General features: G+C 45.6%; 39 protein-coding genes, 1 tRNA gene and 1 rRNA gene (1 of these 41 running past the window's edge). 25 read left to right on the forward strand and 16 right to left on the reverse strand.

The window, feature by feature from the left end; genetic code table 11:
- The first annotated feature begins 3 nt into the window (after window positions 1-3).
- Window positions 4-119, forward strand: a 5S ribosomal RNA gene (gene rrf, locus K5Q92_RS04085).
- Between the two features lie 656 nt (window positions 120-775).
- On the opposite strand, the gene mutT is transcribed toward rrf, so the two are convergent.
- The 9 genes from mutT to nadC form a co-directional block, all read right to left on the reverse strand.
- Window positions 776-1,165: an 8-oxo-dGTP diphosphatase MutT gene (gene mutT, locus K5Q92_RS04090; RefSeq protein WP_220767782.1), complete on the reverse strand. Its 390-nt coding sequence runs from the start codon at window positions 1,163-1,165 to the stop codon at window positions 776-778.
- Entirely contained in the window at window positions 1,162-1,401 is a 240-nt protein-coding gene (gene yacG, locus K5Q92_RS04095) for a DNA gyrase inhibitor YacG (protein WP_220767783.1), read from the reverse strand. The genes mutT and yacG overlap by 4 nt, the downstream gene beginning before the upstream one ends.
- A gap of 60 nt (window positions 1,402-1,461) precedes the next feature.
- On the reverse strand, window positions 1,462-2,196 hold the full coding sequence (gene zapD, locus K5Q92_RS04100) for a cell division protein ZapD (protein WP_220767784.1): 735 nt from the start codon (window positions 2,194-2,196) through the stop codon (window positions 1,462-1,464).
- An 8-nt stretch (window positions 2,197-2,204) separates the two neighbouring features.
- Window positions 2,205-2,810: a dephospho-CoA kinase gene (gene coaE / locus K5Q92_RS04105; protein ID WP_220767785.1), complete on the reverse strand. Its 606-nt coding sequence runs from the start codon at window positions 2,808-2,810 to the stop codon at window positions 2,205-2,207.
- A gap of 27 nt (window positions 2,811-2,837) precedes the next feature.
- Complete coding sequence (locus K5Q92_RS04110; RefSeq protein WP_220767786.1) at window positions 2,838-3,749, reverse strand: A24 family peptidase; 912 nt, start codon at window positions 3,747-3,749, stop codon at window positions 2,838-2,840.
- Window positions 3,750-3,776: 27 nt separating this feature from the next.
- The gene (locus K5Q92_RS04115) at window positions 3,777-5,042 is read right to left on the reverse strand and encodes a type II secretion system F family protein (protein ID WP_220767787.1); all 1,266 of its coding nucleotides are present in this window, start codon (window positions 5,040-5,042) and stop codon (window positions 3,777-3,779) included.
- Window positions 5,043-5,096: 54 nt separating this feature from the next.
- On the reverse strand, window positions 5,097-6,806 hold the full coding sequence (pilB, locus tag K5Q92_RS04120; protein WP_220767788.1) for a type IV-A pilus assembly ATPase PilB: 1,710 nt from the start codon (window positions 6,804-6,806) through the stop codon (window positions 5,097-5,099).
- 71 nt (window positions 6,807-6,877) lie between these two features.
- A complete protein-coding gene (locus K5Q92_RS04125) occupies window positions 6,878-7,330 on the reverse strand; it encodes a prepilin-type N-terminal cleavage/methylation domain-containing protein (protein WP_308443571.1) in 453 nt (150 codons plus the stop codon).
- Window positions 7,331-8,540: 1,210 nt separating this feature from the next.
- Window positions 8,541-9,425 carry a carboxylating nicotinate-nucleotide diphosphorylase gene (gene nadC, locus K5Q92_RS04130; protein ID WP_220767789.1) on the reverse strand — a complete coding sequence of 295 codons (885 nt, stop codon included), beginning with the start codon at window positions 9,423-9,425 and terminating at the stop codon, window positions 8,541-8,543.
- Between the two features lie 504 nt (window positions 9,426-9,929).
- Here nadC and ampD point away from each other — a divergent pair.
- The 8 genes from ampD (at window position 9,930) to K5Q92_RS04170 (ending at window position 25,439) form a co-directional block, all read left to right on the forward strand.
- Window positions 9,930-10,472 (forward strand): 1,6-anhydro-N-acetylmuramyl-L-alanine amidase AmpD, encoded by a 543-nt coding sequence (gene ampD, locus K5Q92_RS04135; RefSeq protein ID WP_220767790.1) that lies wholly within the window; start codon window positions 9,930-9,932, stop codon window positions 10,470-10,472.
- Between the two features lie 64 nt (window positions 10,473-10,536).
- The gene (ampE, locus tag K5Q92_RS04140; protein ID WP_220767791.1) at window positions 10,537-11,388 is read left to right on the forward strand and encodes a beta-lactamase regulator AmpE; all 852 of its coding nucleotides are present in this window, start codon (window positions 10,537-10,539) and stop codon (window positions 11,386-11,388) included.
- A gap of 355 nt (window positions 11,389-11,743) precedes the next feature.
- Window positions 11,744-12,496 carry a pyruvate dehydrogenase complex transcriptional repressor PdhR gene (pdhR, locus tag K5Q92_RS04145; protein WP_220767792.1) on the forward strand — a complete coding sequence of 251 codons (753 nt, stop codon included), beginning with the start codon at window positions 11,744-11,746 and terminating at the stop codon, window positions 12,494-12,496.
- Between the two features lie 106 nt (window positions 12,497-12,602).
- The gene (aceE, locus tag K5Q92_RS04150; protein WP_220767793.1) at window positions 12,603-15,263 is read left to right on the forward strand and encodes a pyruvate dehydrogenase (acetyl-transferring), homodimeric type; all 2,661 of its coding nucleotides are present in this window, start codon (window positions 12,603-12,605) and stop codon (window positions 15,261-15,263) included.
- 13 nt (window positions 15,264-15,276) lie between these two features.
- Entirely contained in the window at window positions 15,277-16,875 is a 1,599-nt protein-coding gene (gene aceF / locus K5Q92_RS04155; protein ID WP_220767794.1) for a pyruvate dehydrogenase complex dihydrolipoyllysine-residue acetyltransferase, read from the forward strand.
- A gap of 219 nt (window positions 16,876-17,094) precedes the next feature.
- On the forward strand, window positions 17,095-18,522 hold the full coding sequence (lpdA, locus tag K5Q92_RS04160; protein WP_220767795.1) for a dihydrolipoyl dehydrogenase: 1,428 nt from the start codon (window positions 17,095-17,097) through the stop codon (window positions 18,520-18,522).
- Between the two features lie 156 nt (window positions 18,523-18,678).
- Window positions 18,679-23,142 (forward strand): EAL domain-containing protein, encoded by a 4,464-nt coding sequence (locus K5Q92_RS04165; RefSeq protein ID WP_220767796.1) that lies wholly within the window; start codon window positions 18,679-18,681, stop codon window positions 23,140-23,142.
- 80 nt (window positions 23,143-23,222) lie between these two features.
- Window positions 23,223-25,439 carry a patatin-like phospholipase family protein gene (locus K5Q92_RS04170; RefSeq protein WP_220767797.1) on the forward strand — a complete coding sequence of 739 codons (2,217 nt, stop codon included), beginning with the start codon at window positions 23,223-23,225 and terminating at the stop codon, window positions 25,437-25,439.
- An 84-nt stretch (window positions 25,440-25,523) separates the two neighbouring features.
- Here K5Q92_RS04170 and hxpB read toward each other — a convergent pair whose 3' ends face one another.
- Window positions 25,524-26,189: a hexitol phosphatase HxpB gene (hxpB, locus tag K5Q92_RS04175; protein WP_220767798.1), complete on the reverse strand. Its 666-nt coding sequence runs from the start codon at window positions 26,187-26,189 to the stop codon at window positions 25,524-25,526.
- Window positions 26,190-26,613: 424 nt separating this feature from the next.
- Between hxpB and acnB the strand changes: the two genes are divergently transcribed.
- Window positions 26,614-29,211, forward strand: coding sequence for a bifunctional aconitate hydratase 2/2-methylisocitrate dehydratase (acnB, locus tag K5Q92_RS04180; RefSeq protein ID WP_220767799.1), 2,598 nt, complete (start codon window positions 26,614-26,616; stop codon window positions 29,209-29,211).
- 135 nt (window positions 29,212-29,346) lie between these two features.
- On the opposite strand, the gene rsd is transcribed toward acnB, so the two are convergent.
- Window positions 29,347-29,814, reverse strand: coding sequence for a sigma D regulator (rsd, locus tag K5Q92_RS04185; protein WP_220767800.1), 468 nt, complete (start codon window positions 29,812-29,814; stop codon window positions 29,347-29,349).
- 530 nt (window positions 29,815-30,344) lie between these two features.
- Here rsd and hemE point away from each other — a divergent pair.
- From hemE to K5Q92_RS04200, 3 genes are all read left to right on the forward strand, one after another.
- Entirely contained in the window at window positions 30,345-31,409 is a 1,065-nt protein-coding gene (hemE, locus tag K5Q92_RS04190; protein ID WP_220767801.1) for a uroporphyrinogen decarboxylase, read from the forward strand.
- A gap of 350 nt (window positions 31,410-31,759) precedes the next feature.
- A complete protein-coding gene (locus K5Q92_RS04195) occupies window positions 31,760-34,312 on the forward strand; it encodes an EAL domain-containing protein (protein ID WP_220767802.1) in 2,553 nt (850 codons plus the stop codon).
- 90 nt (window positions 34,313-34,402) lie between these two features.
- A complete protein-coding gene (locus K5Q92_RS04200) occupies window positions 34,403-35,230 on the forward strand; it encodes an SDR family oxidoreductase (RefSeq protein ID WP_220767803.1) in 828 nt (275 codons plus the stop codon).
- Between the two features lie 50 nt (window positions 35,231-35,280).
- Here K5Q92_RS04200 and K5Q92_RS04205 read toward each other — a convergent pair whose 3' ends face one another.
- From K5Q92_RS04205 to purH, 4 genes are all read right to left on the reverse strand, one after another.
- Window positions 35,281-35,499 carry a hypothetical protein gene (locus tag K5Q92_RS04205; protein WP_220767804.1) on the reverse strand — a complete coding sequence of 73 codons (219 nt, stop codon included), beginning with the start codon at window positions 35,497-35,499 and terminating at the stop codon, window positions 35,281-35,283.
- Window positions 35,500-35,754: 255 nt separating this feature from the next.
- A complete protein-coding gene (locus tag K5Q92_RS04210) occupies window positions 35,755-38,745 on the reverse strand; it encodes a hypothetical protein (protein ID WP_220767805.1) in 2,991 nt (996 codons plus the stop codon).
- Window positions 38,746-39,087: 342 nt separating this feature from the next.
- On the reverse strand, window positions 39,088-40,389 hold the full coding sequence (purD, locus tag K5Q92_RS04215) for a phosphoribosylamine--glycine ligase (RefSeq protein WP_220767806.1): 1,302 nt from the start codon (window positions 40,387-40,389) through the stop codon (window positions 39,088-39,090).
- Between the two features lie 210 nt (window positions 40,390-40,599).
- Complete coding sequence (gene purH / locus K5Q92_RS04220; RefSeq protein ID WP_220767807.1) at window positions 40,600-42,189, reverse strand: bifunctional phosphoribosylaminoimidazolecarboxamide formyltransferase/IMP cyclohydrolase; 1,590 nt, start codon at window positions 42,187-42,189, stop codon at window positions 40,600-40,602.
- A gap of 358 nt (window positions 42,190-42,547) precedes the next feature.
- Between purH and zntR the strand changes: the two genes are divergently transcribed.
- The 9 genes from zntR (at window position 42,548) to selB (ending at window position 55,000) form a co-directional block, all read left to right on the forward strand.
- On the forward strand, window positions 42,548-43,057 hold the full coding sequence (gene zntR, locus K5Q92_RS04225; protein WP_220767870.1) for a Zn(2+)-responsive transcriptional regulator: 510 nt from the start codon (window positions 42,548-42,550) through the stop codon (window positions 43,055-43,057).
- A gap of 21 nt (window positions 43,058-43,078) precedes the next feature.
- Window positions 43,079-44,437, forward strand: coding sequence for an SO_0444 family Cu/Zn efflux transporter (locus K5Q92_RS04230; RefSeq protein ID WP_220767808.1), 1,359 nt, complete (start codon window positions 43,079-43,081; stop codon window positions 44,435-44,437).
- Window positions 44,438-44,605: 168 nt separating this feature from the next.
- Window positions 44,606-45,289, forward strand: coding sequence for a thiol:disulfide interchange protein DsbA/DsbL (locus K5Q92_RS04235; RefSeq protein ID WP_220767809.1), 684 nt, complete (start codon window positions 44,606-44,608; stop codon window positions 45,287-45,289).
- 702 nt (window positions 45,290-45,991) lie between these two features.
- A complete protein-coding gene (gene fdnG, locus K5Q92_RS04240; protein WP_220767810.1) occupies window positions 45,992-49,012 on the forward strand; it encodes a formate dehydrogenase-N subunit alpha in 3,021 nt (1,006 codons plus the stop codon).
- Window positions 49,013-49,014: 2 nt separating this feature from the next.
- Window positions 49,015-49,917, forward strand: coding sequence for a formate dehydrogenase subunit beta (gene fdxH / locus K5Q92_RS04245; protein ID WP_220767811.1), 903 nt, complete (start codon window positions 49,015-49,017; stop codon window positions 49,915-49,917).
- 5 nt (window positions 49,918-49,922) lie between these two features.
- Entirely contained in the window at window positions 49,923-50,567 is a 645-nt protein-coding gene (locus K5Q92_RS04250; protein WP_220767812.1) for a formate dehydrogenase subunit gamma, read from the forward strand.
- Between the two features lie 2 nt (window positions 50,568-50,569).
- On the forward strand, window positions 50,570-51,541 hold the full coding sequence (gene fdhE / locus K5Q92_RS04255; protein WP_220767813.1) for a formate dehydrogenase accessory protein FdhE: 972 nt from the start codon (window positions 50,570-50,572) through the stop codon (window positions 51,539-51,541).
- A 109-nt stretch (window positions 51,542-51,650) separates the two neighbouring features.
- The gene (gene selA, locus K5Q92_RS04260) at window positions 51,651-53,099 is read left to right on the forward strand and encodes an L-seryl-tRNA(Sec) selenium transferase (RefSeq protein ID WP_220767814.1); all 1,449 of its coding nucleotides are present in this window, start codon (window positions 51,651-51,653) and stop codon (window positions 53,097-53,099) included.
- Window positions 53,096-55,000: a selenocysteine-specific translation elongation factor gene (gene selB / locus K5Q92_RS04265; RefSeq protein WP_220767815.1), complete on the forward strand. Its 1,905-nt coding sequence runs from the start codon at window positions 53,096-53,098 to the stop codon at window positions 54,998-55,000. The genes selA and selB overlap by 4 nt, the downstream gene beginning before the upstream one ends.
- Here selB and K5Q92_RS04270 read toward each other — a convergent pair.
- Window positions 54,978-55,072: transfer RNA gene (locus tag K5Q92_RS04270), tRNA-Sec, on the reverse strand. The genes selB and K5Q92_RS04270 overlap by 23 nt on opposite strands.
- A 148-nt stretch (window positions 55,073-55,220) precedes the next feature.
- Here K5Q92_RS04270 and fdhD point away from each other — a divergent pair.
- The 3 genes from fdhD to yedF form a co-directional block, all read left to right on the forward strand.
- Window positions 55,221-56,084, forward strand: coding sequence for a formate dehydrogenase accessory sulfurtransferase FdhD (fdhD, locus tag K5Q92_RS04275; RefSeq protein ID WP_220767816.1), 864 nt, complete (start codon window positions 55,221-55,223; stop codon window positions 56,082-56,084).
- 160 nt (window positions 56,085-56,244) lie between these two features.
- Window positions 56,245-57,510, forward strand: a complete 1,266-nt coding sequence (gene yedE / locus K5Q92_RS04280) for a selenium metabolism membrane protein YedE/FdhT (RefSeq protein ID WP_220767817.1) — start codon at window positions 56,245-56,247, stop codon at window positions 57,508-57,510.
- Window positions 57,511-57,597: 87 nt separating this feature from the next.
- Window positions 57,598-57,671 carry the 5' end (the start) of a sulfurtransferase-like selenium metabolism protein YedF gene (gene yedF / locus K5Q92_RS04285; protein WP_220767818.1) on the forward strand. 163 nt of this gene lie beyond the right edge of the window, so only the first 74 of its 237 coding nucleotides appear in the window; its start codon is at window positions 57,598-57,600; its stop codon lies beyond the right edge, outside the window.

Genomic DNA, 57,671 nt, shown 5'->3' on the forward strand with positions numbered 1-57,671 from the left:
TTGTCTGGAAACCATAGAGCTGTGGTCCCACCTGAATCCATTCCGAACTCAGAAGTGAAACACAGTATCGCCGATGGTAGTGTGGGGTCTCCCCATGTGAGAGTAGGTCATTTCCAGGCGCCAAATAACGAGAAAGCCCGCTACGATGTAGCGGGCTTTTTTCGTTATTGCCTGGAAAGATGACCGAACGAACATGGGGAAGTAGAGAGTGCATGCGAAGCATGCTTCAAATCATGTGATAGTAGGGTGAACGCGGAGAGCTTGCTCGAAGCTGGCCATTTCCAGGCTTTAAATTAAGTGAAGAAGCCACCTACTCTTATATGATAAAAGCAGGTGGCTTTTTTGCGTTTGGGCTACACAAAAGTAATTAAGATTACCTAATCAATGTATCGTTACCGGTTAAGTTGACTTTTCTACTTAAGCACGTACGTGCAATACCTACTCCCAACGTCAACCCGCCGCTGAGCGGGGCCAGAAACTGCATCCATGCGTTTCAGGCATTCGGCATATCTGACGTTTAGGACTAACAAATGCCTTGATGGCATGGATGCCAAGGAAAGGCCATGTGCCTTGCCTCCAGCTACGAAAGCAAGCTTCTCCGCGTTCACTCTTCACTTAAAGCAGAGGGGCTGAATACTGCGTATTCAAAGCGCCAGATTTTCACCCCTATGTGTTCGCTGCGCGAACTACGAGAGTAGGGGAGTATCGCGCTAGCGTAACTGGAAAAGCGAGTAGAGCCACTTTTGTGGCTCATGGATGTTCGTAAGAGTGGCTGTTAGCTAAGGATTTTATTAAGGATAGCGTTATTCGCTTCGGGGAAATCGTATTGACTAAGTTGGTTCATTTTAACCCATTCAATCTCTTGGCCTTCTACTCCTGTAGCTTGGCCACTGAAATCTTTTACCCAATGTACATCAAGAAATACCTTTTTATCGCCGTAGTCATGATGAATTTCCATGAGAGGATATGTGTTTAGAACATCTAGATTAACTTCTTCTTTCAGCTCTCTTATAAGCGCTTCAGATGTCGTTTCTGTATCTTCTACCTTACCCCCTGGGAATTCCCATTTACCTCCTTGATGGAGATGCTGTGGGCGCTTAGCGATGAGAATTTGCTCATTAGAGTCTTGGATTACACCAACTGCAACGTGGATCTGTTTGATCATGAGTTCTTATCATCGTTATAAGGATTTTCATCGAGGAAAAAGTCCGCTTCATCATAACCGAGTTGATCTAACATTTCAGGATCGAATTCAGGCTTGACGGGAATAGCGTTTTTCTCTGAGGCCCAGTCGCCTAAGTCAATAAGCTTACAGCGCTCGCTACAAAAGGGCTTAAATTCAGATTCTGCATTCCATGTAACTGGCGTTTGACAGGTGGGGCATTTAACGGTTAAAGACATAGTGGGCCTTGTCAGATGTTTTGCTGATGGTTACAAAGTGTATTAGCAGATTTTAAAGTGTTAGGGGCAGGTTGCCAACTCGAATTCAACGGTTTGGTCCGAGTGTTTTTGCTGATCAAACTGTACAAAGTGTATAGCGTAGCGATTTCTATGGCCGCTAATCGTTGGGTAGCATCCTAGATCGGCTGAGAGCTTAACTCGTATTAAAGACAGTGCCTGCTCACTATTACCTTGGTAGAAGCCACCGGAGGCTTGCTTAATTTGATACTCTGTTGTCTGTCTGGTTAAGTCTAGAAGCAGCTTAACTGGTGATAATAGGCTTGCGAAATGGCTAACCCAGTCTTGATATTCCGCTTGACGATCTTCCCACGGTTTAGCCAGCCAATAGTGTAGTTGTGGTAGATCGAAATTGCAGCTTGCGCCAGGCATATTAAATCTTTGCCTGAGGGCCGTTAAGAAACGGTCTTGCTTAAGTTGGTGACCTGTTCTCTGTGCTACCTGCAGTACGTCTCTAGCTGCTGACAGTTTTGATATATATAGCTCAATTTGCTCGTCATTTATGGAGGGTAGTGATTGCCATTTTGATAACGCGAATAGCTGCCTATCTAAGTCTTTGAGCACTTCTCCTCTATAGTCACAGCGTTCTGAGAGTTCGCATAGGGAAAATAGGGGATAAAAACAGCGGTGTTGGTGATCATGATCTAGGTTAGCCTGTAGCTGCTGAGCTAAATACTCAAGGCGTAAGTAGCTACGGATTTTTTCATTTAGAGGCTGTTCGTAGATCAGTTCAGTCATGGCGTTATTCAAGAATTACTGGATAATTTTAAATAAAAGTTATGTAGTGCTTCTACCTTGCACTTTAACGCCGATATCTTTCCTTGATTGTCTATGACATCATCAGCTTTTGACAGTTTCTCAGCTCTTGAAGCTTGACTGCCTATTATATTTTTAACTTGCTGGGCGGTAACACTATCTCTGCACATGGTCCGCTGTTGTTGGAGTTCTGGTGAAATATCCACCAAAAGTGTCCGATCTACTAAGCTATCTAACCCGTTCTCAAATAGCAAGGGCACAACCATAATTACATAATTTGATTGCGCTTGCTCACATTGCTTCAGCATGGTTTCACGTATTAATGGGTGAAGTAGTCCGTTTAGCCATACTCGCTCTGCATCGTCTTGGAAAATCCGTTCTCTCAGCTTTGCTCTATCTAGGCTGCCATCATCTAATAAGATATCATCGCCAAAATGTTGGGCGATTTGAGCTAGGCCATCGGAGCCCTTCATAACAACGTCTCTGGCAATCACATCTGCATCGACAAGCGTTATGCCTAGCTCTGCAAACAGATTGGCTACAGTCGTTTTGCCACTGCCAATACCACCTGTTAATCCAACAATATAATCAGCCATTGCTTTTCCTTTATGTGTGTATGGCCTTTATAAGGTCGATAGGTACCAGTTTGTTATGCTCTCACCCCAGATCATCGCAATCCAGCCAGCCGCCGCAATGTAAGGACCAAAAGGAATGGGGTTACCGTGATTTAATTTCTTGAATACTATAAGTGCGATACCCACTATGGCACCAACTAGAGATGATAGTAAGATAATGAGCGGCAGTACTTGCCAGCCGAACCAGGCACCAAAAACGGCTAACAGCTTAAAGTCGCCGTAGCCCATACCTTCTTTGCCTGTTAATAGTTTAAACAGCCAAAATACGCTCCATAAACTCAGATAACCTGCAGCAGCACCAATTAACGCATCGGATGTGGTTGCAAAAGTGCCACCTAAGTTGATGATAAGACCCAGCCATAACAGAGGCAGAGTGAGCTGATCTGGCAGTAGCATCTCATCTAGATCTATGCCGGTTAAAGCGATAAGGCTGAAGGTGAGTATTGTGGTGAGTGCAAACTCTAACGTTGGGCCAAAGTGCCAAGCTAGAAATGCGACTAGTGCGCCAGTAATAAGCTCCACGATAGGATAACGGGCAGAGATTTTAGTGCTACATGAAGCGCACTTACCTTTTAGCATCAACCAGCCAAGAATCGGGAGGTTGTGGATAGCCTTAATATTGGTTTTGCACTTAGGGCAAGCCGAGCCCGGAACAACGATATTGTACTTTTCAGGGAACGCATCGATAGGGGCTTCGAGTTGTTTTTTATTGCTTTCAAACACCTCTTTTTTGTATTCGCTGAGGTAATGATTACATTCTTGCTGCCATTCGCGTTTCATCATCACCGGCATGCGGTGAATCACAACGTTTAAAAAGCTACCAATCACGGCGGCAAAGATAAAGCTTAATGCAATAAACAGCCAAGGAGTCTGGCTAAAAACAGAAATTAGATCAGTCATTATTTTTCTTTATGGTAGTGTTAGTTATTAGCCCACTACTTTACCCATCTGGAAGATTGGTAAGTACATAGCAACAATAAGGCCACCAACAACGGTGCCGATAACCACCATCATAATAGGTTCTATCAAGCTTGATAAGCCATCAACTGCATCATCGACTTGCATTTCATAGATATTAGCCACTTTATTGAGCATGTTATCCAATGAGCCGGACTCTTCGCCGATCATCACCATCTGGATCAACATATCGGGGAATAGGCCTGTGGTGCGCATGGCGACATTCATCTGCATGCCCGACATCACTTCGGTGCGAATTTTCAAAATTGCTTTACGGTAAACGGCGTTCCCTGATGCTCCAGCCGCTGACTCTAAACCATCGATTAAAGGTACACCTGCGGCGAAGGTGGTCGCCAGAGTTCGTGCAAAGCGGGCCATAGCGCCCTTATGTAAAATCGGTCCAATAGCGGGTATTTTTAAGATAAATGCATCTACCTGATCTCTAAATTTTTGAGAGTTTTGATGGGTTTTTTTAAATGAAAAAACAGCAATAGCGATTGCGGCGACAAAGAAATACCATGAACTTTCAAGTCCTCGAGATATCTTTAATACAAACTGGGTAAAGGCTGGGAGTTCTGCACCGAAGCCTTTAAAGATCTCTTCGAACTGAGGCACAACAAAAAGTAGCAGTAATGTTGTAACTAAAATTGCCACTATCACGACCGCTGCAGGGTAGAACATCGCCTTTTTAATTTTTGATTTCAGCGCTTCAGATTTTTCTCTGTAGGTGGCTATCCGGTCGAAAACAGTATCGAGGGAGCCTGAATGCTCGCCTGCGGCAACGAGATCGACATAGAGGTCATCGAAGTATTTTCTATGGGGCCTGAGTGCATCGGAAAGAGGTACACCAGATTGAATTTCGGCAAGAATTGTCGCCAAAAGCTCACGCATCTGGGCTTTTTCATGGCCACGGCCAAGTAACTCTATGGTTGTTACTAAGGGGACGCCAGCAGCCAACATGGTTGCAATTTGGCGGGTCACCATGGCGATATCCATGGGTTTTATTTTTGGATCTCCAAGTTTGAACAGTGGAGCAGCCTGTTTTTTTACAAGCTTTGGAGTTACCCCTTGGCTTTTAAGTTGAGCGCGTATTTCTGCGCTGGATACCCCTCTTAACTCTCCTGATGTTTTGGACCCATCACGCTTAGTTCCCTTCCATTCGAAGGTGACTACTTTAGGCTCATCCTTAGCTTTTTTGGCGCGAGGCTTTTTACTTTTTATTGTTGCCGTAGCCATATTGGTTCCTTTTAATTGAGATGTTTGTTGCTCAGCCTAAAATAACCTAAGCCGTTAGAAGCTGGTGACGCGGTTTATTTCAGCGATACTGGTCACACCTTGAATGACCTTTAACAATCCGGACTCACGTAGGTCGCGCATGCCTTGTAGTTTAGCTCGTTTCAGAATTTGTAATGAGTTACCGCCTTCCATGATGGTACGGGCTATTTCATCGGACATCTTCATCACTTCATAGATACCGACTCGGCCTTTATAGCCGCCAGAGCAGAGGTCGCAACCTACAGGTTTAAATGGAGTAATTCCAGCATCGACCTGCTGTTGATTAAAGCCAAGTTTAAGTAGCTCCTCGGCAGGTATATCTTCAGCTTCCTTGCAAGTTGGACAGAGGCGCCTTGAGAGTCGCTGGGCAATAATCAGGTTAACCGAGCTGGCGATGTTATAGCCGGGGACGCCCATATTGATTAAACGGGTTAGGGTCTCGGCTGCCGAGTTGGTATGTAGGGTGGATAGTACTAAGTGACCCGTTTGCGCCGCCTTGATGGCGATCTCTGCAGTTTCTAGGTCTCGAATTTCCCCCACCATGACTACATCGGGGTCTTGACGTAGGAATGAGCGCAGCGCAGAGGCGAAGGTTAAGCCTGCTTTTAGGTTGATATGAACTTGGTTCACCCCTTCGAGGTTAATTTCCACGGGATCTTCGGCGGTAGAGATATTGCGCTCTTGGGTATTGAGAATATTGAGGCCGGTATAAAGTGATACCGTTTTACCCGAGCCTGTAGGCCCAGTAACCAGAATCATCCCCTGAGGCTTGGCTAGCATCTCTTCATACATCAGTCGCTGGTCATCTTCATAGCCAAGCTTCTCGATACCGAGCTGGGCGGAAGAGGAGTCCAAGATACGCATTACTATCTTCTCGCCCCAGATGGTGGGCAGGGTGCTGACACGAAAATCGATAGATTTAGTGCGAGAAAGCTTCATCTTGATGCGGCCATCTTGTGGAATACGGCGCTCGGCAATATCCAGTTTTGACATCACCTTTAAGCGTGCGGAGATGCGGCCTGATAAATTTACTGGTGGCTCAGACACTTCATGCAAGATACCATCGATGCGAAAACGGATGCGGTAGCGCTTCTCATAGGGCTCAAAGTGCAGATCCGATGCACCCTTACGGATCGCATCGGTCAAAATCTTATTAATATAGATGACAATCGGCGCGTCATCTTTGCCATCGCTATCCTGCTCTTCATTGCGTTTATCGGTGTCGGTGACTTCGATACCCGCTAAAGCTTCCTCATCAATTGAGCTTAAGTCGAGACCACTTATGTCATCTTCAAGAATAGTTTCAAGCGCTTTGCAGAGTTTATCGTCTTCCACCAGAATCGCTTCGGCATGTAGGCCTGCGCTGAACTGAAAGTCTTCCAGTGCGGCAATATTGGTGGGATCGGAGGTGGCGATATAGAGACGGTTGCCACGTTTAAACAGCGGCAAACATTTATGCTTGTCGATCAGCTTCTTATTGATGAATTCTTCTGGGATTGAGCCAATATCGAATTCGTTGAGGTCAAGCAGCGGCGTACCATACTCTTCATAGCAGAGCTCGGCTATTTTACGGGCATCGATTAGGTTTTCAGAGATAACGGTGGAGACGAGTGATGCTTTATTCTTACGGGATTTAGTGATAGCTAGTGCTATCTGCTCTTCTGTGAGCAAATTTTTACGTATGAAGAGAGTTGATAAGCCTAGGTGTAAGCCTGTCGTTGGCATAAATAAACCTACTTTAGCTTGAGTAGCTGGCCAAAAGGGCAATCATCCCCTTCTGACCAGCAGTTGCTTAGTTAAGCAGCAGCTTTTACATTTTTGCCTGCACCGTCAGCACATTGTTCTTTTGTTGTTCCAGTCACACCGGTTGCTACATCAGCGGTATACTCAACTGTACCAGAATCACCTACAGTAGCTGTAATCACACAAATGCCATCATCAAAGGAAATTTTGCCACCACTTTCTTCTGCAAAAGCGGTGTCTGTCGGTGTAACAGTTAATTCTGCAACGTTAGTACCATCATTTTTAATGGAATCACAGCCAACGCCTGATTGAACGCAAGCGACAGCTTTTGATGTGTACGCACTAACCCCTTTCATTGCTGCACCGCCATGAGCTGCGGCAACATAATCGCGATAAGCTGGAAGCGCTACCGCAGCCAAGATACCGATAATCGCCACTACGATCATCAATTCAATTAGGGTGAAGCCCTTAGCGTTATTCATGTTTGATTTCATCATGCTTTTCATGTCTATCTCCATTAGAAAGCTTTGAATCACGTTTGAACGCAGACTGTTGCTATTCAAATCGCTATTCGTACTGTGTATATCACTGTTTACATCAGTGAATAGTGCTTCAACCCTGCTCGATGCTCCTGCGCTAGCATGTCGCGACTCCTTATACTAATGGTCACAACTAAGGCTGATACTGGCTATTGCCTGAGAGTATCTCGCTTAGCTACTTAGTGACGCATAGCGCGACTTTAGGTATCCGTTTCTATCTTAAATATAAAAAGTTAAATTTAAAGGTCACCCGCCGTTATTGTTAACGTGTTTCATCTTCAGAAAAATTCAGTATTAACAAATTTGTTCAGTAAGTTTGTATTACTTTTTTTAACTGAAGCTTACTCAGTTTTGGTTAATAAATGATCTGTTTCATTTTCGTTAAGCCAAAGCTGTTGTTATATCAATAACGAGTTAACCAAGCCGGCAATCTCGCCTAAGTGCAAGTTAGTACAAAGTTAATAAAAATGGAATAGTGAATTGCCATAAAGTAGCTTTTTAATTGCTAATTTTTCTAAAAATAAGTAATTGCGGTCGCTTTGGTTATAGCGGTTGTTTGACTGTGTTTAAAATATTGGCACTTATGGTTAAGGTGTCATTTTTTTGATGATCGATTCATGAGCTTTTTATAAAAGCTAATGCCCCTAAATACTCTATGGATATACTGATGCTGCAAGCTGCTATGCGCCGCTTATTTGCATTTAGGCTAGGAGAGGAACAATAAAGGTTAATGCTAATGGGAAACTCAAAGCCGAGTAACTTGTTTGTGAAGCCTAATCAAGGGCTGCAGGATTGACTTAAATGTTAAATTTTGGCGATTGGGTCGTGACGCTAAATAAACTTAAGCTTTGTTTTTATTTTATTAGTTGGGCGCGTGTGATTAGAAAAATATACCTATTTGGTCATTGGGTTAGTTTAACATTTCTTTCCTATCTTGATTAAATATAGGGAGTAAAAGCGTTTTAAACGCATTTCTATTCATTTCGATAAAAACGTTATCTGGCAGGTTAATTTGAGAGTGGACGGTAAAGTTTATCTGATGAGCAGGTTATTTGTTGGCAATTTTAGGCGCGACTTTTAAATGCGTTTTGCTTTAACTAAAAAAGCCCAAGCGTTTAGCTTAGGCTTTTTGTTGATGATTATCTCATCTCATCTTGTCTTGAATGTGGCTGAAGGGTTACTTAAGCCTTAACGATAGATCTAGTGCGCGCACATGCTTGGTCAATGCGCCTACTGAGATATAGTCGACGCCCGTTTTGGCGAAGTTACCTATGGTCTCAAGGGTTACATCACCGGATACTTCAAGCTTCACGCCAAGCCCTCTGTCTTTGTAACTATTATTCAGTTCGACCGCTTCAAGCATCATGGTGATGTCGAAGTTATCTAGCATGACGATATCAGACTGGGCATCGAGGGCTTGTTTTAATTCGTCAATGCTCTCCACTTCGACTTCGACCAGTTTGTCAGCATGTAGTTCTCTGGCTGTTTGAATGGCCTTGGCGATACCGCCACAGGCCATGATGTGGTTTTCTTTAATTAAAAACGCATCAAAGAGCCCTATACGATGATTTTGCCCACCGCCGCACGTCACTGCATATTTTTGCGCCGTACGCAGGCCCGGAATGGTTTTACGGGTATCAAGCAGGCGTGTGTGAGTGCCAGATAAACGATCTACGTAGTGTTTAGTTAACGTGGCGACACCCGATAAGGTTTGGATGAAGTTCATCGCTGTTCGCTCACCGGTGAGGATGGCTCTAGCGGGGCCCTCTAGCTCGCAAAGGAGTTGGTTGGGCAGCACTAAGTCACCATCATCAACATGCCAATGTAGGGCGACTTCGCCACCTAATTGATTAAAAACCTGTTCGGCCCAGGCTTTTCCGCAAAAAACGCCCTCTTCACGGGTGATGAGTGTGGCTTGAGCGAGTTTTTCTGCTGGGATCAGTTGTGCGGTAATGTCGGCATCGGATCGTGGTCTAGAGGAGAAGTCCGAATTGGCATCTTGATGACCTAAATCTTCGTCAAGAGCAGATTTGACTGAGAGTCGAATGTCATTTTCAAGCATGTGAGCTGTCCTTTCTTACTGGCTTATACAGGAATATATGAGGCACGCTTTAATAATGGTTTTTATCTTAACATAAAGGGTTATACCAATCAGTATAAGAATTTGATCTACTCAGAGCGTTTTTTGGCAAACTGTTTCAAGGCGAATAGCTGTAATAATGGTTATTCCCTTATAAAGCTATTTCAACGCAGAATTAGGCAGTCAAAAAAACTCCAGAATGGCGAGTTTTAGCGGTTCTGATGCCGTGACTCTTTTTAAACTAGAGTGAGCTTAACCGTAAAATAACTATTGCTCTTCACTCATTGCTTGCCTCTGAGCCGCTAAATTCTCGCTGAGGGACCAAATGTTTTTACTGATTGGTATTAGGAAAGAGGCTAGCATTATTGCGGTTTATACTCTTGAATTGTTCGCTTTTTTAAGATGATAAAACTCAAAAGAGTGGCTATATTCATAGGGTTAAAACTGCTAAAGTGCGTTTAATATATTAGCTTTGGGATCTCGCTTTTGTCGCTTACTTTACTAGATGGCTGGGTGATTCAGGCTCGATTTTGCCCGTCACCCCATTTTAATCTAAGACCGCTCAATGAAGTGAGCCTGTTGGTGATCCACAATATCAGTCTGCCAGCTGGGTGTTTTGGTGAGCCCTATATCGACCAGTTATTTCAAGGCTGTTTAGACATAGACGCCGATGCAAGTTTTAAAGAGCTGCAGGGGTTAGAGGTCTCAGCCCACTTTCTTATACGGCGAGATGGTGAGTTAGTGCAGTATGTTTCTTGTGATGATCGCGCTTGGCATGCTGGAGTGTCCGAGTTTGACGGTCGGCAAAACTGTAATGACTTCGCCATAGGCATTGAGCTTGAAGGAACGGACGATGTTGCTTATTCAGATGAGCAGTATCAATGCTTAATTGAGCTAACTCATAGCTTATTTAAACATTACCCTGCACTTAATAAGAATAGGGTTACAGGACACAGTGATATAGCGCCTGGGAGAAAAACGGATCCCGGTAGTAGCTTTGATTGGCTGCGATATAAGGCGGCATTCTAGATAGAGTGCCAATGGGAGATGCGGCTTGGGCTTGTGCTGCAGCTAAATAGGAAAGGTGGAAAATATGGCTTTGTTTGCGTTGTTAGTCGCCATTTTGGTCGAACGGTTAAGGCTGTTGCCAGATGCGTGGCAGTTTGATGCGTTATTAGCTAAGTACCATAAAACATTAATAAACGATGAGCGTGAGCCCACTTTGGGTTCGATGATAGTGGCGATCATCCTGCCTAGTGTTGTGGTTTATATTTTATCTTGGTTGGTTTCAGGTTTACTTTGGGGGGCGGTAAGCGTTGCACTTTGGGTAGCCATTGCTGTTTTGTGCTTTAGTCATAACACCCAGAGGCAGGCGTTTAAGCGCTATATTCAAGCCGCTTGTCGAGGCGATTCACAAGCTTGTTTTCACTACGCCAAAGCACTGGATCCTAGCCAGAGTCTAGAGTCGGTGGATGAGAAGGATTTAGGTGAGGTAGTTGGTCAAAGCGTTGCTTGGATTAACTACCGTTACTATGGTGCTATTGCCTTATACCTCATAGTGCTAGGCCCTGTTGGGGCTGTGCTTTATTGTAGCGTGCGTTTTTATAGTGAGCAGAGCCATCTTCGTGAGAAGCCATTGCCCTTGGTGGATAATCTACTATTCGTATTAGATTGGTTGCCAAGTCGAATCTTCTCATTTGGTTATGTTTTGAGTGGCCACTTTAGACAAGCTATTGCGGTTTGGCTGCAAAATGCGACTAAGCCCAATCGCTCGGCTAGAAATATCATTTCCCATGTTGCAGTCGCAGCAGAAACCTTGCCGGAAGCTTCTTCTGCACCTATCTGTTTGCAATCGACTATTGCACTACTGCAACTGAGTAAACGCAACTTCATCTTGCTGATCACTGTGCTGTCATTAATGACAATACTCGGTGTCGTTAATTAAAGGGTGGTGAGTTAATAGGCAAACAGTCAGGTTGATAATAAAAAATACGCCTTCAAATAATTAGGCAAATTTGTGTGCGGACCACTGAATTAAAGTGGTTCGCACAGTCTCATTTATCGTTAATATTCATCAAAAATCTCTCCATGTTTAATTGCTTATGATAATAATTATCACTGCGCTAATTATCTAGTTTGGCACATTGGTCTGACCCCATAGTGAAAAAAATCAGCTATGCTCACACATCGTGCATAGATATGATGTAGATCACTAACTGGACATCCAAAGTGTGATTTGATAAAGTGCGCTCAGTCAATTAAATTGGTAAGACCAATTTACAATAGGAGCTGAGGCCCATATGGCTTATAGCAAAATAAACCAGCCGAAAATATCCGACGTCATTATGGGGCAGTTGGAACAGATGATCTTGGAAGGGAGTATCCAACCAGGTCAGAAGCTTCCTCCCGAACGTGAACTGGCGTTGCAATTTGAAGTCTCCCGACCTTCTTTGCGTGAAGCGATCCAGAAGCTTGAGGCAAAGGGCTTGTTGATGCGTCGTCAAGGCGGCGGAACCTATGTAAAAGAGCAGCTTTGGCAAAGTCTTGCCGATCCAATCGTTGAACTAATGCATTCAGATTCAGAGAGTCAGTATGACTTGCTGGAGTTTCGTCATGCAACAGAAGGCATGATGGCGTACTTTGCTGCGCTTCGTGGTACCGATGCCGATATGCAAAATATCAAGCGCACCATTTTAGAAGTGGAAGCTGCTAAAAACATCGAAGAGCAAGCTAATGCCATTGTACGTTTTTACCGTGCAGTTGCAGAAGCCTCCCACAACGTGGCTATGTTACACCTAGTATTAAGTTTATCCCCTGTGCTGCATAAGAACGTGGCACAGAACTTAGAGCTTTTAAGCCGACGCGAAGAAGCCTCTACGATGGCCAATGAACACCGGCGAGCGCTGCTCGCAGCCATTGTTCGTCGAGACCCTGAAGCGGCACGCGAAGCTTCGAATGAACACTTAAGTTACATCGAAGAAGTGATGTTGTCTGTAAGGGAAGAAGATAGCCGGTTGCAGCGTAGTCTGCGCCGCTTAAAGAGTGGTGTATAAGCTTACTCGATTCGAAGAATAGGCTTGTAACCGAAGTAGGTTAAATCCAAATACACTAATAACTGGAAGTAGTTACTTAGGTATTACGTATAGGAAAGGACTGCAAATGTCTGAACATATGCTACAAGATGTCGATCCACTAGAAACCAACGAGTGGTTGTCTGCTTTAGAATCTGTTGTACGTGAAGAAGGGGTTGAGCGTGCTCAATTTCTATTAGAACAAGTACTAGATAAGGCCCGCTTAGACGGTGTCGATATGGCGACGGGGATTACGACTAACTACATCAATACTATTCCTACGAGTCAAGAGCCTGCTTATCCTGGTAATACAACTATTGAGCGTCGTATTCGCTCTATTATTCGCTGGAACGCAACTATGATTGTGCTACGTGCGTCTAAAAAAGATTTAGACCTCGGTGGCCACATGGCGTCTTACCAATCAGCTGCTTCATTTTATGAAATGTGTTTTAACCACTTCTTCCGTGCGCCAAACGAGGTTGATGGTGGTGATTTAGTTTATTACCAAGGTCACATCTCTCCTGGTATCTACTCGCGTGCATTCGTTGAAGGCCGCTTGACAGAAGAGCAACTAGATAATTTCCGTCAGGAAGTTGATGGTAAAGGTATTCCTTCATACCCACATCCAAAGTTAATGCCTGAGTTCTGGCAGTTCCCGACTGTATCTATGGGTCTAGGCCCAATGTCTGCAATTTATCAGGCACGTTTCCTTAAGTACCTAGATGGTCGCGGTCTAAAAGACACTTCAGCCCAGCGCGTATATGCCTTCTTGGGTGATGGTGAGATGGACGAGCCAGAATCTCGCGGTGCAATCTCTTTCGCTGCCCGTGAAAAGCTAGATAACCTATGTTTCTTAATTAACTGTAACCTGCAGCGCCTAGATGGTCCTGTGATGGGTAACGGTAAAATCATTCAAGAGCTTGAAGGCTTGTTCAGAGGCGCTGGCTGGAATGTGGTTAAGGTGATCTGGGGTAACAACTGGGATGCCTTAATTGCTAAAGATACATCGGGCAAGCTATTACAGTTAATGAATGAAACCATCGATGGTGACTACCAGACATTTAAGTCAAAAGACGGCGCTTATGTACGTGAGCACTTCTTTGGTAAGTACCCAGAAACAGCAGCGCTTGTGTCTGATATGACAGATGCAGAGATCTTCGCGCTTAAGCGCGGTGGTCATGAGCCATCTAAGTTGTTTGCAGCATTTAAGAATGCGCAAGACACTAAAGGTAAGCCAACAGTCATCTTAGCTAAAACTGTAAAAGGTTACGGTATGGGTGATGCTGCTGAAGGTAAGAATATCGCTCACGGCGTGAAGAAGATGGATATGACCCATGTACTTCAGCTACGCAACCGTCTAGGTCTTAGCGATTTGCTAACTGATGATAAAGTATCTGAGCTTCCATACCTCAAATTAGAGGAAGGATCGCCTGAATATGATTATCTGCATGCTCGTCGTGATGCCTTGCATGGTTATACTCCACAGCGTTTACCTAACTTCACACAGCCATTAGAGCTGCCAGAAGTTGAAGAATTTAGCTCTTTGCTTGTTGAGCAAAAGCGTGAGATTTCAACCACAATGGCTTTCGTGCGTACCTTAAACATTCTGCTTAAGAATAAAGGTATTGGTAAGAACATCGTGCCTATCATTGCCGATGAAGCACGTACCTTTGGTATGGAAGGTCTATTCCGCCAAATTGGTATCTACAACCCATATGGTCAAGAATATACGCCTGAAGATCGCAGTGTTGTGTCTTACTACAAAGAAGCCACTTCTGGTCAAGTACTACAGGAAGGTATCAATGAGCTAGGCGCTATGTCGTCTTGGGTTGCAGCTGCAACTTCATACAGCACTAACGATCTACCTATGATCCCATTCTACATCTACTACTCTATGTTTGGTTTCCAACGCGTTGGTGACATGGCATGGATGGCGGGTGATCAGCAGGCTCGTGGTTTCCTATTAGGCGCAACAGCAGGTCGTACAACACTAAACGGCGAAGGTCTGCAGCATGAAGATGGTCACAGCCATGTTCAAGCAAATACCATCCCGAACTGTATCTCTTACGATCCTACATTCGCGTATGAGTTAGCGATTATCATGCAAGACGGTATTCGTCGCATGTATGGCGATCAAGAGAACGTGTTCTACTACTTGACGCTAATGAATGAAAACTACGCGATGCCAGCAATGCCTGAAGGCTGCGAGGAAGGTATTCGTAAAGGTATCTATAAGCTTGAGTCTTATAAGGGTAGCCATAAGGTTCAGTTAATGAGTTCGGGTACTATCATGAATGAAGTGCGTAAAGCAGCGCAGATTCTAAGTGATGAGTACGATGTGGCGTCAGATGTTTACTCTGTGACTTCATTTAACGAGCTAACTCGTGAAGGTCAAGATGTTGAGCGTTATAACATGCTGCATCCTGAAGCTGAGCCTAAGCAAGCGTATATCACTCAAGTGATGGGCAAAGAGCCTGCAATTGCAGCAACAGATTATATGAAGAATTATGCGGAACAAGTTCGTGCATTTATGCCTTCAGAAACATTCAAAGTACTAGGTACAGATGGTTTCGGTCGTTCAGACAGCCGTGAAAACCTACGTCGTCACTTTGAAGTCAATGCTGGCTACGTTGTTGTAGCGGCACTGAATGAACTCGCAAAACGTGGTGATATTGAAAAGTCAGTGGTTGCACAAGCCATCGCTAAGTTCAACATCGACACTGACAAGACAAACCCGCTATACGCGTAAGAGGCAATACAGAATGGCAATCGAAATTAATGTACCTGACATTGGTGCGGATGAGGTTGAAGTAACAGAGATCCTTGTGAGTGTTGGTGACAAGGTCGAAGAAGAGCAATCGCTTATCTCTGTTGAAGGTGATAAAGCTGCGATGGAAGTCCCGGCATCGAAAGCGGGTATTGTAAAAGAGATCAAAGTAGCCGTTGGCGATAAAGTGTCTACAGACTCATTAATTATGATTTTTGAATCTGACGCTGCAGGAAGTACAGCAGAAACAGCACCTGTTGCTGAGCCTGCACCAGTAGCCGCTGAACCATCGGCAGCGCCAACAGCACAAGACGTCAACGTACCTGATATTGGTGGCGATGAAGTTGAAGTGACCGAGATCATGGTTAAAGTGGGCGACACGGTAACCGAAGAACAATCTCTTATCTCTGTTGAGGGCGACAAGGCTGCGATGGAAGTGCCTGCACCTTTTGCCGGTAAAGTGTTAGAGATTAAAGTTGCTCAAGGCGACAAGGTGTCTACGGGCTCATTAATCATGACCTTCGAAGTGGCGGGTAGCGCTCCTGCAGTTGAGGCTCCAGCCGCTGCGCAAGCAGCTCCAGCGCCAGTTGCAGCTCCTGCACCTAGCCAAGCAGTCTCTAGTCAGGCACCGACAACTGCAGCGAAAGAAGATTTCGTTGAGAACAGTGCTTACGCACATGCGTCACCAGTGATCCGCCGTATGGCGCGTGAACTAGGTGTTAACCTAGCTAATGTTAAAGGTACTGGCCGTAAGAGTCGTATCATTAAAGAAGACGTTCAAAACTACATTAAGGCGGCGATCAAGCAAGTTGAGTCGGGTAGTGTTAATACTGCTGGTGGTAGTAACGAACTGAATCTATTGGCATGGCCAAAAGTCGATTTCAGCAAGTTTGGTGAGACAGAAGTTAAACCGCTATCACGTATTCAAAAGATCTCAGGTGCTAACCTACACCGTAACTGGGTGAAGATCCCGCATGTTACCCAGTGGGATGATGCTGATATTACAGAGCTAGAAGCTTTCCGTAAGGCACAAAATGCTGCTGAAGCGAAGAAAGATTCAGGCATGAAGATCACGCCTTTAGTATTTATTATGAAGGCGGCAGCTAAGGCGTTGGAAACTTTCCCAACCTTTAACTCTTCACTGTCAGAAGACGGCGAAAGCTTGATTTTGAAGAAGTACGTCAACATAGGTATCGCTGTTGATACGCCGAATGGCCTTGTTGTTCCCGTCTTTAAAGATGTGAATAAGAAAGGGATTCATGAGCTTTCTAATGAATTGAAAGAAGTGTCTAAGAAAGCCCGTGACGGCAAGCTAACGGCTGCTGATATGCAGGGCGGTTGCTTCACGATTTCAAGCTTAGGCGGCATTGGTGGTACGGCATTTACGCCGATTGTGAATGCACCTGAAGTGGCTATCTTGGGCGTATCTAAGTCAGACATGAAGCCAGTTTGGAACGGTAAAGAGTTTGAGCCGCGCTTGATGTTGCCGCTATCACTCTCTTATGACCATAGAGTGATTGATGGTGCCGATGGTGCGCGTTTTATCACTTACTTGAATAGCTGCCTGTCAGATATTCGAACCTTAGTGCTTTAAACAAAATAGGCTGCTTGATTCAAGCAGCCTATTTTCTAGATAGCTTAATCTTCAACTATTAAGAATCATCAACAAGATTAAGTGTTTCTAGGATTGTGATCCGTATCAAACAAAGGTTAAAATGCGGCCACCTTACAAGATTTGGCCACAGTTTTTCGTTGAGTCGGTACTTATTGTTAAGTCGGTGCCATCAACGACATAAAAAGAATAGAGGAAAACATGAGTAACGAAATTAAAACTCAGGTAGTTGTACTAGGCGCTGGCCCTGCTGGCTATTCAGCTGCATTCCGTGCTGCAGATTTAGGTCTAGATACTGTTATCGTCGAACGTTTCAGCACGTTAGGCGGTGTATGTCTAAACGTTGGTTGTATCCCTTCTAAAGCTTTGCTTCACGTTTCTAAAGTCATTGAAGAAGCAAAAGCGGTTTCTAACCACGGTGTAGTTTTCAGTGAGCCACAGATTGATCTTGATAAGCTACGTGAATACAAGAAGTCGGTAATCGGTCAGCTAACTAACGGCTTAGGCGGAATGTCTAAGATGCGTAAGGTTGACGTGGTTAATGGTCTTGGTAAGTTCACTGGCCCTAACACGCTAGAAGTTCAAGGTGAAGACGGCGTTAAAGTTGTTCATTTTGAACAAGCAATTATTGCAGCGGGTTCTCGCCCAATTCAACTGCCATTTATTCCTCATGATGATCCTCGCGTATGGGATTCAACTGATGCACTTGAGCTTAAAGAAGTGCCTGGCAAGCTACTGGTTATGGGGGGCGGCATCATTGGTCTAGAGATGGGTACCGTTTACTCTTCTCTAGGTAGCGAAATCGACGTGGTTGAGATGTTTGACCAAGTGATCCCAGCTGCTGACAAAGACGTAGTTCGCGTTTACACCAAGAAGATCAAGAAGAAGTTCAACTTGATGCTTGAAACCAAAGTTACAGCAGTAGAAGCAAAAGAAGATGGCATCTACGTGACGATGGAAGGCAAGAAAGCGCCAACAGAGCCAGTGCGTTATGACGCGGTATTGGTTGCAATCGGCCGTGTACCAAACGGTAAGGGTCTAGACGCAGAGAAAGCTGGTGTTAACGTCGATGAGCGTGGCTTCATCAATGTTGATAAGCAGATGCGTACTAACGTACCAAACATCTTTGCAATCGGTGACATCGTGGGTCAACCAATGCTTGCACACAAAGGTGTGCATGAAGGTCATGTAGCTGCTGAGGTGATTTCAGGTCTTAAGCACTACTTCGATCCTAAAGTTATCCCATCAATCGCTTACACAGACCCAGAAGTGGCGTGGGTTGGTCTGACTGAGAAAGAAGCGAAAGAGCAAGGTGTTGCTTATGAAACTGCGACTTTCCCATGGGCTGCAAGTGGCCGCGCAATCGCCTCTGATTGTGCTGACGGTATGACTAAGCTTATTTTCGACAAAGAGACACATCGTGTTATTGGTGGTGCTATTGTCGGTGTTAACGGTGGTGAGCTATTAGGTGAAATTGGCCTTGCAATCGAAATGGGTTGTGACGCTGAAGACCTAGCACTAACGATTCATGCTCACCCAACGTTGCATGAGTCTGTTGGCCTAGCGGCTGAGATTTACGAAGGTTCAATCACTGATTTGCCAAACCCAAAGGCAAAGAAGAAAAAGTAAGCGGTTAAGATAAACTGCTTTTCATCTGAAAAAAGCGCTCTTTTGAGCGCTTTTTTATTGTCAGCTACTCGGACGAGCGCTATTTAGGTAATCAAAGGGTGAATCTCTGTTATCTAAATGCTACATTCAGGTTAATCTGAAAGAGCACTAAAGCAGATGAGAACAATAATTAAAAAAATTTGGCTTGGCTTTATTCTATTAATGGTTACTTGCGCCGTGCCTGCTATGGCTAACGGAGTGGTGCAGCGCGTATTGAGTGCAAGTGATGGACTCATCAATGGCACTGTGTGGGATATCTCTTTTGACGAGCATGGTTTTACCTGGTTGGCGACAGAAGAGGGGCTGTATCGAGTCAGCAGTAATAAAGTTCGTCGTATCGATAAGGTCGGCTTAAACTCAAAACTCTCCGATAGTGTGCTTTATCTCGCTCTGCCTCTAAGTAAGCAGCATATCCTTGTTAGTGGCGCCTATCGCATTTACCTATATGATATTTATACCAACGAATTTATCGAGTTTGGTAGCCCTGAGTTATTTCCTGAGTATCGCGGTAGCGGCATCGTATCTCAAATAGAAGATGCTAACGGTGACAGGATCTTTTTGACCTTTGACGGTGAGTTGCTTCGCTTCAATTATAAAAGCATGTTACTTGAACGGATAAACTTCCTTCCCAGTAATCCCGATCATCCATGGCGTATTATGTTACCCCTATCCGATCAGCGTCTGCTTATCGGCAAAGAGAAGCATTTAGAGGTACGAGATATTCACGGGGTCAGGTTGAGGGTGTTACCTTGGCCCGATGCTTGGGGAAAAATTAAGAGTGTTTTTCGTCATTCCAGTGGCCGAGCTTGGATAACTTCGAGTAAGGGGTTATTTGAGATCGATCAAGCCAGTTTAACAATAGAAAAAGTTGAACAGCTCCAGCACTACATCACGAGTATTGCCGAAGATAAGCAGGGGTTTCTCTGGCTTTCTACTCGGGCTGGATTGCTACGATGGTTTCCCGATGCCAAAAAAGGTGTGCTCTACGGTAATGAATTAAAGCTGAAATCTAATATGGATTATACCTACGACATCGCCGTCGATGAAACTGGCCTAATTTGGGTCGGTGGCAGCGGTGATGGAGTGGCTATCTTAGCTAACGATCCCGGCTTTATTCTTGATAAGTTCAGCAAAGCCACACCCTATCAGATGAAGGACGAGGTGATTTGGGCTATCTATACAGATGATGAACACCTTTGGTTTGGTACCGATGCAGGTTTGATCCTCGTGGATAAGCGAACTCAGGGATCCTATGTCATTAATCCTCATGGCATAAACCTAAACGATAGCATTTATAAAATCGACTCATTAGATGAAGACTACCTATTGCTCTCGAGTACCAATGGTTTATCTGTCGTAAATAAGAATACTTTCCATACCCAAAGCTTTGCCAGCTGGTCCGGTGGTAAAAGTTCGCTTGAATATAAAGTTGTTTACAATACTTACTTCGATCCTCTCATCAAGGGGCGTATCTGGTTCGCAACGAGTAGTGGGCTATTTTATTGGGAACAGGGTTTCCTTGAGCCTAAGTCGGTGCGCTTAGGCAGCGCCCTTAATAGTAATATAGCGGTTGAGATCGTCTCGATTACTCGAGATAGCAGCCAGCGCTTATGGTTAGGTGGTAATCATATTTTTGGCTACCTAGACTCACAGGAGACTTTTCATCCGGTATTGGAGCCATTAAGTTTTCGTCCCGGTGAACCCAATGTTCGATTCATTAAAGAGGTTAATCCCGGAGAGCTTTGGCTTGGCTTGGATGCGCAGGGACTCATCTCCTATGATGTGCAAACCGGTGCCCTTAGAAGCGTGACCGATGATTGGAAGGTTAAGTGTAGCGGCATCTATTTTATCGAGGATTTGGGGAATTACCGCTTAATTGGCTGCCCCCGCTCCATGATCCGACAAAACCTTATCGATGGGGAGATTATCACTGTCTTGCCACATGATGGCTGGATCAGTGATGAGCTAAATGAGGGGGCCTATTTTGCTGCTGACGAAGGGGTCTATCTCGGTACGCCTGATGGAGCAATGTTGCTCGATGTTGAGAAACTGGAAAATAGAACTGCTCATGACTCTGTGATCTTGGAGTCAGTAGAGATCTATTTTGAGGACCGCAGCGAACTCAATTTGATGCCACTGAATGACTATCATATTTTGCCGGGTGCACAATTGATCAGTTTTCAGCTATCCCGTAACAACTACCTTGATGAAAAGCCGATGCAACTCCAGTATCGCCTGCGTCGTAGCGGCCTTGATAAACAAGCCAGTTATATTTATCTCGATGGCAACTCGCAGCTGAATATTTCCGGTTTAGAGTCAGGTGCCTATGCACTTGATATCCTTAGCATGGATAATGAAATTTGGTCAGATACACCATTCTCCTATCGTTTTTATGTGGAAAAATTTTGGTGGCAGAGCTCATGGTTTAAAGGAATGCTACTTATCTGCTTATTGCTTGCAGCCCTTGGCGTTATTCTTATTCGTCAGCGCCAAGTGAAAGCATTTAAAGTCATGAACTCAGCACTGACTAATAGTGAAAATCGTTTAAAACAGGCGCTAAAAGGCAGTAACTCAGAGCTATGGGAATGGCAGCGAGAGGGGGAGCTGTTTCGCCTAGAAAACATTGCCGGATTGTTGAGTGCCGAAGAGCCGCAAGTATACCTAAGCCTGAAAGAGTTCCCCATTCATCAAGATGATGCAGCGGAAGTGATGGCGGCTTGGGAGGATATGCTACAGGAGCGTACCGATAGGTTTGAACTTGAGTATCGATACTGGCGCACAGACGGCAGTATGGGCTGGGTACGTGTAATGGGGCGTCCGGTGGAGCGCAGCCTGTCCACTGGAGTCATAGAGCGGGTTTCGGGGATCTACAGTGATATTACCGAACAGCGCAAGCTCAAAGACGATGTCTACTTATTGGCGCAAGCGTTTGAAAACACTTCAGAAGCCGTACTTATCTTTGATAGTAGTGAGAGAATTCAAGTTACCAATAAGTCGGCTCAAGATATGATTGGTTTAGCGCCAGATAACTTAATTGGCTTAGCATTCCTTGAGGTGTTACAAGTAGACGGAGTGAGTTCGAGTATCGCCAACTTATTACAGCAAGGGCTGAGTTGGACTGGTGAGTGTTTTGTGGATACCGGAGAGGGGCTCAATAGGCCCGTCTGGTTAAACGTTTCCTCGATTTTGAATACCCATGGTGACACCAGTCATTACGTGGCTGTGTTTTCAGATATTACCGAGCGAAAACGTACCGAGGCCGATCTTCGTCGTTTAGCCAATTACGATGTGCTGACGGGCTTGCCTAATCGTTCATTATTTTCGAGTAAACTTTCTCAATCCGTATATCAGGCTGAAAAGGATGGTACGAGTTTAGCGTTACTCTTCTTAGATTTAGATAGGTTTAAACATGTAAATGACTCCTATGGGCATAGTATGGGAGACGCCCTATTAGTTGAGGCATCTAATCGCTTACAGGCGCTAATCTCTGATGAAAATGTCTTGTGCCGCTTCGGTGGAGACGAGTTTGTTATTCTGCTTAGAGATGGCCCAAATATCGATGGGATAAACTACCTGTGTGAACAGTTACTCGCGAGTATTGAGCGGCCCTTTATGCTTTACGGTCGAGAGTTTTACATTTCAACCAGCATAGGTGTGAGTTTATGGCCAGAAGATGCGAAGCAGCCTGAGGCGTTAATTAAAAATGCGGACTTGGCTATGTATCATGCTAAGGAAGAGGGGCGTGGCCATTTTAAGTATTATTCCGAGGAGCGTAATGCAGAAGCACTTTATCACTTAAAGTTAGAAGCTGATCTGCGTAAGGCAATAGAGAGAAATCAGCTGGAGCTGCATTTTCAACCGCAAATTGATATTTTACAAAATGATAAGCTCGTTGGTGTGGAAGCCCTTCTGCGTTGGCGTCACCATAAAGAGGGCTTTATTCGAACTGACATCTTTATCAAAGTTGCTGAGGCGTGCGGACTTATTGTTGAGATAGATCGTTGGGTGATGCGAGAGGCATGCCTATACGGAGCACGTTGGGCGGAGCAACTATCAGAGCCTATCAAGGTTTCGGTTAATATCTCGGCACTACATTTTCGTCTTCCAGATTTTATTAGCGGTGTTCAGCAGATCATGGCTGAAACTGGCATGCCAAACTCTTCGCTCTCATTAGAGATCACCGAAGGGGTATTGATGAAAGAGCTCAAGGTCGCTAAGCAACATCTTAAAGCACTTAAAGAGATAGGTATCGATGTCGCAATTGATGATTTTGGTACGGGATATTCATCGCTTGCTTACTTACGACATTTTGAAGTTAACACTCTTAAGATTGATCGCTCTTTCTTGATTGATATCGCAACCAATAAAGCCGATCAGGCGATAGCAAGCAGTATTATTGAGCTCGCGAGAAACTTAAAGTTAGATGTCGTTGCTGAAGGCGTTGAAACCCATGAGCAACTCGAACATGTATTCAGTCGAGGGTGCTATGTGATTCAGGGCTATTACTTTGCTAAGCCCATGCCACTTGCAGCAATTGAAGAATATATGGGGCTAGAGCAAGAGTTAAGCCTAGAAGGTTAGCCGAAAAGTGCGCAATCTCTTGCGCATTGCCACTAAATAAAATACGTTAAGACACCAGTAGAAGAGCTAAATAAGTCATTATGATTAAAAGAGTTATTATTCTTTTTCTAGCGCTAGCTAGTTCGCAGTTTTCGTTTGCTGAAGATAGGCCAAAAATTGGTTTAGTTCTGAGTGGTGGCGGTGCTAAAGGCGCAGCGCATATTGGCGTGCTTAAGGTACTCGAAGAGAAAAAGATCCCCGTTGATTATATTGCTGGAACCAGTATCGGCGCCTATGTCGGGGGCATGTATGCCTTAGGTTATAGCGCGGCAGAAATTGAAGCCATCATGATGAATACCGATTGGAGTAAAGGTTATTCAGATACGATCCCACGAGAGTCATTAAGTTACCGAGATAAAGAGACTCGCGATAAGTTCAATATTCCAATAAATGTTGGCTACAGTGACGAGGAAGTGAAAACCCCTGCTGGTTTACTTCGAGGACAGACGATGTCGCTGTTGTTGCGTAGTTCTACAAACTTGGTGCATCAATTCGGTCATTTCGATGATCTTGCTATTCCATACCGTGCGGTTGCAACGAATCTCGTTACCAGTGAGCCAGTAGTTCTCAGCTCTGGCAGTGTTGTTGCTGCGATGCAGGCGTCAGCCTCGGTTCCCGGAGCCTTGCAGCCGGCGATCATTGACGGCAAGTTATTAGTGGATGGCGGGATCGCAAACAATATGCCCGTCGATGTGGTGAAGGCTATGGGCGCAGACATTATTATTGCTGTCGATATCGGCTCTCCCTTGGTTGGTAAGGATGAGCTTAATAGCACAGTTGCGGTACTGAATCAGCTTTCCACCATGCTTACTAATGCGAGTTCTGAAAGGCAAAAAGCCCTGCTTAGCGATCATGATATCTTGATTAGGCCAAACATCGGTGAGTTAAGCACCACAGATTTTAGCATCATGCCTATCGCGCTGCCGTTAGGTGAGATCGCTGCGCGGGAGCAAAGCGACAAGCTTGAGCAATACAGTGACGATGCTGGCGAGTACAAGCAATATTTGGCTCATAAAAAAGAAAAGAGTAGGCAGTGGCTAGCCGATATTGATAGGCCGTTACTTAAGATTATTTATGATAATGACTCTAAAGTGAGTGAAAGGCTTCTCGCAGACAATCTAGATCTCGATGTTGGAGAAGCAGTTACAGTAGAGGAGCTAGAGGCTGGTTTAAAGAGAATTTATGCCCTAGATAAGTTTGAGCGAGTTGATGCGGAGTTTTCCGATACGGAAGAGGGACGTGTACTTACCGTAACCACTAAGGCAAAGTCTTGGGGACCAAACTATTTTCAGCTCGGCTTTAGTTGGGAAGATGATTTTAGCTTAGACTCTGCTGTTTCGCTCGATGTGGCTTACACCATGACGGAGTTAACTGAGACCGGTGGAGAGTGGCGTAACGAGGTATCACTTGGTTACGACAAGTTATTAGCATCGGAGTTTTATCAACCGTTAGCAAGAGATCAGTCCTACTTTAGCCGTGCACGGGTTGAGTATGAACTCAAAGACTGGAGCTTTTTTGAAAATAACAGCCGAGTGTTGGAGTTAAAACAAACGGCTTATCGTACAGAGCTGGGGATTGGTGCCAACTACACCCAAAACGGTATGGTTGAAATCGGCATACTGGGCGAAATGGGCGATCTTGAAAATGACGTCTGGGGTTTTGGTAAGGTAGATTACACTGGCTATGGTGGCTACTTTAAATTTGCCTATGATGACTTAAACAGTATCAACTTCCCAACATCGGGCAATCGTTTTACCTTCAATGTGTATCTCAGAAAAGAGGGATATGAACTCGATGGTATCGGCGACTCTAATGACTTCTCGATGCAATATGAGGCCGATTGGCGCGGTGCGGTCGGTGTGGGGAATCATGCCTTTGTGGGGATAGCATCGTTGGCGACAGTCGATAAGGACGGTGCCTTTACTGTCAACGTTTCTGAATTAGGTGGCTTCTTGAATCTATCGGGTTACCACAAGAACGCCCTGTACGGTTCCCATAAAATTTTTGGTGCCTTTGTGTATCAGTATGACTTAGGTCGAGATGTACTGGGCATGACCGAATATCCGTTATATTTAGGTACCAGTATCGAGGCGGGTAACGTATGGAGCCAAAAAGATAGCGTGTCGTTAGATGACCTTATTTATGCCGGAAGCTTATACTTAGGAATTGATACCAGTGTTGGTCCGGCCGCCTTCGGTTTTGGTGCATCCGATGATGGAGAAAAAACCATATTCCTGTTTCTTGGAAAGAACTGGTAGGTTCAAGTTGATAAGATTTAAAGCCCATCGAAAGATGGGCTTTTTATTTTTCTACCTTGGCGTGAGTTAGGGGGAGCTCTTTGGCTAGCAATGCTTAGCCAAAAACTCTGCTAGCTCGGATAGGTTGTTAAGCCGATGATGTGCAATGACCCATTTGCTGAGTGCAGCATCTTTAGCTTCTGGAATCGCGATGGTTTGCATATTCGCTGCGCGAGCCGAGACTAATCCATTAAATGAATCTTCAATAGCCAAACAATAGATAGGATCAATATTTAGTGCCTGTGCGCAGCTTAAATATACTTCTGGGTGGGGTTTGCCATAAGCCAAGTGTTCGGCAGACTTGATGGCATCAAAATATTCTCTGATCTGCAGCCTGTTTAAAACAGCATTGATAATATCGCTAGAAGATGAGGTTGCAAGACCGACTTTTAGACCACGTTCTTGGCAGGCTTGGAGTGCTTTTATAACGCCTGCCATCGGTTCTCCATGTGTAGTGATATGGCTGACTACCCGATCGACAATGGCCTGCGCCGTTTGTTGGTTATCATAGTTATCCCAAGGAGAGCGGCTATACCAAAAGGCCACTACCTGATCAATTCTCAGCCCGGTTGTGAGAGCCATATCTTCCATGGAAACGTTTAAACCTAGCTCGGTTAATACCTTATGTTCGGCAATTTGCCATACTGGCTCGGAATCGATTAACACACCGTCCATGTCGAAAATTACGGCTTTTAGCGTTGCTGTACTCATAAGTATCCAATTATGTTCATTATAACTTTGGTGAATATTAGCTATGAAAATGGGCTTTTTCTTGAATAATACCTATATGATAGCACTATATTTAGGCCTGTTTTGACCAGAATTTTGAGTGTCGATTCTAGAAGTAAAGAGATTTAAATCTATGATTTATATAATTTAGATCAAACTTTCCCACTATGGTCTAGTTTTCTTTTTGAGCGAATAGTTCTACTGTATAGCTCGAGATGTCGATTGAGTGTTGTTTTAGTTTTGCTGAAGTGTGATCGGATTCATACTTTTGTAAAGCTGTAGTATAATAGCGCTCGAATGAAGGGTCGAGCCTGCCGAGCTGTCAGTTTCAATTTGAAGACGAGCAGTTTCGCTGTTATATCAATCTTAGATTGGTATTGAACGCCAAACAAAGAGGAATGTTGCCGTGCTAGAAGCATATCGTAAACACGTCGCAGAACGTGCTTCAGAGGGCGTAGTCCCTAAGCCATTAGATGCCCAACAAGTGGCACAACTAGTCGAATTGGTAAAAAATCCACCTGCAGGTGAAGAAGAGTTTATTCTCGATCTGCTTGAAAACCGTATCCCACCAGGTGTTGATGAAGCCGCATACGTTAAAGCTGGTTTCCTAGATGCAGTCGCAAAAGGCGAAGCGTCATCTTCTATCTTATCGTCTGAGCGCGCAGTTGAGCTGCTTGGTACTATGCAAGGTGGTTATAACATTGAGCCATTGATCGCTCAGTTAGATAACGACGCGCAAGCACCGCTTGCAGTAAAAGCCTTATCTCACACTCTACTTATGTTCGATGCGTATCATGACGTTGTCGAAAAAATGCAGGCGGGTAACGACTTTGCTAAGCAGGTTGTTCACTCTTGGGCAGACGCTGAATGGTTCCTTTCTCGTCCTAAGCTTGCAGAAAAGATCTCATTAACCGTATTTAAAGTATCGGGCGAAACCAATACCGATGACTTATCTCCGGCACCAGATGCTTGGTCACGTCCTGATATCCCACTGCATGCGCTAGCTATGCTTAAAAATGCGCGTGACGGTATCGTTCCTGATGAAGCAGGTGTTATCGGTCCAATCAAAGAGATTGAATCACTTAAGACTAAAGGTTTCCCACTGGTTTATGTGGGTGACGTTGTCGGTACAGGTTCTTCGCGTAAGTCAGCGACTAACTCAGTATTGTGGTTCATGGGCGATGATATCCCGAATGTGCCAAACAAGCGTGCAGGTGGTTTCTGTTTGGGTGGCAAGATTGCACCTATCTTCTTCAACACCATGGAAGATGCTGGCGCACTGCCAATCGAACTAGATGTAAGCAAGATGGAGATGGGCGATGTAATCGACATCTATCCATATGAAGGCATTGTTAAGCGCCATGATACTGATGAAGTGATTTCACAGTTCTCGCTGAAAACCGATGTGTTGATGGATGAGGTTCGCGCTGGTGGCCGTATTCCACTTATTATTGGTCGTGGTCTAACAGACCGCGCTCGTGAAACATTAGGTCTTGAGGCCTCTACTGAATTTGTACGCCCACAAGATGTGGCGGACACTGGTAAGGGCTATACCCTTGCGCAGAAGATGGTAGGTAAGGCATGTGGCGTTACAGGTATTCGTCCTGGCCAATATTGTGAGCCTAAGATGACCTCTGTGGGTTCACAAGATACAACAGGCCCTATGACTCGTGATGAGCTTAAAGATCTGGCTTGTCTTGGTTTCAGCGCCGATTTAACCATGCAGTCTTTCTGTCACACAGCGGCTTATCCAAAGCCAGTTGACGTGAACACGCACCATACACTGCCAGATTTCATCATGAATCGTGGTGGTGTTGCGCTACGTCCAGGTGATGGTGTTATCCACTCTTGGTTAAACCGTATGTTACTGCCTGATACTGTAGGTACAGGCGGCGACTCGCATACACGTTTCCCTATCGGTATTTCATTCCCTGCAGGTTCTGGCCTTGTCGCTTTTGCTGCTGCAACTGGAGTGATGCCGCTGGATATGCCTGAATCGATCTTAGTGCGCTTTAAAGGTGAAATGCAGCCAGGTATCACGCTACGTGACTTGGTACATGCGATTCCACATAAAGCGATTGAGATGGGTCTACTCACGGTAGAGAAGAAAGGTAAGATCAACGCTTTCTCTGGTCGTGTACTTGAGATTGAAGGTCTTGAGCAGCTAAAAGTTGAGCAGGCATTTGAGCTTTCAGATGCATCGGCTGAGCGTAGTGCTGCTGGCTGTACCATCAAGCTAGGCAAAGAGCCAATCATCGAATACCTAAACTCAAACATCGTTATGCTTAAGTGGATGATTGCCGAAGGTTACGGCGATCGTCGCACCATTGAGCGTCGTATTACCGCGATGCAAGAGTGGTTAGCGAACCCTGAGCTAATGGAAGCGGATAGCGATGCTGAATACGCTGAAGTTATCGAGATCGATCTTAATGAAATCAAAGAGCCAATTCTTTGTGCACCGAATGATCCTGATGATGCGATTCTACTTTCATCTGTGGTAAATACTAAGATCGATGAAGTGTTCGTTGGTTCTTGTATGACGAACATTGGTCACTTCCGTGCAACGGGTAAGATGCTAGATAAGTTTGCATCGACTCTACCAACACGCTTGTGGATTGCGCCGCCAACTAAGATGGATCGCGATCAGTTAACTGAAGAAGGCTATTACGCTATCTTTGGTCGTGTTGGTGCGCGTATCGAGATCCCTGGCTGTTCACTGTGTATGGGTAACCAGGCACGTGTTGCTGAAGGTGCTACGGTGGTTTCAACTTCTACTCGTAACTTCCCGAACCGCCTTGGTACTGGTGCCAATGTTTACTTGGCATCAGCCGAGCTTGCGGCAGTGGCAGCACTTCTTGGTCGTTTGCCATCTCCTGATGAGTATCAGACATACGCGAAAGAGTTAGATGCGACAGCAGCTGACACTTACCGTTACTTGAACTTCGATCAGATAGCATCGTACACGGCAAAAGCCGACGAAGTGATCTTCCAGTCGGCTGTTTAAGCTAGATTGGAGCACTAAAAAGGCCAGCTAATCAGCTGGCCTTTTTGTTGGTTCATTTTACTCTTTGCTAGAACCTAGAACCTAGAACCTAGAACCTAGAACCTAGAACCTAGAACCTAGAACCTTCTTTAAGTCCTAAGAATGCTTGGTATGCAGTACTTCTAACAGTTTATCTTCAAGCTCGAAGCGTGTTTCCATTGCATGCCCAAGGGATGATAGATCTTTATCTAGATGAAATAGCACCTGTTCATCTTCGGCTTCGGTGTATTTGTCATTGAAGTCTAAGGCGGTATCTGTGGTGGCGCTGATCTGTGGCACGAGTTGTTGGGCTAGCGCTTGGCTCTCAGAGCCATGTTTTTCACAGGCGGTAACGACTTGGTTGTAGATCTCAAAGTGACCCTCTGACACATAATCCATTAATTGGTCACAAAACTGTTTCACTGAGTCAAAGGCGGGTAGTGATTTTTCGGTTTCTTCATATGGCGGGATCCCTGCTATTTGGCAATAGTTAATAAGTAGGTTGCGCCGATTATTTAACCATTGATCTATAAGAGTATTTGAGCCGCCCCATTTTTGTTCGGCTTTCTCTAGCTTTCTTAGCATGATCTTCCCCGTTAAAAATCCATCTCTGTATCTCTAATGTAGGGGAAAAATGTGGTTTTGATCAACCATTATTGATGGATTTATGAGGATTTAGCGAATGGACATACCAGCGGGAGGTTTGTGAACAAAGTGCTAAAAAATAAAATGCCCAGCGATAGAAATCTATCGCTGGGCGAGTAAAGTTCTTGCGGGCTCGATGCGACGAGCTTCTTGATTGTTCTTGCTAGCGCAGACTTTTTATACCAAAGCTAACACCTTGGTGCAACTTTTTTCTGTCACATTGCGAGCCGTACAGCTTAGGTTAAGCTAAGTTGTGAATCTATTTCACGTTTTACTCTAAAGCTGTGAACTGTAGTAAAGAGAGAGAAAATACAGCCGTGAATCAGTTCAATAATGTTAACTACCTCCGAGTTGGTGGAATTTGTCGCGTTACTTGTCACATTATTTTACGGATTCGGGTTACTTTATTAACGTAAATGCTAAACTATCGCCCCAAGCGGATATCACTATAAGTTTAGGAATCAAGCCAAATGGCAGAATTAAAGAATGATCGTTATTTACGTGCGTTATTAAAACAGCCTGTCGACAGAACTCCTGTCTGGATGATGCGTCAAGCAGGTCGTTATCTTCCAGAATATAAAGCAACCCGCGCAGAAGCTGGAGACTTCATGTCTCTTTGTAAGAACCAAGACTTAGCTTGCGAAGTGACTCTTCAGCCCCTACGTCGCTATGATTTAGATGCAGCTATCTTGTTCTCAGACATTCTAACTGTTCCAGATGCTATGGGCTTAGGCCTATATTTCGAAGCTGGCGAAGGCCCACGTTTCGAGCGTCCTACAGATACTATCGACTCAATTAAAAAGCTTTGCATCCCTGATCCTGAAGATGAGCTAGGCTACGTAATGCGTGCAGTAAGCACTATTCGTCGTGAGCTAAAAGGTGAAGTGCCACTAATCGGTTTCTCTGGTTCACCTTGGACCCTAGCGACTTACATGGTTGAGGGTGGATCTAGCAAGGCGTTTGAAAAGATTAAGAAGATGGCTTACGAAGAGCCTGCAACTCTGCACATGCTTCTAGACAAGCTAGCTGACTCTGTGACGCTATACCTGAACGCTCAGGTTGCTAACGGCGCACAATCACTAATGATTTTCGATTCATGGGGTGGCGCGCTTTCTCACCACGCATACCGTGAGTTCTCTCTACGTTACATGCAGAAAATCGTTGATGGCCTAACTCGTCATGCTGACGGTCGTCAGGTTCCAGTAACACTGTTCACTAAAGGTGGCGGACTATGGCTTGAGTCTATGGCTGAAACTGGCTGTGATGCACTAGGCCTAGACTGGACTGTTGATATCGGTGATGCACGTCGCCGTGTTGGCCATAAAGTGGCACTGCAGGGCAACATGGACCCATCTGTACTTTATGCTTCTCCAGAGCGTATTCATCAAGAAGTGGAGCAAATTCTTGCTTCTTACGGTGAAGGCACTGGTCATGTATTTAACTTGGGTCATGGTATTCACCAGCACGTTAATCCAGAGCATGCTGGCTCGTTTATCAACTCAGTACATGAGCTATCGGCTAAGTACCACAAGTAATCAATTAGCATAAACGCTGATTTACTATTGATTAGTATAAATAAAGGCTCAGTTTACTGAGCCTTTATTGTTTCTGCTATTTGGCACTTAGTAAGCCTATCTTTAATCCCCAATTGTTATTGCTCTTTCTGCTCAAATTCATCATTGAAACTAAGCCTTAAGCATCACTCATTATTCGTTAATGCTGCCGAATATCAGATTCGGTAATTATTATTAACTCGTTGATGTTTTTATCAACGACCGTTGCACATACTGGTGTTATCTGTGCCAAAAATGGGGTACTTTGCTAGCGCAAACCGAGTAGTAGCCAGAGTTGCTGGCTGGTTTTGAATTAGAGACGTTATTTTTAGATGAAAATTGGCAAGAAAGTTGTCTTAGTGATCTTTGGGATTTTCATCCCCCTCCTCGCTGCTAGCTGTTTGGCTGGAATTGCACACTTATATACCGGGATCGATACGATTCGAGGCTATATCATAGAAAGAGAGCTTGAGAGTATTCAATCACAGCTGAATAAAGATCTTGAGTCGTTTCAACTGGTATTTCATAACAACCCACTCTACTCACAACAAGGCCTGCCGAGCCTATTAGGCAGCGATGGCAGCTTGTTGAGAGACACTCAGTTACTGGGGATTACAGGGCGGAAGTTGACCTACCTTAGAGTGCAAGGTGACGATAAATTTGCTCCACCGCCAGAGTTGTTAGCGAGTCAGCGGGAGAAAACCGGCGTATATCTTGATAGCCAGCAGCAGAGTTACTTAATTAGTCTGCAGGGGCAGCTCCATGGAGAGCGTTTGCTCTTAGTTCGTCGATTGACGAATGATTATCTCTTGAGCCTTGCTGAGAAGGGGATGATAACCAAGGCTGAAATTCAAACTGGCGTCGTGGCCACAGAGCACTTGTTTATGGACGATACGGTGACGGCTCAGCTTAAGCTCCCCTCAATCATTGAGCATACTCCGCTTCATCTCTCTATCAGTTTTTCTAATCACTTTTTCTCCCAGATAGCGATGAAATACACTTTGCTAGCATTAGGGCTGTTGGGCTTTGTGGTTGCACTGCAATTCGCACTGTATTTCTGGTTGCGACAGGCACTTATCAAGCCATTTAATAAGCTTGTTACTCAATGCTCAAGCCTCAATGTTGGCTCTAAGACATGCCAACTAATCGATAGCGCCGCTGGCACTGAATTAGCGTCGTTAACAACAAACATTAATGGGTTATTGTCGGCTCTCTATCGTCAGCAAAGTCACTCCCAACTTGTCTTAGACAACACTTCTGAAGTCGTTATCTTTACCGATACGCTAGCCAAGGTCAGTTATATCAATCCTTATGCTGAGCGTATGCTGGCGCTTAAGAATGAACAGGTGCAGGGGAGCAGTCTTGAACAGCTGTTATGCTGTAATCTTGGAGTCACCGTTAAGGTCGTGGCTTTTATACAAGAGGCTGATAAAACTTCTGCTCCGCTCTTATTGCGTCTAAATAGAGCCACTCCTATGTTGGTCAACGGCAGCTTAACTCATCTACGTTGTCATGCAGGGAAAGTCATAGGGGCGGCAATAGTCTTGCGAGACATCACCCAGCAAGCTTTGCTAAAGCGTCAGTTACAGAGATGTGTCGATTTTGACCCTATCACTGGCTTAGTCACTAGAAGCGTTTTCGGGACTCGCTTAGTGAGCTATGCGCAGCAATCAAAGTCTCTGGCTGTTATCTATTTTGATTTAGAGCAATTTAAGTTAATCAATGATTCTTGTGGTCATAATGCGGGCGATGAGATGCTCAAAAAGGTGGCAAAAGCGATAAATTCTTGCCTATTGAATAATGAGTTGCTGGGGCGCTTGGGCGGTGACGAATTTGCCTTAGCGATAAAGGATCGCAGCGCGCTTGAGGTTGCTAAGTTATCTAAAAGTATTATCGCGAGCGTGAACGCTCAGATGTTGCTTCATGATGATACAGCTTATCGTGTAGGTGTCAGCGTTGGTATCGCCTTGGCGGGCAACAAGGCAAATGAAGACGTGCGAGAGTTGCTTAAGGATGCAGAAATTGCTTGCCACTCTGCTAAACAAAAAGGCAGTAATCAAGTACAGTTTTTTGATGGCCGCGATAAAGATCTTAACCTGCTGCGTAATGCGCCTAAGTGGGCGGTTAGAATTGTGCAGGCGATAGAGCATAATGAATTGATCCTCTACTATCAAAAAATCAAACGTATCTCCTCCCATAGTCATCGTCAGCGTCTGGAGATCTTGTTACGGATCCAAGAATCTGATGGACGATTGCTACCGCCAGCGCAATTTATTACCGCCGCCGAGCGCTTTAAGTTGATAGTAGAGGTGGATAAAGAGGTCATCAGAAAAGCCTTCTTGTGGTTATCGTTAAATGAACACCTGTGGCATGATCACTGCCTCTCGATAAACTTGTCTGGTAATAGTCTTGGTGCCGAAGGGATCGCAGATTTCATCCTGCGTCAGCAAACCCGCTTTGGTATTCCAAGCGTCTGTATTTGTTTTGAAATTACCGAGACCAGTGCCATCCAAAATCGCAGTCGCGCGATGAAGATGTTATTAGGCCTGCGTAAGCGCGGTTTCGCCTTTGCCCTAGACGACTTTGGTAGCGGCTTTGCGTCCTATGGTTACCTAAAAGAGATGCCAGTCGATTATGTGAAAATCGATGGTTGCTTCGTGAAAAACCTAGCCAGTAATGCTAAAGATTATGCCATCGTTAAGTCGGTTAATGATGTCTGCCGAGTGATGGGGATCGAGACAGTGGCTGAGTTTGTGGAAAACCAAGAGATCATGGATAAGCTTGAGATCATCGGAGTTAACTATGCTCAAGGCTATGCCATCGGCCGCCCTAAGCCGCTCGCGTCATATCAAGCTGAAATCACTCCAGAGATACTCATCGCCTAAGGCTTGTTGAACTCAATTTGCGCTTTGGGTATATATGTGTGAGCTTTAACGACCAGACATAAAAACAGCTTGGTAGTGGTTCGCTAATATATGGATATTTTAAAGGGCAAATTTAAAGATAGCTTTAAAGAAAAAGTCATTATCATCACTGGTGCATCTGAAGGCATTGGCCGAGCCTTAGCTTTGGCGCTTGCACCTCAAGGATGCAAGCTGGTGGTCAGTGCTCGCAACCTCGAACGGTTAAACTCTTTAGCCCAAGAGTTATCTTCGCTTGGTTATAAGCCGTTAGTGCATGTGGCAGATGTATCGGAACAAGCTCAATGCCAAGGCTTAATCCAAGCTTGTATTGCTGAGTTTGGTCAGCTAGATATCTTAGTTAATAATGCTGGCATGACTATGTGGTCACGTTTCGATGAGCTTGAAGACTTAACTGTGTTATCGAAAATCATGCAGGTTAACTATCTCGGGTCTGCTTATCTTACCCATGCCGCCATTCCCTATCTTAAACAGAGCCAAGGTCAAGTCGTGGCCGTCGCCTCGCTCACTGGCATGACAGGGGTACCCGCACGTTCAGGTTATGCGGCATCTAAACATGCCGTAATCGGTTTTTTTGATTCCCTGCGGATTGAGCTTAGTGATTATAAGGTTGCAGTGACGGTGATCTGTCCCGACTTTGTGGTGACGCAGACTCATAAGCGCGCATTAGATGCAAAAGGAAAAGCTTTGGGTGATACGCCAATGCAGGAAGCGAAAATCATGACCGCTGAGCAGTGCGCGCAGATGATGTTACCCGCCATTGCGAGTAGGAAGCGTCTGTTAATCACCTCTTTCAGGGGAAGGGTAGGACGTTTCATTAAAGTTATCGCCCCAGGGCTTATCGATAAGATTGCACGCAGGGCGATAGAGGCGGGTCGCTGACTTGCGACCCTTGGTAAGCGAACGTTTAGCTTATCTAACCTGAGTACAGGTTACTTGTTTAGGTGTTTAACGATTGCTTCTGCCGCTTCGGCTTTGGTTGCTTTTTCGGCTGAAGGTTCAATATGAGCGGTGGCGTTATGACCCGTCATATCTTCGGCAATATGCAGCCAGTCGGGATGCCAATAAAATGAGGAGCCTGAGAGGGTATCCCAATTATGAACACCTGATGTTTCGCCCTGATAGATAAGATCGCCAACTGAATATTTCATGGTTAACCCCTGATATTTAAGTTTAATTTTTTAAAACTTTTTAGCACATATCACCCATTTCTAACCAATGAGCCTAGTTGCTGTTTGGTTTAGAATGCGCTTTCAAACAATGAACTTGTGTTAACTAGATCACAAAATGGCTATTCGCTTGATGGTAGCGACAGCTGGTCAGTGAAATCCAGTTAGCGAGATCCAGAGAGGTTGCTAGTCAATGCCGTCATCAAAAAGCCCAGAATTAACTGGGCTTGTGGATAGCTAATGGTTTGTTAGATTAAGGTTGATTAACCACCAAGCCCTAGCTTGAATATCTCCAGCTTCAATGATTCCGCCACTACGATGAGGTTTGGCAAAGTGTACCAGTACAATCGGTGAGCTTGTCTGGTAGCGACCAGACTCTGTGAACCAAGCATTAAAAGCATCTTCTTTGTTGAGGCTAACCGTCACTTCAGAGCTAATAGGTTGGCTCAGGCCTGGGCAGGTATGAATTGTTTTCGAGGTGATAGGGTAAGCAACTTGGCTACCATCACTGCAATGACTGGTATTTTGCAGTCTTAACGTCACTAAGGTGCAGTCCTTTATATTGATAGGATCTTTACAGACTTGAGCGACCATGGTTGAGTAGCCACCGCTATGTTCTTCGCCGGGCTGATTGGTTAATTCGCCTCTAGCACCAAAGGCAGTGAAATAGGAAACTTCATTGGCGGCGATCTCTACAGGAGAGACTATTTGCTGGTCTGAACCATTGAAATCGACACTGGCTTCTTCACCTAACCCCGCCTCGATTTCTGAGATAAACAGTTTATAGGTAGCCGATGAAGACTGATAATTTTGTCCACCATCGTCAGTTACTGTGACACCGAAGTAGTTATTCTCTCGAGACTTAGGGTAGGTGTGTACCGTGATCTCACCATTGGGCGCTAACTCGGCAAGTTCTGGAGAGACGACAGTTTCAAGCTCATAGCTCAGCTTACCGAACTGACTCCTTGTAGCCGGAGCTTTAATTACACGGTCAGGGTAAAACGCGACGTTTAGAGTATTGGTCTCTAAGGTTAGACCGGGATGCTTGGCCTTTTCAATATTCACATTGAACTGACGCACGGTACGTTCGAAGTTTCGACTTTCCTCTATCACGCTGACCTTAGCAATCCCGGCACCATTAATTGATAGCACACCACTTACTGGATCTATGATGGCAATGTGGCTGGTTTGTAGGTCACTGTAATAGCTAATTTCACTGTCTACTCCTCGTCCGGTTATTGTTGGAGACGCAAGTGTCGCTCCATCGGAAAATTGTGTATTGAGTAGTGCTGTTGAAAGTTCGAGTTTGGTATTTTCCGCTGCTTTATCGATAACAACGGTAAATTCGGCCTTTTGAGAAATATGCCCGGCATCGCCTTTATCCGTCACTATGAAGGTTGCTGAGCCGGCATTATTGATGGTGAAGGTGCGTGGGGCCTCATTAATTGTGATGACATCATTTTGGCCGTGTTTAAATTGCCATTCTAATTCGCCAATACTGCCTGAAATAGGGATATCAAGCGTTCTTCCTGCTGAGTAGCTTGTACGAACCGGAGCAATAGATAGGGTGCCATACAGGGGAGAGACATCGACATAAAAACGCTCTGAAGCAGGAGCGAAATAGTCATTTCCCGAATCAACCGCTGTTAACCAGCCCCGACCTGCGCCGATTATCCTAATCACATCTGTCTCGGCATCTTGCTTGAATACAGCATCACCATCATCGATGCTAAAGCTCACATCACCTTTGCTATTTAACACAATAGGGCTGAAGACGGCACTTTTTGCATAGTCGATGCGGGTGTTGGTTAAAATCAATTCGTTGTTGATCTGTTTATCTATGGTGACGGTGAATTTTTTCTGTTGGCTAACCCAAAACTCTCCACCATCATCGCTGACGATGACTTCCACTATGCCAGGTTTTAACACTGTCATCGCACCAGTTTTTGCATCAATCGCTATGATATCTGTAGGGCTGTCATTGGCCAAGGTATAGGCTAATTCTCCATGGCCACCTATCACTTGAGGCTGAATGACTTGGTTCTCTTGATAGCGGGTCTGAATATCTAAACTGTCTAAAGAGTCAGAATCGATCCGTATAACCTCTACATTGATTGAGAGGCTTTCGGGTAGGAAGTTCTTGTTACCTGTATCGTTAATAGTGACTTGTGTTTGTCCTATTCCGACAAAGCTAAAATAGCCTTTTTCTTCATCAATAATATCGATGACTTGGGAGGGCGCGTTCTCAGAGAGGCTAAAAGAGAGCTTCCCTTTAGAGCCGATTACCTGAATTGTTTGTTGGGCATCCTGATCATAAGTGGTCGTAAGATCTGCGGCTTGTAATGCAAGGTTTTTGGCACGGTTGATCTGCACTTTAAAAATTTGAGGCGCAACTATGTCGTGATGCTGTGGGGCATTTTGTATTACTTGAACCTCAGTTTCGCCAGCACCAATGACAAGCATCTCACCGCTGCCTTCATCTATCTGCACTACATCAGTATTCGCACCATTGACTAGAGCGTAATGAATGCTCTGCGTTGGCGTTCCGCTGTACACTGGGAGCAGTTTTGCCCCCAATAGAAAAGGTTTATCTATTACATCACTAAATCGAGCAAACTCGGTTTGAGCCGTCTCTATTGTGATTTTAAATTGCTGGGTATCTGCTTGATAGTTGCGGCCACCATCATCGGTGACGTCAATAAGTACACTGCCGCTGCCCCAAATAAGGAACTCTCCACCACGTTCAATCAGCACTACTTGGTCGCTCTGGTCTGAGGCAAGCTCATATTCTACCTTACCAAGCGCACCATTTACGTTGGCTTGATGGCGTGTACCGGCTTGGTAGGGCAGGCTGAGGTCATTGGTAACAAGAGGGAGGCGGGGCGCTTTTTCGATAGTAACGGTGAAGTGGGTGCTAGCTGAGAGGTATTGCTCGTTACCTGGATCGGTTGCGATGAGTTCGGTGCGACCCGCGTTGAGTATTGTCAGGCTACGCTTATCTGCTGAGATCTGTACCACGTCATCTGCCGCGCTATCAGCTAGGCGATAACTGATGCTGCCTAACGCGCCCTCGATATTTGGGGTGATAGCGATGTTTGGTGAAAACTGCTGTTTGATATCAGCGGCTTTCAATATTGGGTGAGTTTCTTTCTGTGGTTCTGTTGAATCAGACTCTCCACTTCCACATGCGGTAAGTAAGAACAGCAACAACAGACTTAGGTACTTCATAACGCCTCCAGCTTAAAATTGAAGCGGGAGTATACGGGTGTGATAAATGTGCTGCAATTGGGTTTGGAGTTGTTGTTTGCTGCTAATTAATTGGGTTTATCTGGTTATAAATTTTGTATGCGATATAAAAGTTGCATATAAAAACAATGTTTTAGCTTAGTTGTTGAAAGATACCCAAAAGCGCTAAATATCCCCGATTAGTTAAAGGACTTTTATGCAGGTAATTTGCATTTAAAAAAAGTGCGACCTATCTCGCATTTTTGGTTTCTTATGTTTTAGACGAATTACAGGTATCAAAAAGCCCAGTATTAACTGGGCTTTTAAGCTAGAACTGAGGCTGAGTTAGCCTTCGCCGTTCTCGCGAGCTATTGCTCTGTAAGCAATATCTGTGCGGAAGTAGACGTCATCCCAATGGATAGCATCAACTAAACTGTAAGCTGCTTGCTGAGCTTCGGTTACGGTATTACCTAGTGCGGTAGCGCATAATACGCGGCCACCATTAGTGACAACGTGACCGTCTTGCATGCTAGTGCCAGCATGGAACACTTTAGCGTCATTATTGCCTAGCGATAGGCCTTCAATCACATCGTGCTTGCGGTATGCATCTGGGTAACCACCTGCAGCCATGACTACGCCTACTGCTGCGCGTGAGTCAAACTCGGCTGTGACCTGGTCAAGCTCGCCGCGAGTCGAGGCTAGGCAAAGCTCAACTAAATCAGATTTAAGGCGCATCATAATCGGCTGAGTTTCAGGATCGCCAAAGCGGCAGTTGTACTCAAGTACTTTGGCGCTGCCATCTGGTGCAATCATCAAGCCTGCGTATAGGAAGCCTGTGTAAACATTGCCTTCAGCTGCCATACCATCAACCGTTGGGCGAATAACATGTTCAATCGTCCAGTCGTGAACCTTTTGGGTGACAACTGGTGCAGGAGAGTATGCGCCCATGCCGCCAGTGTTTGGACCATGATCGCCATTATCGCGAGCTTTATGGTCTTGGCTGGTGGCCATAGCAAGAATGTTCTTACCGTCTACCATCACGATAAAGCTGGCTTCTTCGCCTTTTAGGAACTCTTCGATAACCACGCGAGAACCCGCTTCACCAAACTTATTGCCTGCTAGCATATCTTCGATAGCCGCATCAGCTTCATTTTGGTCTGCTGCGATGATCACGCCTTTACCCGCGGCTAGGCCATCGGCCTTAATCACGATAGGGAAACCTGTAGTCGCCGTAACTTGAGTCACATAAGCTTTAGCGGGTTCAATCTCAGTAAAGTTTGAGTAAGCTGCAGTAGGTATGTTGTGACGTGCTAAGAAGTCTTTGGTGAAGGCTTTAGACGACTCAAGCTGCGCCGCGCCTTTAGTTGGGCCAAAGATAGGTAGGCCTGCTTCGTTAAAGGCGTCGACAACGCCAAGTGCTAATGGCACTTCAGGGCCAACAATAGTGATAGCGACTTTTTGCTCTGTTGCAAATGCCACTAACGCTGAGATCTCTTCAACGTTAATTGCTACGTTTTCAAGTTTTGGCTCTAATGCGGTGCCAGCGTTACCAGGGGCAACAAAGACAGTTTTAACTTGCTCAGATTGCGCAGCCTTCCACGCCAATGCATGTTCGCGACCGCCGCCACCAATGATCAATACTTTCATATCTTTACCTTTTATAGCTGCGCCATTCTCCCTATCTCTGCATCAAGCATGCTCACGTATTGGCATACGTTGCGCGTGCTTTCTTTGACCTAGAAAGAATGGCTTGCTCTAAATGTTAAAAATCAATTTTTAGAAGCTTGAGGCAAAGACCCTAAGGTGCGGAACCTAGAACCTAGAACCTAGAACCTAGAACCTAAAGCTTCATATAAATTAATGACGGAAGTGACGCATACCGGTAAATACCATTGCCATGCCGTGCTCGTCTGCCGCTGCGATGATCTCTTCATCGCGGATAGAGCCACCTGGCTGGATGATACAGCTGATGCCAGCTTCTGCTGCGGCATCGATACCATCACGGAATGGGAAGAATGCATCCGATGCCATTACCGAGTTTTGTACTTCTAGACCTTCGTCAGCGGCTTTAATACCGGCAACTTTAGCACTGTAAACTCGGCTCATTTGGCCAGCGCCGACACCGATAGTCATGCTGTTTTTGGCATAAACAATCGCATTTGATTTAACAAACTTAGCCACCTTCCAGCAGAACATTAAGTCTTTCATCTCATCAGCCGTTGGCTGACGTTTAGAAACCACCTTAACCTCGTCTAGTCCAACCATGCCTTGGTCGCGATCTTGTAGTAATAGGCCGCCGTTTACGCGCTTGTAATCTAGGCTGGTAGTCTTTGTTGCCCACTCACCGCACTCAAGTAAACGTACGTTGGCTTTTGCAGCGACAACGTCGCGTGCTGCTTGGCTCACTTTAGGGGCAATGATCACTTCAACAAACTGGCGCTCTACAATCGCGCTAGCCGTTGCTGCATCTAGCTCGCCGTTAAATGCGATGATGCCACCGAAAGCTGAGGTTGGGTCAGTTTGGAATGCACGGTTGTAAGCTTCAAGCAGGTTTTCGCCAATTGCTACGCCACATGGGTTAGCGTGCTTAACGATCACACAAGCTGGCTCGTCAAACTCTTTTACACACTCAAGCGCTGAGTCGGTATCGGCGATGTTGTTGTATGAAAGCGCCTTACCTTGCAGCTGGACAGCTGTGGCAACAGAAGCTTCATCAAGGTTAGTGTCAACGTAGAAAGCGGCAGTCTGATGGCTGTTTTCGCCATAACGCAAGTCTTGCTTCTTAACCAGTTGAGTGTTGTAAGTGCGTGGGAACTTAGAGTCTTCATGACACTCGTCCTTGCTGTGTGCAGGTACTTTTGTGCCGAAGTAATTAGCAATCATGCCATCGTATGCAGCTGTGTGCTCAAACGCGGCAATCGCTAAGTCGAAGCGAGTTTCAAGTGTTGTGCTACCTTCGTTCGCTTGCATCTCTGCAATAACGCGGTCGTAGTCGTTAGCGTTAACTATGATTGTGGTGTCTTTGTGGTTTTTAGCGGTAGAGCGAACCATAGTCGGGCCGCCGATATCGATGTTTTCGATTGCATCGGCAAGTGTACAGCCTTCAGCTGCTACAGTTGCAGCGAACGGATACAAGTTAACAGCAACCAAGTCGATAGGTTTGATGTTGTTTTGTTCCATTACGATTTCGTCGATACCACGACGCGCTAAAATGCCGCCATGCACTTTAGGGTGCAGGGTTTTAACGCGGCCATCCATGATCTCTGGGTGACCAGTATAATCTGATACTTCAATGACAGGCACACCATTATCAGCCAGAAGGCGTGCGGTGCCACCAGTAGAAAGTAGTTCAACACCTTGAGCATGCAGCGCTTGTGCAAACTCTAGGATTCCGGTTTTATCTGAAACGCTTAACAGCGCGCGACGAATAGGTCTGGCATTATTCATTGTAGGTACAGGGTCCAGTAGTTATTTTTAAGGATCTTTCGGAAAACAGAACAGTCTCATGCCATATTGGCCTACACTGCTTTCCAAAAGTCCCTCAATTTTTATACCCTTTCGTCACGGCGCGCGTATTTTACCGTAAATTTGTAGTCGGCGGTGCTTTTTTCTGCGCGATTTCACAATACGTTCAGCAGAACAAGCTTTCTTGTTTATTTAAGCGCAGAATAAGACTTGACCTTGGATACAACTCCAAGGTTTATACTCTCGCCATTGTGGTGGCAAAAGCCTTGTGGTTTGTCGGTTTTATCGCTGGTTAATGCTTGAGTTGGAAACTGAATTTAAGATTGATTTGGAGCTAGGCATGTATCGAATAGGTGAACTTGCGCAGCTGTGTGAGGTTAAGGCTGACACCTTAAGGTTTTATGAAAAGCACGGTTTGTTGGCACCATCTTCACGCACAGGTTCTGGTTACCGTATTTATACGGAAGCAGACGCCGAACGCTTGCGCTTTATTCTGCGCGCTAAGGCTGTGGGTTTTACTTTAGCGGAGATCACGGAGCTTTTGTCGATTGAACTCGATAAATCCAATTGGGCCTGCGCAGATGTAAAAGGCATGGTAGACGACAAGTTGGCGAATGTTGAAGCTAAAATTGCAGAGCTGAATCATTTTCAATTGTCTCTGCAAAGGTTGTCGCAAGCTTGCTGTGGAGGCCCTGAAAGTGCAGAGCATTGCTCAATACTCGAAGCATTAGAATCAAATACTGACAGCATCCGCTGTGAAAATGACACCCATGCTCATGATCAAAAGCAGTTCACTAAAAGCTGCACGGATAGAGCGAATGCTAAATCGACAACTAAATCGAATACTTAAGAATATACGTGAGAAGTAGTTATGTTATTAGAAAACTTTATTGAGCTGTTTCTAGAGTCGGCTCCTTGGCTTTTGCTCGGGCTAGTACTGGCTGGTATGTTGAAAATGTTCGTGCCTATGGTCTGGATGCAAAAGCAGCTTGGCGGTCACGGCATTAAAACCACAGTTAAGGCAGCGGTACTGGGTGCGCCTCTACCTTTGTGTTCTTGCGGCGTTATTCCTGCGGCGGTGGGTTTACGCCGTAGTGGTGCATCGAAAGCAGCAACTACCTCATTTTTAGTTTCAACTCCAGAAACCGGTGTCGACTCAGTAACAGTATCTTATGTGTTACTCGGGCCATTCATGGCGATTGTGAGGCCAATAGCCGCAGTTGTCAGTGCGATTGTAGCTGGTCTATTAGTCGGGCGAGATGACGATGACGGTAAGCCCGTTGCTAGCGCAGCAGCTAAGCTCGGCTCAGAGCCTCAAGCCGAGCCTGCAACATCTTGTTGTAGTAGCAAACAGGCAGCGCCGAAAGCAGAGCCTGTCAGCTCATGTTGTAGCAGTAAAAAGGTCGAGCCTGTAGTAGAAGTTAAGGCTGAAAAAGCCTCTTGCTGCAGTAGTAAAAAAGCTACCGAGATTGTTGAGCCTAAATTGGAAAAACCTTCGTGTTGCTCAAGTAAGGCACCAGCAGTGGTATCAGTAGCAGAAAAGTCATCTTGTTGCAGTAGCAAGAAAGTGGATACTGCGAGTCATGCCCACAAAGGTGACGAAGCTGAAAGCTGCTGTGAATCGACCAGAGATGTGGCAACGGAGCTAAAAGGCACCTCTATTATTAGTCGTATCGGTAAGGGTCTACATTACGCGGCGACCGATCTTGTGCGTGATACTACCGTTTGGTTGTTGATCGGCCTGTTCTTCGCTGCATTGGTACAAACCTACGTGCCAGGTGATTTTATGGCTAAGTGGGGCGATGGTATTTTGGCTATGTTGGTGATGGTACTTATCTCTGTGCCAATGTATATCTGCGCCACGGCATCTACGCCAATCGCAGCGGGACTGCTATTAGCAGGTGTATCTCCCGGTGCAGTATTGGTGTTTATGTTAGCCGGTCCAGCGACCAATATTGCCACCTTAGGTGTGGTGACTAAAGAGCTAGGTAAGCGTGCGCTCTATGGCTACTTAGGCGGCGTATTAGGCGTGGCGCTAGTATCAGGTATATTAGTTAACTACCTAGTCGACACCTTTGGTTTTGTGGTGATGCCTCAAATTGGTGAGCAGCATGAGCTATTGCCTGCCAGTATCGTCTACACCTCGGGTGTTATTTTAGCGATACTGATGGCTAAAGTGTTCCTTGATAAGCTTCCTAAAAATTGGTGGCGTCGAGATTGCTGTTCATAACTAGAATTATACTGATTGGTATTAAACAACCTTTGCAGGGAATTGTTTGATTAGGTAAAAGGCACTCATTTGAGTGCCTTTTTGTTTTTGGGCTAATATGTGATGAGTGCTAGTGATGATCCTAAGTAGCCCGCAATATGGTCAATCACACGAACAAAAGGACCTGTCATGAAAAAACTTCTAGTTAGCCTGTTTCTCACCTTAGCGATGATAGCTTGTTCCGAACCATCTAAACCGGATGCTGGCGGTAACCTTGTTGAAGGATTTGTCGAAGGCGTGCATTACCGTGTGTTAGCGACCCCTATTCCCGTAAGCAGCGATAATATTTCGGTCACCGAGTTTTTTTGGTATGGCTGCCCCCACTGTGAACTGTTTGAAAAGCCGCTGCACAAGTGGGAACAAACTATGGGCGATGGGGTACAACTGGTACAATCGCCAGCGGTGTGGAATCAGGCGATGAAGTTACATGCCAAGGTGTTTTTTATCGTACAGCAGATGCCAGATAAACAAAAAATCCATACGGCTTTATTTGGAGAGGTGATGGATTTGCGAGAAATTACCGATCTCAAGCAACAGCAATCAAAGTTAGGTCATTTCTTAAATGGTTACGGTTTAACGCAGCAGGAGTTTACCGAGAAGCTTAACTCCGAAGAGATCAAGTCTAAGCTTAAGCAGGCGATGCAGATTATGTCATCGGCCGAGATCCGAAGTACGCCAACCATATTAGTCAATGGCCGCTATATCGTGCTGAATGAATCGGCAACTTCAGCTGAGCAGGTGATGGAAATTGCCAGTTACTTAGTTGAATTGGAAAAAGCTAGGTTGGCCACCCTAAATGCCGGCAAGAGTTAGCGTCATAAATAACGCCGTTATGGTTGAAAACTCACCAACAGTCGAATTGAAAATTTCGAAACAACAAGGTTGATTGGTTGGTGGGGAAAATTTACTCAACGGCAAATCATTCTATTTTTAGGTCTGATAGAACATTGCAGTACATGATGTGGTGGTTTTGGGTGTGCCATATTGTCTAAGCTAGACCAGCTCGCGGCTAGCATCAAGGCTGTCAGAGTTTGTTATTAAAAAGCTGTTATTGGGCTGTCAGTTCCATTACCTATTGCTAGGCGTGCTCTCACGCCTCTTCCTGTTTATCACTCTCTACTTCCCCTTAAATCTATTTAACATCTAATTCGCATTGCCAGTGAGACATAATGTCTTACCTTTGTGGGTCAATATGTCCGATTGTTATTCGTTAGTTTGTTTTGGTGTTTTATTCTGTTTTTGTCTCTATTTTATCGCCTTTGCGGCTCTTTGATTTGATTCTTTGTCAATTTTTAGTGTTTTATTTTATTGTGATTTTAGTGTGATCTTTGTCGTGTGTTATAAATTGTTCGTATAGCTGACTTTGAGGATAATCGGTTCGCGTTAATTAGCCTTTGTTGAGCTTGTGGCTAGTCGCACAGGTTGGACTAAAAGTGGATTAGCGGGAAAACCAAAGCTACGTGCCGAGATGAGTTAGTCGGCCAGAGTAGAAAATACTAATTGTGTGAGGGTTATATGGACAGACGACAGTTTTTTAAACTGTGTGCCTGCGGAGCGACCACATCGGCCATATCAGCATTGGGATTAATGCCCGGTACTGCCATGGCGGCGCCTCGTGAGTATAAGTTGTTGAAAGCAAAAGAGACCCGCAATAACTGCTGTTATTGCTCAGTGGGTTGTGGCTTGTTGATGTACAGCTATGGCAGCAATGGTAAAAACGCCGAGAAAGCGATTTTCCACATTGAAGGCGATGCCGACCATCCGGTTAACCGTGGCGCATTATGCCCTAAAGGTGCGGGTCTAGTGGACTATGTGAATAGCCCTAACCGTAACCATTTCCCTGAAGTGCGTGAGGCAGGCTCTAACGAGTGGAAGCGCATCAGTTGGAATGAGGCATTTAGCCGTATCGCTCGTTTGATGAAAGACGATCGCGATGAAAACTTTATTGAAAAAAATAGTGATGGCATCACAGTAAACCGTTGGTTGAGTACAGGCATGATGACTTCGTCTGCACAGCCAAACGAAGGTGGCTTCATCACTCATAAGTTTGCTCGTTCTCTTGGCCTAGTGGCCATCGACACTATTGCGCGTAACTGACACTCCCCAACGGTAGCAAGTCTTGCTCCAACATTTGGGCGCGGTGCCATGACCAACCACTGGATCGATATTAAGAACTCTAATGTAGTGGTGATCATGGGCGGTAATGCCGCCGAGGCACATCCTGTCGGTTTTGGTTGGGTTACAGAAGCCATGGAACACAATAACGCCAAGTTGGTGGTTGTGGATCCGCGCTTTAACCGCAGCGCAGCATTAGCTGATTGTTATGCACCACTTCGTAGTGGTACTGATATCGCATTCCTTTTAGGTCTTTGTCGATACCTCATTGATACTAAACAAGTTAACTACGAGTATGTCAAAGCGTATACCAACGCAAGTTACATAGTCCGTGAAGATTTCGAATTCAATGAAGGCCTATTTAGTGGTTTTGATGAGAGTAGCCGCAGCTACGACAAAGAAACTTGGTACTACGAACTTGATGAAGATGGTTACGCCAAAGTCGATGAAACTTACGAGCATCCTCGCTGTGTGTGGAACTTGCTAAAGAAGCATGTGGATCGTTACGACTTCGAGACTGTCAGTAATATTACCGGCACACCAGTTGAAGACTATGAAAAGGTTTGTGCGCTTATCGGTAGCACACACACTCACAATAGAGTGGCGACCTTTATGTATGCGCTAGGCTGGACTCACCACACTAAAGGCGCACAGAACATCCGTTCTATGGCATTAGTGCAGTTACTGCTAGGTAACATCGGTGTGTTAGGTGGTGGTGTAAACGCGTTGCGTGGTCACTCGAACGTACAGGGCGCAACCGACATGGGTCTGCTTTGCCAGAACCTGCCAGGTTACTTAAAGCTTCCAAATGACAAGGATACAGACTTAGCCACATACCTAGATAACTATACGCCTAAGGCGTTGCGTCCAGGCCAAACAAACTATTGGTCTAACTATCCAAAGTTCTTTATCTCGCAGATGAAGAGTTTCTGGGGCGAGCATGCAACTGCAGCTAATAGCTTTGGTTATGACTGGTTACCTAAGTGGGACCTACAGTACGACTACACCAAGCATATCGACATGATGTACAAGGGCCAAGTTAATGGTTACTTCGTGCAGGGGGTTAACGCGATTAACTCTATGCCAAACCGTAACAAGACCTTAGCGGCGTTATGTAAGCTTAAGTACTTGGTTGTAATGGATCCATTGGCGACAGAAACCTCATTGTTCTGGCAAAAAGCCGGTGAGTTCAACGACGTACAGCCAAGCGAAATTCAAACAGAAGTATTCCGCCTGCCGACAACGTTATTTGCTGAAGAAGAAGGCTGTATCGTTAACTCGGGGCGCTGGATGCAGTGGCACTGGAAGGGCGCGAACCCGCCGGGTGAGTCTAAGCCAGATGCTGAGATCCTATCGGGGATCTTGATGAAGCTGCGTGAGCTCTATAAAGCCGAAGGCGGTGTGTTGCCGGAGCCAATTGAAGCGGTTAACTGGGCTGGTTATCACGATCCACACTTCCCACATGGCGAAGAGGTGGCAAAAGAGCTGAACGGTATTGACCTTAAAACGGGCAAGCAGCTCGATAGCTTTAGTCAGTTAAAAGATGACGGTAGTACCTCTTGTGGTTGTTGGATCTATTCGGGCTGTTGGACCGAAGAAGGCAACATGATGGCGCGTCGTGATAATTCCGATACCTCAGGTAAGGGGATTACCCCAGGTTGGGCATTTGCTTGGCCGCAAAACCGTCGCGTGCTGTATAACCGCGCATCCTGCGATGTGAACGGTAAGCCTTGGGATCCAAAACGCATGATCCTTGAGTGGGATCAGGGTAAATGGCATGGCATCGATGTGGGCGACTTCAATATGAAGTTACCGCCACAAGAGTCTGCGCATCCATTTATCATGCAGCCTGAAGGTGTAGGGCGTTTCTTCTCGCTAAAAATGCTAGCGGAGGGACCATTCCCTGAGCATTACGAGCCAATGGAATCGCCAATTGGCACTAACCCATTGCACCCGAATGTGATCAGTAACCCAGCGGTACGTTTGTTAGAAGGCGTTCAAGAAACCTTAGGTTCACATAAGGAGTTCCCTTATGTATGTACCACCTACTCGTTAACAGAGCACTTTAACTTCTGGACTATTCACTGTCGTCTAGCGGCTATTTCAATGCCTGAAACCTTTGTTGAGCTGGATGAAATTCTAGCGGCACAGAAAGGTATTGCTAACGGCGATTGGGTTCGAGTCAGCTCTAAGCGCGGTAGTTTGCTAACTAAAGCACTAGTGACTAAGCGTCTACAACCACTCAAGGTTCACGGCAAGATGGTGCATACGGTTGGCTTACCTCGTCATGGTGGTCATAGCGGATTAACCCGCAGAAGTTACAGCTGTAACGTACTGACCACGGAAGTGGGCGATGCTAATACTCAGGTGCCTGAGTTTAAGGCATTCCTTGTGGATATCACTAAGGCTGAGGGAGTGTAATCATGTCTTCTCAAGATATTATTTTAAGCTCTGGCACATCAGAGCTCACCCCTGCAGCGCAGGTACGCCGCAAGTTAAGCAAGGTCGCTAAGTTATTCGATGCGACTAAGTGTAACGGTTGTAAGGCATGTCAGGTGTCTTGTTCAGAATGGAACGACCTTAGAGCGCCAATTGGTAGCTTCCAAGGGACTTACCAAAACCCAATGGATCTGTCTTCTGAGTGTTGGACACTGATGAAGTACAACGAAGTTGAAGAGAACAACCAGTTGCGTTGGCGTTTTACTCACAACGCATGCATGCACTGTGACGATCCTGCTTGCTTAACGGCTTGCTCGACCAAAGGTGCCATCGTTCAACGGGCTAACGGCGTAGTCGATTTTGACTCCGATAAGTGTACTGGTTGTGGCTACTGCGTGTCGGCTTGTCCGTTCGATGTACCAAGACTCGACCCTATCGATCAAAAGGCCTACAAGTGCAGCATGTGTTCAGACCGCCTGCAAGTGGGGCAAGAGCCTGCATGTGTGAAGTCTTGTGTTACTGGTGCGCTGAAGTTTGGTACCCGTGAAGACATGTTGTTTATCGCAGATCTTAGAATCAAAGAGCTGCATAAACGAGGCTTTGTTAATGCAGGTCTATACAACCCAGAGGGTGTGGGTGGTACAGGCATGATGATGATCCTGCATGATGTTAGCAAGCCGCAAGACTACGGTTTACCTGCCGATCCGAAAACGAGCGTGCCGGTGAAACTGTGGCAAGACGTGGTTAAGCCACTGGGTACCGCGGGTATTCTCGCAACCGTGGCGGTGGCCTGTCTACACCGTATCACTGTGGGGCGTAACATCGTTGAAGAAGATGAGCCAGCAGCGTTTGACCACACTCACTCAGATAAGTCAGATAAGGAGTAACGCTCATGCATAAGCAGAATATGATTTTGCGTCATAAGTTGTTCGACCGCATCTGTCACTGGTTTGTGGTTGCCGCTGGTTTGGTGACGTTCCTAACAGGCTTTGCCTTTTTCTTCCCATCATTTCAATGGTTGGGTTCGATTGCAGGTACACCACAGATGGCGCGTTTTGTTCATCCGATTGCCGGTTTGCTGATGTGCTTACCGTTAATGCTGATGCTCGTGCGCTATTACCACCATAACAAGTGGGAAAAGAATGATCTGACATGGATGTTAGCCATTAAGGATGTGATGTTCGAGAACGAGGACAAGATCCCTGCTATCGGCCATTACAACCCAGGTCAAAAAGTGCTGTTTCGTACCTTCGTGGTGACCTCAATTGCATTGACGATTACGGGCATCATGATGTGGCAGCCTTACTTTGCCCCTTATTTTGAAGCAAGCACTATCCAGTGGGCCATTTTGATTCACGCAATTTGCGCAGTGATCATGTTGATCTTTGTGATTGTGCATTTCTGGATGGCAACGTGGGTGGAAGGATCGGTTGCTGGCATGTTGTACGGCTACGTGTCGCGGGCTTGGTGTAAGAAGCATCACCCTAACATGCTAAATGATCCTGAATTAAAGACTAAAAAGCAGGAAAAACACTAATTATGAGCACAGCAATACTCGACGCTGAGAAAATCTCTGGCCAGTCATTGGATATTAAGACCGTGATCCCAGCAGACCCAAAAGCCGTTTATCAATTTAGAGCACAGCGACTCGCTGAGCTAGCCGAGGAGTCAGGATTAGCAGAATACTTCGGCTTACTCGAGCAGTTAGTAATAGCTCAACAAAAGGTATCGGCACTCTATGGTGAGGCGGCAAAGAGCTGCTTTGGTCCAAAGCCAAAGTTAGATCTAAGCCAAGATAAGCCGATGGCACAGCAGCATTTTGAGTGGGGCAACTATTGGCAGTCGGTATTGCTGGAGCTGATTAGTGAGTTAATGCCAAAAGTCAGCACCGACTTACACTTAGTACTAAAGGAGTTAGCTAAGGCTAGAGCCGATGTGCTGCAAGGTTATGCCAAGTCTATGCTTAGCGGACGCTTTGCCGAAGTGCCGGCGCAGTACAGCCTATTTATTTGGGCTGCACTGTCGGTGTACTGGTCACATTGGGCGGTAGAGGTGGCACAAGGATTAGCGGACGCGGCAGAGGCCCACAAACGATTATGTCCCGTTTGTGGAAGCCATCCTGTAGGCAGCGTGATCAAGGAAGAGCCACGTGCTGGACTGCGTTACCTGCATTGCAGCTTGTGTGAAACCGAGTGGCATGAAGTGCGCGCCGAGTGCACTTCATGTGGTGAAAGCAAGGGCGTGTTCTTGTGGGCTGAAACCGAAACTAATGCCGCAATTCGCGTTGAAAGCTGCGATACCTGTATGGGCTACACCAAGATGTTCTTTACCGACATCAACCCAAGACTAGAAGTAGCAGCAGACGACTTAGCGACCTTAGTGATGGACAGCCATTTGGTTGAGCAAGGATACAGCGCAACCACGGTGAATCCGCTGCTACTTGCTCATGAGCAAGAAGTAGAGCCTCAGCTAAGTGAAGAGCCTCAGCCTAAAGTCGGTGATATCCACTAGCCAGCTTTTACAAACAGGTAATAAGCAAGCCAACCAAGAGCCGCATTTCGGTGCGGCTCTTTTATTAAATCGATTCAATAAAATAACTAACACAACCAGACGAAGACCTATGACTCAAGCTATCAACTCCACTCAAGCGCTATACCGTTGTTTACCAGCAATGGACAGCTTGCTACTGATACCTCAAGTGATGAGTTTTATCGACCAGCAGGGTAAGCCCTGGGTTAAATCCTTATTGGCACAAATGCTTCAAGATGCACGCCAGCAAATAGCAAAGAACCAAAGTTTGCCAAGCTGGTGCTTGGACTCAAGTCATGTCGCTGAAGAGTTAGCTGGTCGTATTGTTTGTGCTCAGCGCCAAAGTATGACCCCAGTGATCAACTTAACTGGCACTATATTACACACCAACCTTGGGCGCTCGCAGATGTGTGAAGCGGCAATCGCTGCCGTGACTGGGGTGATGCGCAGCCCTGTGCCGCTTGAGTTTGATATGGGGCAGGGAAAACGCGGCCACCGTGACAGCGCAATCTCAGCATTGATTCATGAGCTAACGGGCGCAGACAGTTGCTGCATCGTCAATAATAACGCTGCCGCTGTGCTACTTATGCTTGCCGCAACTTCGGCAGGTAAAGAGGTTATTGTTTCTCGTGGTGAGCTGGTGGAGATAGGCGGTGCGTTTCGTATTCCCGACATAATGGCACAGGCGGGTTGTAAGCTGGTAGAGGTCGGTTGCACTAACCGTACCCATCTTAAAGATTACGCCGCAGCGATTAGTGAAAATACCGCCGCAATAATGAAGGTACACACCAGTAACTATCATATCTCTGGTTTTACTAAGGCCACCGAAGAGGCCGAGCTAGCGGCATTGTGTAAAGCGCGCGGCATCGCGCTTATCTCAGATCTCGGCAGTGGTGCGCTTACTGACTTATCGCGCTTTGGTTTGTCAAAAGAGCCGATGCCGCAGCAGATGCTTAAGGATGGCGTCAATCTGGTGAGCTTTTCTGGCGACAAACTGCTAGGCGGGCCGCAAGCGGGCTTAGTGGTCGGCGATGCGGAGTTAATCGCTAAGCTGCAAGCCCATCCGTTAAAACGCGCACTGCGCTGCGATAAAATGACCTTGGCAGCACTCGAAGCCACGCTTATGCAGTATCGCAATCCTGAGGCGCTAGATACTCAGCTACCCATCTTTAGAAAGTTATCAAGGTCAAAGGCTGAACTTGAACAGCTTGCGCACCACTTAGTGGCGGCTTGTACCCCATTTCACCCCCTATTTGAAGTGAGGTCACAGGCTAGTCAAACCCAAGTCGGAAGTGGCTCTCAGCCTGATGTGTTGCTGGATTCGGTATCAGTTTGCTTTACTGCGAAACCGGAGAGTCAACTAAGCCTACAGCAACTCGATAGCCACTTTAAAGCGGCTGAGATCCCGATCATCGGCCGCATTACTGCTAACCAGCTTTGGCTCGATCTACGTGGCAGCGATAACGACCAGCAGCTAGCGCGGGTATTGACGCAGGTAGGCAAGACGGTCGCAGCGATGAGCTTGGGAGGCTGCCAATGATTATCGTTACCGCAGGCCATGTGGATCACGGAAAAACCAGCTTAATTCAAGCGCTAACAGGCACTGATGCCGACCGTTTACCGGAAGAGAAACAGCGCGGCATGACCATAGAGCTGGGTTACGCCTTTATGGATTTAGTCGATGGTGAGCGTCTAGCCTTTGTCGATGTACCGGGCCATAGCAAGTTTATCAATACCATGTTGGCAGGGGTGAGCTGCGCCAAACATGCGCTATTGATCATCGCCTGTGACGATGGCGTGATGCCACAAACCCACGAGCATTTAGGCATCTTGCAGCTGCTTAATCTCGACCATCTCATCGTAGTGCTGACTAAGCAAGATAAGGTGGATAACGCTAGAGTTGATGTGGTCAAACATCAAGTCAGCGAACTGTTGGGGCAGTATCAAAGAACGAGTCCTATCTATGTGGTATCGGCGCAGAGCGGGGTTGGCATTGATGAGCTAAATCTTGCTATTAGACAGCTGGCCGAAGCCCAAACTAAAACGCTAAATCAAGTAAGTCCTGAGTCTAGCTTTCGCATGGCGATCGATAGAGCCTTCAGCGTGAAAGGAGCTGGCCTTGTTGTCACAGGTACTGTGATTAGTGGCCAAGTGAGTCAGGGACAGAACCTCTATCTTTCGGGACAGCGCAAACCAGTAAAAGTTAGAACCCTGCATAGCCAAGGCCGATCGAGTGAGCAGGCACATCATTGCCAACGCGTGGCACTAAATCTAACTGGAGTTGACCAGCATCGCGGTGCTCTGCGCGGCGATTGGTTAACCGCGCTTGAGCCGATAGCTCCGCCTAAGGTGATTTGTGGCGTATTTGAATCCTGCTCTTCATTCAAGCATTGGCAAAGCGTACAAGTGCACCTAGGAAATAGTCATACCACGGCACGTATAGGTGTGTTGCAGAGCCTTGCTGACGGTAAGACCTTGGTGGAATTGCAGTGTGAGCTGCCACTTCATTGTGTTGAACAAGACCGAATCATAGTGCGAGACGCGGCAGCAAGAACCACCCTAGGTGCGCTGCGCGTGCTAGATATCAATCCGCCAAAACGCGGTAAGCGTAGCCCCGAGCGTTTGGCTTATTTAGAAGCATTAACAGAGTGCACTTCAATAAAATGCAGCTTACAGGTTCAAATGCAGAATCACTGCGTTGAGAAGTCTGGGTTCATGTGGGCCAATCAGTTAACGGAGCGCACTCCGCTATTAGCAGATAGGCGTCTGCTAGAGCTTGATGGTTACCTGCTATCTCAGACGCTAAATCGGCAGATTGAGACTCAACTATTAACCCTAGTGGAAGATTATCATCAGGCATCCCCGGAGCTGCTTGGTCTAAGCATTAACCGTCTACAGCGCATGACCCATGGGCAATACCCTTTACCTGTGCTACTCAAACTGACTGATAGTCTGCGTGAGCAGCAACGGCTACAGAGCACTCGCGGCCTGTTGCACCTGCCGAGGCATAGCTTGAGCTTATCGGAGCATGAGCAACAGCTCTGGCTCAGTATTAAACAATTGATGTTGGCAGCAAATGGCCCGTTATGGTCATCGGATCTGGCTAAGCAGCTTAATGTAGAGCTCACAAGCATACGGGCACTGTGCCGTAAGCTGATTCAATTAGGTTATTTATCCGCCATTATTAAAGACCGCTTTATGTTAACTGAACGCCTTTATTTTTACGCGGATGTTATTAGGCAGCAAATTAATATACGTGGCGAATTAAAAACCGCTGATTTTAATTCAATGATTAAGTTAGGCCGCAAGGCCAGCATTCAATTGTTGGAGTTTTATGACCGCAGTGGATTAACCTGGAGAAAGAAAAAGGATAATTCGAGAGTCATTCGAGATAGCAGCATATTTATAACGAGTGATTTGGCGGAAGAACATAGGAGTTGAACCTACCCGGGACTGCTGGCAGCCCCACCTGGATTTGAAATCCAGACGTTTCACCGGAAACGACGTTCTTCCGTATCACTTGCGGAGATAATAGATAATTGTGTTTGGCTAAACAATATCGGTCGATTTCAAACTTTATTAAATGTGAATCCAAATACCATTTATCGATATTGATATCGTTGAGTGGGACATTATTTACCAGAACAAATGGAACAACGCTATGACGGAACTTGTGTGTGGCTTAAATAATATTACCGAGCAGACTTCAGTCACTTGTTTTCGTAATGACAGAGAACAAGTATTAATAGAAACGGTCGCGAAAGAAGTGAGAGTCGCGCTGATCTATAATGGTATTTCTCATGTGGTGATGATGGCCTGCCCAACGGCATTAAGAGAGTTCGCCATCGGCTTTAGTTTGTCTGAGTCCATTATCGAAAGCGTACGCGATATCCGTTCTATTGAGATTGAAACCATTGCCACTGGTGTACTGGTACATATAGAAGTGTCTCAACGCTGTTTTATGCAGTTAAAAGCGCATCGCCGTAGTCTTGCAGGGCGCACAGGCTGTGGCCTTTGCGGCATAGAACAGATAGAGCAAACGGTTAAACCGATTGTAAAAGTCACAGGGAATGAAAAGTTTAATCTAAACAGTTTAAAAACAGCACTAGGTAACCTACATAAGCATCAAAGTGCATTTAATTTGACCGGTGCCACACATGCCGCTGCCATGTTGTCGGCAGAAGGTGATATTATGTGCTGCTTCGAAGATGTTGGCCGCCATGTAGCCCTCGATAAATTAATTGGTCATATCAGCTTTGATAATCAGACTCGTCAGTCGGCCTTGTTATTAACCAGTCGAGCCAGTTTTGAAATGGTACAAAAAGCCGCCATTTCAAATATTAGTATTATATTTGCAATTTCTTCTGCAACTTCGTTAGCGATTGATATCGCGAACAGGTCGAATATTACCTTGGTTGGGTTTTGTCGTGAAAATAGAGTGACGATCTATACTCATCCTGAAAGGTTGTATTTATGTAATAAAACACTAAGTAATGTTGTAAATAATAGCTTGGCTGTAATCTAGTTAAGTGTGTTATCTCAGTAATTAATGTGTTTTAACTTTTGGCCCTTAAATTATTTACTTAGATTAAGGGCTGCATTTAAGTGCTTAATTTAAGCGTTTGACTCAATTGCTTAAATTAAGTGTTTTATTTAATTTTCATGCTAGTTGGTAAAGTTTAAATATGTGGTTAACGTTTAAAAATCAGTTTTTTATTAAATTCTGGTCGCCTTTTGCCGCCGTTATTGCGGCAGGTATTTTGTCGACCTATTTTTTTGGTCTTACCGGTTCTTTGTGGGCGGTAACTGGCGAATTTACTCGCTGGGGTGGTCATGTACTGCAGTGGTTTGGGGCTGAGCCGGAAACTTGGCAGTACTTTAAGATTATCGGCCTTAATGGCACACCGCTGGATCGTGTTGGTGGCGTGATGATTATCGGTATGTTTGGTGGGTGTTTGGCTGCGGTATTGTGGGCCAACAACATGAAGCTGCGCATGCCAAGTTCCAAAAAGCGTATTGCACAGGCACTAATTGGCGGCATGATCGCAGGCTTTGGTGCGCGTTTGGCAATGGGATGCAACTTAGCGGCCTTCTTCACCGGTATTCCGCAGTTTACGCTACATGCATGGATTTTTGCCTTTGCAGCAGCGGCAGGCACCTACATTGGCGCTAAGATCACCTTGCTACCGTTTTTCCGCTCAACCGCCAAGGTTAAGCTTGGTGGCTTGAAGAAAATAGCTAAACCCAATCCGAATCAAGTGCAGAATCGCTTTCGCTTAGGGTGGGTAGTGTTTGCTGCCATGATCGCGGCTTCATTCTATATTATGCAAAGCTCGACCAAGTTGGGTATAGCTATGTTCATGGGAATTATCTTTGGTTTATTGATTGAACGGGCGCAGATCTGCTTTACCTCGGCGTTTAGAGATATGTGGATCACTGGTCGCACCCATATGGCTAAGGCGATTATCTTAGGCATGGCGGTGAGTGTTATCGGTATTTACAGCTATGTGCAGCTAGGTATGACTCCCAAAACCCTATGGGCTGGCCCGAATGCGGTGATTGGTGGCTTACTGTTTGGTATCGGTATTGTGATTGCTGGTGGCTGTGAAACAGGCTGGATGTACCGTGCCTTAGAAGGTCAGGTACACTTTTGGTGGGTGGGTATTGGTAATATCCTTGGCGCAACCATACTGGCCTACTATTGGGATGTGGTGGCCGCGCCATTGGCGACTAGCTGGGATAAGGTCAACTTACTGGATGTGTTTGGGCCACTAGGGGGCTTAGGTGTGACTTATCTATTACTGGGCTTATCCTTGGTGCTGATTTTAGTCTGGGAGCAACGCTTCTTTAATAAGCAGAAGAGTGAGCAACAAGCGCTGGCTGCAAAGCTTGCTGAGTTAAAGGTAGCGCCTGTGGCTACAGTTACAGCAACATCAGCCACACAAGCTTAAAAATCAGCTAAAAAAATAGCGAATTGATTCATTTGTTTTATATTCGGCTCAAGCCAATTGAGTCGACGTTTTGCTGAGGAGCATAGTATGACAGCATCTATCGTACCTGATTACAATTTAGAGATTTACGGTGAGCCTTGTCCTTATCCTGCGGTTGCTAC

It is taken from the genome of Shewanella sp. MBTL60-007 (genome assembly GCF_019654915.1).
Taxonomy (GTDB): domain Bacteria; phylum Pseudomonadota; class Gammaproteobacteria; order Enterobacterales; family Shewanellaceae; genus Shewanella.

Coding starts and splice junctions, on each gene's coding strand:
- mutT (WP_220767782.1), bottom strand. CDS start 1,165: ATGATCAAACAGATCCACGTTGCAGTTGGTGTAATCCAAGACTCTAAT.
- yacG (WP_220767783.1), bottom strand. CDS start 1,401: ATGTCTTTAACCGTTAAATGCCCCACCTGTCAAACGCCAGTTACATGG.
- zapD (WP_220767784.1), bottom strand. CDS start 2,196: ATGACTGAACTGATCTACGAACAGCCTCTAAATGAAAAAATCCGTAGC.
- coaE (WP_220767785.1), bottom strand. CDS start 2,810: ATGGCTGATTATATTGTTGGATTAACAGGTGGTATTGGCAGTGGCAAA.
- K5Q92_RS04110 (WP_220767786.1), bottom strand. CDS start 3,749: ATGACTGATCTAATTTCTGTTTTTAGCCAGACTCCTTGGCTGTTTATT.
- K5Q92_RS04115 (WP_220767787.1), bottom strand. CDS start 5,042: ATGGCTACGGCAACAATAAAAAGTAAAAAGCCTCGCGCCAAAAAAGCT.
- pilB (WP_220767788.1), bottom strand. CDS start 6,806: ATGCCAACGACAGGCTTACACCTAGGCTTATCAACTCTCTTCATACGT.
- K5Q92_RS04125 (WP_308443571.1), bottom strand. CDS start 7,330: ATGAAAAGCATGATGAAATCAAACATGAATAACGCTAAGGGCTTCACC.
- nadC (WP_220767789.1), bottom strand. CDS start 9,425: ATGCTTGAAAATGACATTCGACTCTCAGTCAAATCTGCTCTTGACGAA.
- ampE (WP_220767791.1), top strand. CDS start 10,537: ATGGCTTTGTTTGCGTTGTTAGTCGCCATTTTGGTCGAACGGTTAAGG.
- pdhR (WP_220767792.1), top strand. CDS start 11,744: ATGGCTTATAGCAAAATAAACCAGCCGAAAATATCCGACGTCATTATG.
- aceE (WP_220767793.1), top strand. CDS start 12,603: ATGTCTGAACATATGCTACAAGATGTCGATCCACTAGAAACCAACGAG.
- aceF (WP_220767794.1), top strand. CDS start 15,277: ATGGCAATCGAAATTAATGTACCTGACATTGGTGCGGATGAGGTTGAA.
- lpdA (WP_220767795.1), top strand. CDS start 17,095: ATGAGTAACGAAATTAAAACTCAGGTAGTTGTACTAGGCGCTGGCCCT.
- K5Q92_RS04165 (WP_220767796.1), top strand. CDS start 18,679: ATGAGAACAATAATTAAAAAAATTTGGCTTGGCTTTATTCTATTAATG.
- K5Q92_RS04170 (WP_220767797.1), top strand. CDS start 23,223: ATGATTAAAAGAGTTATTATTCTTTTTCTAGCGCTAGCTAGTTCGCAG.
- hxpB (WP_220767798.1), bottom strand. CDS start 26,189: ATGAGTACAGCAACGCTAAAAGCCGTAATTTTCGACATGGACGGTGTG.
- rsd (WP_220767800.1), bottom strand. CDS start 29,814: ATGCTAAGAAAGCTAGAGAAAGCCGAACAAAAATGGGGCGGCTCAAAT.
- hemE (WP_220767801.1), top strand. CDS start 30,345: ATGGCAGAATTAAAGAATGATCGTTATTTACGTGCGTTATTAAAACAG.
- K5Q92_RS04195 (WP_220767802.1), top strand. CDS start 31,760: ATGAAAATTGGCAAGAAAGTTGTCTTAGTGATCTTTGGGATTTTCATC.
- K5Q92_RS04200 (WP_220767803.1), top strand. CDS start 34,403: ATGGATATTTTAAAGGGCAAATTTAAAGATAGCTTTAAAGAAAAAGTC.
- K5Q92_RS04205 (WP_220767804.1), bottom strand. CDS start 35,499: ATGAAATATTCAGTTGGCGATCTTATCTATCAGGGCGAAACATCAGGT.
- K5Q92_RS04210 (WP_220767805.1), bottom strand. CDS start 38,745: ATGAAGTACCTAAGTCTGTTGTTGCTGTTCTTACTTACCGCATGTGGA.
- purD (WP_220767806.1), bottom strand. CDS start 40,389: ATGAAAGTATTGATCATTGGTGGCGGCGGTCGCGAACATGCATTGGCG.
- purH (WP_220767807.1), bottom strand. CDS start 42,189: ATGAATAATGCCAGACCTATTCGTCGCGCGCTGTTAAGCGTTTCAGAT.
- zntR (WP_220767870.1), top strand. CDS start 42,548: ATGTATCGAATAGGTGAACTTGCGCAGCTGTGTGAGGTTAAGGCTGAC.
- K5Q92_RS04230 (WP_220767808.1), top strand. CDS start 43,079: ATGTTATTAGAAAACTTTATTGAGCTGTTTCTAGAGTCGGCTCCTTGG.
- K5Q92_RS04235 (WP_220767809.1), top strand. CDS start 44,606: ATGAAAAAACTTCTAGTTAGCCTGTTTCTCACCTTAGCGATGATAGCT.
- fdxH (WP_220767811.1), top strand. CDS start 49,015: ATGTCTTCTCAAGATATTATTTTAAGCTCTGGCACATCAGAGCTCACC.
- K5Q92_RS04250 (WP_220767812.1), top strand. CDS start 49,923: ATGCATAAGCAGAATATGATTTTGCGTCATAAGTTGTTCGACCGCATC.
- fdhE (WP_220767813.1), top strand. CDS start 50,570: ATGAGCACAGCAATACTCGACGCTGAGAAAATCTCTGGCCAGTCATTG.
- selA (WP_220767814.1), top strand. CDS start 51,651: ATGACTCAAGCTATCAACTCCACTCAAGCGCTATACCGTTGTTTACCA.
- selB (WP_220767815.1), top strand. CDS start 53,096: ATGATTATCGTTACCGCAGGCCATGTGGATCACGGAAAAACCAGCTTA.
- fdhD (WP_220767816.1), top strand. CDS start 55,221: ATGACGGAACTTGTGTGTGGCTTAAATAATATTACCGAGCAGACTTCA.
- yedE (WP_220767817.1), top strand. CDS start 56,245: ATGTGGTTAACGTTTAAAAATCAGTTTTTTATTAAATTCTGGTCGCCT.